Here is a 47,125-nt window from a genome sequence, read left to right as displayed (position 1 = left end):
GGGGAGGGGGTGCCGTCATCTTGTCGCGGGCAGCGGAGCGCGCGAGGAGGCGGCAAGTCCGTCAGGACTTGTTCGCCTTCTCAAAGCGTTCGAGCTGCTCGTTGCCGCGCTTGACGATGTTGTCCAGGGCTTCCTTGGGCTGCTTGCTGCCCTGCCACACGCCTTCGAGTTCCTCGTCGATGATGGTGCGGATCTGGACGAAGTTGCCCAGGCGCACGCCGCGCGACTTGTCCGTCGTCTTGCGGATCATCTGGTTGACCGACACGTCGGCGCCGGCGTTCTGCTTGTAGTAGCCGGACTTCTCGGTCAATTCGAACGAGGCCTTGGTCACAGGCAGGTAGCCGGTGCGCTGGTGGCTGGCGGCCGCCACTTCAGGCTTGGACAGGTGGTTCAGGAAAGCAGCGACAGCCTTGTACTCCTCGGGCTTCTTGCCTGCCATCACCCAGATGCTGGCGCCGCCGATCACGGTGTTCTGGGGGGCGCCCGGAACGTCCGGGTAGTAGGGCAGGGTGCCGGTGCCGTAGCCGAACTTGCCATTGCGCTTGACGCTGCCGGCCAGGGCAGAGGAGCCGGTCGCCATGGCGCATTCGCCGGAAACGAAGGTGGCATCGGCCTTGTTTTCCCGGCCCTTGTAGACGAAGAGGCCGCTCTTGGCCATGTTGGCCAGGTTCTCGATGTGGCGAACGTGCAGCGGCGTGTTGACCGCCAGGCGCGTATCGGTGCCGCCGAAACCATTGTTCTTGGTCGAGTACAGCACGTTGTGCCAGGCAGAGAAGGACTCCAGCTGGGTCCAGCTGATCCAGCTGGTGGTGAACGGGCACTTGTGGCCGGAAGCCTTGAGTTTGGCGGCAGTCAGGGCCACTTCAGGCCAGGTGGTGGGCGGCTTGTCCGGGTCCAGGCCCGCGGCCTTGAACGCGTCCTTGTTGTAGTGGAAGACGGGGGTGGAGCTGTTGAACGGGTAGCTCAACATCTGGCCGTTGGGCGCCGTGTAGTAGCCGGCGACGGCCGGCACGTAGATGCTGGGGTCGAACTTCAGGCCGGCGTCGGTCATGACTTTGGCGACGGGGACCGTGGCACCCTTGGCGGCCATCATGGTGGCTGTGCCGACCTCGAACACCTGGATCATGTGCGGGGCATTGCCGGCGCGGTAGGCGGCGATGCCGGCGGTCATGGACTCGGCGTAGCTCCCCTTGAAGGTCGGGGTGACCTTGTAATCCTTCTGGCTGGCGTTGAACTCCTTGGCGAGGTCGTTGACCCATTCGCCGAGCGCGCCGCCCATCGAGTGCCACCACTGGACCTCGGTCTGGGCCTGGGCCGGCATGGCGAAGGCGACCGCGAGGGCTGCTGCGGACAGTTGCAGTTTCATGAAATCTCCTGTTTTGGACCGTTGAACACTACGGGCTATTTGTGACAGGCGATTTAACCGACCACCCGGACGGCTCACAAGCGGGGTTTCCATGAGGCTGTCACGTTTGCGATGTTGCACTGCGGTAACATCTCCCTTCAGCCGCGTGGCATTCGTCTGGGCTGACATTTCTCCTCAGATGAACGCACCCACAACGCTCAACCACCTCATAGCCGCCGTCGACGGCGATGCGCCCCGCCTGCGCGAGATCCCGTACAACTACACGTCGTTCTCCGATCGCGAGATCGTGATCCGGCTGCTGGGCTCTCGCGCTTGGGACGTGCTGAACCGGCTGCGCGAAGAGCGGCGCACCGGGCGCTCGGCACGCATGCTGTACGAGGTGCTGGGCGACATCTGGGTGGTCCAGCGCAACCCCTACCTGCAGGACGACCTGCTGGACAACCCCAAGCGCCGCCGCCAGCTGGTCGAGGCGCTGCATCACCGCCTGACCGAGGTCGAAAAGCGCCGCACGCCGGGCGCCGATACGGAGCGCGACGAGCTCGTCGTGGAACTGTTGAAGGCGGCAGGCAAGGCAGTCGAGGCCTTCGACGCCAGTTTCCGGCAGATGGCGGACCTGCGCAAGCAGACCCAGCGCGTGCTGCGCCGCCTCACCGCCAAGGACAACATCAAGTTCGATGGCCTGTCGCGCGTGTCGCACGTGACGGACGCCACCGACTGGCGTGTCGAATACCCGTTCGTGGTGCTCACGCCCGACAGCGAGGCCGAAATGGCCGGCCTGGTCAAGGGCTGCATCGAGCTGGGGCTGACGATCATCCCGCGCGGCGGCGGCACCGGCTACACCGGCGGCGCCGTGCCGCTCACGTGGAAGAGCGCGGTCATCAACACCGAGAAGCTCGAGGCCATGACCGAAGTGGAGATGGTCGCCATCCCCGGCCACCGCGAACCCAAGCCGACTGTGTGGACGGAAGCCGGCGTGGTGACGCAGCGCGTCGCCGACGCGGCCGAGCGCGCGGGCTTCGTGTTCGCGGTCGACCCGACATCGGCCGAAGCATCCTGCATTGGCGGCAACGTCGCCATGAACGCGGGCGGCAAGAAGGCCGTGCTGTGGGGCACGGCGCTGGACAACCTGGTGTCGTGGCGCATGGTGACGCCCCAGGCGCAGTGGCTGGAAGTCACGCGCATGGACCACAACCTGGGCAAGATCCACGACGCCGAGATGGCCAGCTTCGAGTTGCGCTACTTCGAGGCCGACGGCAAGACGCCGGTGCGCACCGAGTCGCTCGTCATCCCCGGTCACACCTTCCGCAAGGAAGGCCTGGGCAAGGACGTCACCGACAAGTTCCTGTCGGGCCTGCCCGGCATCCAGAAGGAAGGCTGCGACGGCCTCATCACCAGCGCACGCTGGATCGTGCACCGCATGCCGTCGCACACCCGCACCGTCTGCATGGAGTTCTTCGGCAACGCCAAGGACGCCGTCCCCAGCATCGTCGAGATCAAGGACTTCATGTTCGCCGAGCAGAAGCGCTCGGGTGTCCTCTTGGCGGGCCTGGAACACCTGGACGACCGCTACCTGAAGGCCGTGGGCTATTCCACCAAGTCCAAGCGCGCGGTGCTGCCCAAGATGGTCTTGGTGGGCGACATCTCGGGCGACAACGCCGACGACGTGGCGCGCGTCACCTCGGAAGTGGTGCGCATCGCCAATTCGCGCAGCGGCGAAGGTTTCATCGCGATCAGCCCCGAGGCGCGCAAGAAATTCTGGCTGGACCGCAAACGCACGGCCGCCATCAGCAAGCACACCAACGCCTTCAAGATCAACGAAGACGTGGTGATCCCGCTGCCGCGCATGGCCGAATACAGCGACGGCATCGAGCGCATCAACATCGAGCTGTCGTTGGCTAACAAGATCAAGCTGGCCGACGAGCTGGAAGCCTTCTTCGCGCGCGGCAACCTGCCGCTGGGCAAGCAGGACGACGCCGGCGAGATCCCGTCGGCGGAACTGCTGGAAGACCGTGTGGCGCAGGCCCTCGAGCTGGTGCGAGACATCCGGGCGCTGTGGCGCGGCTGGCTGGAAAAAGTCGACGAGCTGTTCCCGCAGCTGCAGGACCATACGCTGCGAGCGAGCTGGAAGACGCAGATCCGCGCGCCGCTGCAGAACATCTTCAGCGGCCAGCCGTTCGCGCCCATCCTGGCCGAATGCAACGCCATCCACAAGCGCGTGCTCAAGGGCCGCACCTGGATCGCGCTGCACATGCACGCCGGCGACGGCAACGTGCACACCAACATCCCGGTCAACAGCGACGACTACGAGATGCTTCAGTCGGCGCATGCCGCCGTGAAGCGCATCATGATCCTCGCGCGCTCGCTCAACGGCGTGATCTCCGGCGAGCACGGCATCGGTATCACCAAGCTGGAGTTCCTGACCGACGAGGAGCTCAAGCCCTTCGCCGACTACAAGGAGCGGGTCGACCCCGAGGGACGCTTCAACAAGGGCAAGCTGCTGCGCCATGCGCAGGCCGACTCGGCCACTTCCGTCTATGCCGACCTCACCAACGCCTACACGCCCAGCTTCGGGCTGATGGGGCACGAGTCGCTGATCATGCAGCAGTCCGACATCGGCGCCATCGCCGACAGCGTCAAGGACTGCCTGCGCTGCGGCAAGTGCAAGCCGGTGTGCGCCACGCACGTGCCCCGCGCCAACCTGCTGTACAGCCCGCGCAACAAGATCCTGGCGACGTCGCTGCTGGTCGAGGCCTTCCTGTATGAGGAGCAGACGCGGCGCGGCGTTTCCATCAAGCATTGGGAGGAGTTCGAGGACGTGGCCGACCACTGCACGGTCTGCCACAAATGCGAATCGCCGTGTCCGGTGAAGATCGACTTCGGCGACGTCTCGATGAACATGCGCAACCTGCTGCGCAAGATGGGGAAGAAGAGCTTCAGGCCGGGCAACTTCGCGGCCATGCTGATGCTCAATGCCACGAGCCCCGAAGCGATCAACCTGATCCGCGGCGCGATGGTGGGCATCGGCTTCAAGGTCCAGAGGCTGGCCAATGACCTGCTGCGCGGCCTGGCCCGCAAGCAGGTCACCCGTCCTCCCTCGACCCAAGGTGGTTCGGCGCCGGTCAAGGAGCAGGTGATCCATTTCATCAACAAGAAGCTGCCGGGAGGCTTGCCCAAGAAGACGGCGCGCGCCTTGCTGGACATCGAGGACAAGGACTACGTCCCGATCATCCGCGACCCGAAGACGACCAATTCGGAAACCGAAGCGGTCTTCTACTTCCCGGGCTGCGGTTCCGAGCGCCTGTTCTCGCAGGTGGGCCTGGCCACGCAGGCTATGCTGTGGCACGCGGGTGTGCAGACAGTGCTGCCGCCGGGTTATCTGTGCTGCGGTTACCCGCAGCGCGGCTCAGGCCAGTTCGACAAGGCCGAGAAGATGATCACCGACAACCGGGTGCTGTTTCACCGCGTGGCCAACACGCTGAACTACCTGGACATCAAGACCGTGGTGGTCTCTTGCGGCACCTGCTATGACCAGCTGCAAGGCTACGAGTTCGACAAGATCTTCCCGGGCTGCCGCATCATCGACATCCACGAGTACCTGCTGGAAAAGGGCATCAAGCTCGACGCCGCGAGCGGCGCGGCCGGCGGCTACATGTTCCATGACCCTTGCCACAGCCCGATGAAGCTGCAGGAGCCGATGAAGACGGTCAAGGCCTTGGTGGGCGACAACGTGCGCAAATCGGAGCGCTGCTGCGGCGAGTCGGGCACGCTGGGCGTTACCCGGCCGGACATCTCCACGCAGGTGCGCTTCCGCAAGGAAGAAGAGCTGCGCACGGACGAAGCGGCGCTGCGGGCCAGCGGTGCCGTGGGCCCCAAGGAGAACATCAAGATCCTCACCAGCTGCCCGAGCTGCCTGCAAGGCCTCACCCGCTATGGCGCGGACCTGCAGAACGGCCTGCTGGAAGCCGACTACATCGTGGTCGAGATGGCCAACCGCATCCTGGGCGAGAACTGGATGCCCGATTACGTGCACGCCGCCAACAGCGGCGGCATCGAGCGGGTGCTGGTCTGATGAAAGTGGCCGGCTGCCCGCTGTGCGAAGGTGCGGGTGGCATCGTCATCTATTCAGGGCCCAAGTTCCGCGTGATCCGCGCGGACGAGCCCGGCTTTCCTGCCTTCTATCGCGTCGTATGGCTTGACCATGTGACCGAGTTTTCAGACCTGCCGCGGGGCGAACGCCTCGAATGCATCGAAGCGGCGGTCCAGGTGGAGGCCGTCCTGCGCGAGCACCTTTCACCGGTGAAAGTGAACTTGGCCACCCTGGGCAACGCGGTGCCGCATTTGCATTGGCACGTGATTGCCCGATTCGCATGGGACACACACTTCCCGGGATCGGTGTGGGCCCCGGCGCAGCGCGAGGCACCGGCAGACGCCATCGCCGCAATTGAAGCACTTCGCCCAGCTCTGGAGATCGAGCTGTCGCGCCGTTTCACAAGCAGGCCCGGAAATCGCGCCTGATTGTGAATTCCGCACGCTGAACTCTGCGTTCCAGGCGGCGACTGTGGTTGTCCGCTGCACAACCGTGTATAACCCGCTGATGCAGAGGTCTTCAGAGGAAAGAAGGGTTTCCGGAGGTAAAGCATGGTCCCCGCGCTGATTCGAAAATCGCCTTCGGTGCTGGCCGCCTTGGGCTGCGCCTTGCTGCTGGCGGCTGCCGGGGCTTCTGCACAGAACGCCGGCGAGGTCGAGTTCTCCCGTGGCGTCGGCTTTGCCCAAGCCCCCGGCCAGACGCCCCGCACATTGGGCAAAGGCCTGCCCCTGCGCGAAGGGGACCGCCTCACCACCTCCGAGGGCGCCTCCGCCATCATCAAGCTGGACGACGGCACCCGCATGACCGTGCGGCCCAATTCCGATCTGGTGTTGCAGCAGTACCGCTTCAAGGAGAACGCGCCCGACAACACGCTGCTCATGCAACTGCTGCGCGGCGGCTTTCGCGCGGTGACGGGCCTCATCACCAAGAACTCCCCGAACGCCGCGCGCATCCAGACCAACACGGCCACCATCGGCATCCGCGGCACCGATTTCGATGCCCGTGTCTGCGCGCGCGATTGCGGCGCCGAGGCGTCGCGCGTCGCGGCCGCGGCGCGCCCCAATGCCGTTCGCGCCAGCGCCAAGATCGTCACTTCCGAAGGCGTGGTCAACGCCGTCGACCCTGCCGGCGAGCGCCGACGTGTCGTGGACGGCGGCAGCATCTATCCCGGCGACGTGGTCGAAACCGGCAGCGGCACCCGCGCGGTGTTGGCATTCCGCGACGACACGCGCATCACGCTGGGCGCGGCGACGCGCTTTCGCGTCGACAACTTCGTCTATGACGAAAAGAATGCGGGCGAAGGCCGCTTCCTGGTTTCGGTCCTCCGCGGTTCCGTCCGCGCGCTGACGGGCCTCATCGCCAAGGCCAACAACCGCAACGTCGGGTTCTCCACGGCCACGGCCACCATCGGCATCCGCGGCACGGGGTTCGACATCATTTGCACCGGGGCCTGCGCGGGGGAGCCGGGCGGTGCCGGCACGGGCCTGACGCTCTTTACCTGGCTGGGCTCCATCGTCGTCAACCCTGCCGGCCAGACGGCCCTGGAGGTGCTTCTGGCGGGCCAGGGCCTTTTCATCTCGCCCAACGGCATCGTCCCGATCAATACCCCGCCGGGCATGGATGGGCCGCGTCCGGACGGCGTCGACGTGCCGCCTGGCTTGTTCTCCAACGAAACGGTGTCGGATACCGAAGAAGGCCTGTTCGTCTTCGTTCGCGACGGCCATATCGAAATCCTGACCGCCCGTGAAGTCCTTCATCTGGGCAAGGGCGAGGCGGGATTCGCAGGCAACAACGGGGACACCCGCCGGCCGGTGCAGATCCCGAAGTTCCTGGACTTCGACAACATGCCGCTGCCCAATGCCAGGAACCCGTTTCTGGTGAACATCCTGTCCGAGTCGGGCATCAAACCCAACAACCAGTGCAATTAGTTCCTGAACGTGAGACATCCCGGCCTGAACAAAGAGGGGCGAAGCAATATGGTCACCGGGCTTAGCGCATCCCGCAGCCGCGGGCAAGCCGCGCTCGCGTTGCTCGCCGTTGCCGCGTCGGCCATGGCCGCACCGGCTTTTGCACAAGTGCGGGGGGCAATACCGATGGCGGCGCCGGCGGCTCCTCCGGTCTTCGCAATCCGGGGCTTCAAGATCACCGGCGACAACCCGTTAGGCGATGGCGAAACCACCCAGGTGCTCGCGCCGTTCCTGCGCGCCGACGCCACCATCGACACGCTGCAGAAGGCCACGTCGGCCCTGGAAACAGCCTTGCGCAGCAAAGGCTTCGGCCTGCACCGCGTGGCACTGCCGCCGCAGGAAGTGGGCGATACGGTGACGCTGAACATCGTCCGGTTCACCGTCGCCAAAGTCACTGTCGAAGGCCGCAGCCTCTACGATGAAGGCAATGTGCGCAGGGCGCTGCCGGAGCTGCGCGAAGGCGAAAGCCCCAACTTCAAGACGCTGGCGATCCAGTCCGCCATCGCCAACGAGAACCCGAACAAGCAGGTGCAGGTGGGCCTGCGTGAATCCGAACAACCGGACAAGATCGATGCGACCATCACGGTCAAGGAGCAGCGCCCCTGGACGTTCGCCGTCGGGCTGTCCAACGCAGGCAACGAATCGTCCGGCCGGGACCGCCTGACCATTTCCGGCGGGCACACCAACCTGTTCAACCTCGACCATCAGTTCGTCGGTGCGTACACCACGTCCATCGAGCGCATGAGCGACGTGAAGCAGCTGGGCCTGTCGTACAAGGTGCCGCTGTACCGGCAGGGCGGCGTTGTCGGCATCAACTACACGCGTTCCGATGTCGTCGGGAATTTCGGCAGCTTCACCAGCACCGGCGCGGGCCACACGCTGGGCGTCAACTACACGCTGTACCTGACGCCCGAGGGCGGCCGGCGCAGTTACGTCGCGTTCGGCGTGGACGACAAGGTCTTCGATGCCATCGAAATCAGCGGCGTCGCGGTAGGTGTCGACCGCCGCAGCCGCCCATTGACGCTGGGCTACATCGCCCGCACGGAGTCCGACGGGTCAGTCTGGGGCTACGACGTGAATCTGGCCGTCAACACCGGCAGCGGCGCCAACAACGACTTGGCTTCGTACCAGAGCGAGGAGCCTCGCATCGACACCGTGCACTGGAAGGCCGTTCGAGGCGGCCTGCACTACACCGCATCTTTCGCCCAGACCTGGCTTTGGTCGGCGCGCGCGCAGTACCAGTACAGCCCGGACGTGCTGATCTCCGGCGAGCAGTTCGGCCTGGGCGGCTTGGGATCGGTGCGCGGCACCAGCATCGACCGGCCCATGAGCGGCGACAAGGGGGTCGCGGGCACATTCGAGGTCACCACCCCCGAAGTGATGACGGGCCTGCGCTTCCTGGGCTTCGTGGACGCCGGCTGGCTCGGCAACAACAGCGCCAACGGCGCCAACAAGCCGTCGTCGGACCACCTGGCCAGCGTAGGGCTGGGCCTGCGCTTCCTGAAAGAGCCGTTCGCCGTTTCGATGGACTACGGGCGCCTGCTCAATAGCAGCAAGGTGCCGCTGTCTCTCAACTCGGCATCGCCGCAGCGCGGGGACGACCGCTTCTACGTGAACCTGTCCGTGCGGTTCTAGCTCGGCGGCCCGTTAGCGGCCGTGCGCGGCGTAAACTCGCGTCATGGCTGGCCTCTCTGCTGATACCCCTACGCCCCGCGACCTGACCGTGCACGGCCAGTCGCGTGTGCTCGAAGTGACGTTTTCGGACGGCGCGAGCTTTCGCATCCCTTTCGAGCTGATGCGAATCTATTCACCTTCGGCGGAGGTCCAGGGCCATGGCCCGGGCCAGGAGGTGCTGCAGACCGGCAAGCGCAACGTGGACCTCGCGGGCCTCGAGCCGATTGGCAACTACGCCGTCCAACCGAGTTTTTCGGACGGGCACGACACGGGCATCTTCTCCTGGGACTATCTCTATTTCCTCGGTTCGCAGCAGGACAAGCTGTGGGCCGACTACGAGCAGCGGCTGAAGGCAGCGGGCGTGGAACGCGACTCGCCCATGCCCGAAAAGGCCGGGCATGCCTGTGGAAGCAAATGAAACACCCCCGAAGCGGACTGCGTCCGCCTCCCCCTCAAGGGGGCGCCACCAGCGGCCCGGCAAAGCCGGTTCCGCGGTGGCTCACGAACAGGCATGGAGACTGATGTGAGTTCGACGCATTTTGGTTTCGAATCGGTCGACGAGCGCGAAAAGGCGAAGCGGGTCCGCGGCGTTTTCGATTCGGTCGCGCCGCGCTACGACCTCATGAACGACCTGATGTCGATGGGCCTGCATCGCGCATGGAAGGCCTACACGGTGCTGGCGGCCAACCTGCAGCCCGGCGACCGGGTGCTGGACATTGCGGGCGGGACGGGCGATCTGGCCCTGGCGTTCGCCAAAAAGGTCGGTGCGACCGGCCAGGTTGTCCATACCGACATCAACGAGGCGATGCTGCGCACCGGCCGCGACCGGCTGCTCGACGCCGGGGTCGCGTTGCCCACACTGGTGTGCGATGCCGAGAAGCTGCCTTTCGCCAGCGAGAGCTTCGACCTCGTCAGCGTGGCGTTCGGCCTGCGCAACATGACGCACAAGGACGCGGCGGTGGCGGAAATGAACCGCGTGCTCAAACCGCGCGGCAAATTGCTCGTACTGGAGTTTTCCAAGGTGGCGAAACCGCTGGAAAAGGCGTATGACTGGTATTCGTTCAAGGTGCTGCCGCAATTGGGCAGATGGGTGGCCGGCGACGACGCCAGCTACCGCTACCTGGCGGAGTCGATCCGCATGCACCCGGGGCAGGAAGAGCTGAAAGCCTTGATGAAAAAAGGGGGGTTCGGCCATGTGGACTATCACAACCTCACGGGCGGGGTGGTGGCTCTTCATGTTGGAATCAAGTGTTAAGAGGCGCGTGAGCGCCATGGAGGCAATATGAAACTCTGGTCCGTGATCCTTGTGGCCATGCTGGCCTTCACCAGCTTCGAAGCCGACGCGGCCCGCCGCATGGGCGGTGGCGGTTCGGTCGGCAAGCAGTCGAACAATGTGACGCAGCGCGAGGCCGGCAAGCCGCCGGCACAAAACCAGGCGGCGCAGCAGCAGGCTCCTGGCGCCAACCCCGCCGCCGCGGCTCCCAAGCGCCCATGGGGCGCGATGCTCGGCGGCCTGGCCGCGGGCCTGGGCCTCGCCTGGCTGGCCAGTTCGCTGGGCCTGGGCGCGGCTTTCGGCCAGTTCCTGCTGATCGCGCTGGTGGTGCTCGTCGCCATGGTGGCCATCGGCTGGTTCATGCGCTCGCGCCGCCCACAGCCGCCCCGGGAACCCTATGCGTTCCAGGGCGCCGGCGCGCCGGCCGACCTGGCCACGGCGCCGCGCCAGTACAGCCCGGACAAGGTGGGCAATGACGCATCGGCGCGCCCGTGGGAGCGCAGCAGCATGGCTTTCGACGCCGGCAAGTACGGACAGGGCAGCGGCGTGCAGATCGGCTCGGCCCTGGCCGGCTCGCAGTCGTGGGGCACTCCCGCGGGCTTCGACACCGAGGGATTCATCGCGGCCGCCAAGCGCAACTTCGTGACCCTGCAGGACGCCTGGGACCACTCCGACATCCCGTCCTTGCGGTCGATGATGACGGACGAGATGCTGGGCGAAATCAAATCGCAGTTGGCCGAACGCGAGACGCATGTAGGCGGCCAGCCGAACAAGACCGAGGTGGTGATGCTTGAAGCCCAGTTGCTGGGCATCGAGGACTTGGGGCAAGACTACATGGCGAGCGTCGAGTTCTCCGGCATGATTCGCGAAGAGCCGTCGGCCGGCCCGAGCCCGTTCCGCGAAGTGTGGAACATGACCAAGCCCAAGGCCGGCAGCAGCGGCTGGCTGGTGGCGGGAGTGCAGGCACTGCAGTAAGCCGCACTTCATCAGGAATAATGGGGGACTATGGCAACACAGTCCCCCTTTCCGTTTCTGGACACGCTGTTCGAGCGCTTGCGCAGCGGGTTGCAGCCGCCGCCCTGGATGATCGAAGAGGTGCAGCGTAGGCTGGTGCTGCTGCTCAATCACGTGTTGATGCAGGAGCCCGAGGCGCGGGCCCGGCTCACACGGCAGGCCGGGCGTGTCGTCGAGGCTCGCTGGCGGGCGTTCGTTGTCCGCCTTTCGGCCACGCCGGCGGGGCTGCTCGACCTGGCTTCGAGCGCCGCAACGCCCGACCTCACGCTCACCCTGGTGGAGGAATCGCCTTGGGAGCTGGCCCAGGCCGCGCTGCGAGGCGACAAGCCCCCAGTGCGCATCGCGGGCGACGTGCAGTTCGCCGCCGAGATCAACTGGCTCGTGGAGCATGTGCGCTGGGATCTCGAAGAAGACATTGCAAGGGTGATCGGAGACGCTCCCGCGCATGCCATGGGCGAGGCGGGGCGCAAGATGGTGCAGGCGCTGCGGCAGTTCGCGCGGCCGGCGACCGGCGCGGCACCAGCCGGCACCACGGGGACCCCGCCCACACCAACGGCGGGTCCAGGCCCAGCCAATTCGGCAAGCTCAGGACAGGGCACTTCGTCAGGCTCAGGGCAGGCATGACGCGCTACCTGCGCGGCTTGTTCATCGTCTGGGTGGCCTTGCGCTACGGCCTGGACGAGCTGGTCCTCAACAGTTTCAAGCGGCCCTGGCTCAGCGGCATTGCGCGCGTGCTGTCGCTTGGGCGCGACCTGCGCGCGCCGCGGGGCCAGAGGCTGCGCCAGGCGCTGGAGCACCTGGGCCCGATCTTCGTGAAGTTCGGGCAAGTGCTTTCCACGCGGCGCGACCTGCTGCCGGTGGACATCGCCGACGAACTGGCGCAGTTGCAAGACAACGTGCCGCCTTTCGATTCCGCCATCGCCATCGCCACCATCGAGCGGGCGTTCCGGCGGCCGGTCGGCACCGTTTTCGCCAGCTTCGAACGCGAGCCGGTAGCCAGCGCGTCCATTGCCCAGGTGCACTTCGCCACGCTGGTCGACCGGGATGGGCGCACCCGCGACGTTGCGGTGAAGGTGCTGCGCCCGGGCATGCTGCCCGTGATCGAGAAAGACCTGAGCCTCATGCGGATGATGGCGGGCTGGGTCGAGCGGCTGTCGGACGACGGCAAGCGCCTGAAGCCACGCGAAGTGGTGGCCGAGTTCGACAAGTACCTGCACGACGAACTGGACCTGGTGCGCGAAGCGGCGGCCGCGGCCCAGCTGCGCCGCAACATGGCGGGGCTGAACCTGGTGCTGATCCCGGAGATGCTCTGGGACTACTGCCATCCCGACGTGATGGTGATGGAGCGCATGTACGGCGTGCCGATCAGCCAGATCGAACGGCTGCGCCAGGCCGGCGTGGACATTCCGAAGCTCGCCCGCGACGGCGTCACCATCTTCTTCACGCAGGTTTTTCGCGACGGCTTCTTCCATGCCGACATGCACCCCGGCAACATCCAGGTGAGCCTGGCGCCGGCAACGTTCGGCCGCTACATCTCGCTGGATTTCGGCATCATCGGCACGCTCACCGAGTACGACAAGGAATACCTGGCGCAGAACTTCACGGCGTTCTTCCGCCGTGACTACAAGCGCGTCGCGCAGTTGCACATCGAGTCGGGCTGGGTGCCGCCCGAGACGCGTGTCGACGAGCTGGAGGCGGCGGTTCGCACCGTATGCGAGCCGTACTTCGACCGCCCGCTCAAGGAAATTTCGCTGGGCTTGCTGTTGATGCGCCTGTTCCAGACCTCGCGCCGCTTCCACGTGGAAATCCAGCCGCAACTGGTGCTGCTGCAAAAGACGCTGCTCAACATCGAGGGCCTGGGCCGCCAGCTCGACCCGGACCTGGACCTGTGGAATACCGCCAAGCCCTTCCTCGAAAAGTGGATGCTCGAACAGGTCGGCCCGCAAAGGCTGATCGACGAACTGCGCGACCAGGCGCCGCGCTACGCCAAGATGCTGCCCGATCTGCCGCGGCTGCTGCACGATTTCCTCGCGCACCGGCCGTCGGACGACCGGCACCAGCTGAAGGAGCTGCTGGCGGAGCAGCAGCGCACCAACCGATTGCTGCAGACTCTGATCTTCGTGGGCATGGGCTTTGCTGTGGGAGTGGCGGTCGTGCTCATACGCTTCCGGCTGTTCTAGGCCGGGGCATGGTCGGGCATAATCCCGCTGCCCGTGGATGGGCTGGAACCAGTGCAACTAGGCCCTTGCGATGAACTACACCCTCATTTCGTTTGTCGTCCTGTACCTGCTGGGTACCCTGGCACTTGGTGTCTGGGCCGGCACACGCATCAAGAACACCGCGGACTTCGCCATCGCCGGCCGCAGGTTGCCGTTGATCATGGTGATCACCACCACGTTTGCCACCTGGTTCGGCGCCGAAACCGTGATGGGCATCCCTGCCAAGTTCGTGCAGGGCGGCCTCAACGCCATCGTCGAGGACCCTTTTGGCGCGGGTATGTGCCTGGTTCTGGTGGGCCTGTTTTTCGCGGCGCGCCTCTACAAGCAGAACCTGCTGACCATCGGCGACTTCTACCGCCAGCGTTTCGGCCGCGGCATCGAGGTGTTCTGCTCTGTCGCCATCATCCTGAGCTACCTGGGCTGGGTCGCCGCGCAGATCACGGCCCTGGGCCTGGTGTTTTCTGTGCTGACGAACGGCGCCATGTCGGAAACGACGGGCATGATCATCGGCACCGTGGCCGTGCTGGTCTACGTGGTGGTCGGCGGCTTCCTGGCGGTTGCCTGGACCGACTTCATCCAGATGATCGTGCTGGTGGTGGGCATGACAGTGATCGCCATCTTCGCGAGCGATCTGGCCGGCGGTTCCGACAAGGTGATCGCGCTGGCCACCAACCAGGAGCTGTGGAAGTTCTTTCCGGCGCCCACGTTCACCGAGATCGCATTCTTCATCGCGGCGGCGCTCACGATGATGCTGGGCAGCATTCCGCAGCAGGACGTTTTCCAGCGCGTGATGTCCGCCAAGGACGCGCAGACCGCGCAGCGCGGCGCGGTGATCGGCGGCGTGAGCTACATCCTCTTCGCATTCGTTCCCATGTTCATCATCCTCTGCGCCGTGGTGGTGATGGGCGACAGCGTGATGGAACTGGCCAAGAACGACTACCAGAAAGTCCTGCCCACCTTCGTTCTGACCAAGATGCCGCTCGTGATGCAGATCCTGTTTTTCGGTGCGCTGCTGTCGGCCATCAAGAGCACCTCGTCGGCCACGCTGCTCGCGCCCTCGACCAGCTTCGTCGAGAACATCCTCAAGAATCTGCGCCCGGGCATGAGCGACAAGCAGCAGCTGTTCGCCATGCGCGTCACCATCGTCATCTTCACGGTGATCGTGCTCGCGTACGCCATCGCGATGAAGGGCACCCCGATTTATGACCTGGTCTCGGCCGCCTACCAGATCACCCTGGTGGGCGCCTTCGTGCCGCTGGTGACGGGCATCTACTGGAAGCGAGCGACTACCCAGGGCGCGATCTTCTCGGTCGGCGCCGGGATTGCGGTGTGGGTCCTGTTCTTCCCGCAGGTGGGCGGCGAGGCCTTGAGCAAGATGTTCCCGGGCCAGCTGGCAGGGCTGATCGCCGCCTTCGCGGGCATGGTCCTCGGGTCCCTGATGCCGCAAGTGCTGAAAAACCGCCACGAACCGGTGAAGCACGTGCCCGGAATCCCGGCTCGCTGACGCCATCCCCGCCGAGGCGGGAACGCACGCCCCTCTTGTGAGAGGGGCGGTCGCCTATAATTGAGGGCTTTGCACCCTCATTCACCCTGACGCCGCGCCATGCCCATCTACGCCTACAAATGCGCCTCCTGCGGCCATGCCAAGGACGTGCTTCAGAAGCTGTCCGATGCGCCGTTGACCGTCTGCCCCGCCTGCGGTGCCGAGTCCTTCAGCAAGCAGGTGACTGCCGCCGGTTTCCAGCTCAAGGGTTCCGGCTGGTACGCCACCGATTTCCGCAACGGTTCCGCTGCGCCCGCCCCGGCGGCCGGCGACAAGGCCGACAAGGCCGACAAGGCGGATACCGCCGCCAAGCCCACGGATAGCGCCGCGAAGCCTGCCGAGAGCACGGCCAAGCCGGCTGACGCGCCTGCCGCCAAGAAACCCGACGCCCCGGCGGCGTCCGCCGGCGCAGGCAGCCGCTGCGCCTGACACCAGGCCGAAAGACCCCGATGCTCGCCCTGCGCAAATGGCTTCTGGCCGGATTGCTGGTCATCGTGCCGGTGGCGATCACCATCGCCGTGCTGCAGTGGATCATCGGCACGCTCGACCAGACGCTGCTGATCCTGCCCGAGGCCTGGCAACCCCACAAGCTCCTGGGCCGGCACATCCCAGGCTTCGGCGTGCTGCTCACCCTGGGCATCCTGCTGTTGGTGGGCGCCGTGGTCAGCAACTTCATGGGGAAGAAGCTGGTGAGCTGGGGCGACACGCTGGTCAGCCGCATTCCCGTCGTGCGCTCCATCTATTCCAGCGTCAAGCAAGTCTCCGACACGCTGTTCTCGCCCGACGGCAACGCCTTTCGCACGGCGGTGCTAGTGCAGTGGCCGCGGCCCGACGTGTGGACCATCGGCTTCGTCACCGGCACGCCCGGCGGCGAAGTGACGAACTACCTCATGGGCGAATACTTGAGCGTCTACGTGCCCACCACGCCCAATCCCACCGGCGGCTATTTCGTGATGCTTCGCCGCAGCGATTGCATCGAGCTCAAAATGAGCGTGGACGATGCGCTCAAGTACGTGATCTCCATGGGCGTCGTCGTTCCCGGCTCGCCGAACAACAACCACCGATAACGCCGCCTGTCGGCGCCGCGTTCCATTCCTGGAAATGAATATGTCCCAAATGCGTACCACCTATTGCGGCCTCGTGACCGAAGCCTTGTTGGGCCAGACCGTGACCTTGTGCGGCTGGGTGAACCGCCGGCGCGACCATGGCGGCGTGATCTTCGTCGACCTGCGCGACCGCGAAGGCTATGTGCAGGTGGTGTGCGACCCGGACCGCGCGGAGACCTTCAAGGTGGCCGAGGGCCTCCGCAACGAGTTCTGCGTGCAGATCAAGGGCCTGGTGCGCGCGCGCCCGGAAGGCACGACCAACGACAACTTGAAGAGCGGCAAGATCGAGATCCTCTGCCACGATCTGACGGTGCTCAACCCGTCGGTCACGCCGCCTTTCCAGCTGGACGACGAGAACCTGTCGGAGACCACCCGCCTGGTGCACCGCGTGCTGGACCTGCGCCGCCCGTACATGCAGAACAACCTGATGCTGCGCTACAAGGTGACGATGGAGGTGCGCAAGTTCCTCGACGCCAACGGCTTCATCGACATCGAGACGCCGATGCTGACCAAGTCGACGCCCGAAGGCGCGCGCGACTACCTGGTGCCCAGCCGCGTCCATGACGGCATGTTCTTCGCGCTGCCGCAGTCGCCCCAGCTGTTCAAGCAGTTGTTGATGGTGGCCGGCTACGACCGCTACTACCAGATCACCAAGTGCTTCCGTGACGAAGACTTGCGCGCCGATCGCCAGCCTGAGTTCACGCAGATCGACGTGGAAACCTCGTTCCTCACCGAAGACGAGATCCGCACGATGTTCGAAGGGATGATCCGCAGCACCTTCCAGAACGTGAAGGGCATCGACATCGGCGCCTTCCCGGTGATGACGCACACCGACGCGATGCGCCTGTACGGCTCCGACAAGCCCGACCTGCGCGTCAAGCTCGAGTTCACCGAGATGACTGATGTGATGAAGACCGTGGACTTCAAGGTGTTCTCCGGCCCGGCCAATGCGGAAGACGGCCGCGTCGTCGCCTTGCGCGTGCCCGGCGGCGCCGAGATGAGCCGCAGCGAGATCGACGGCTACACCGAGTTCGTGAAGATCTACGGCGCCAAGGGCCTCGCCTGGATCAAGGTCAACGAAGCCGCCAAGGGCCGCGAGGGCCTGCAGTCGCCCATCGTCAAGAACATTCACGACGAAGCCATTGCCGAGATCCTCAAGCGCACCGGCGCGGCCGACGGCGACCTGATCTTCTTCGGCGCCGACAAGGCCAAGGTCGTGAACGACGCGATCGGCGCGTTGCGCGTGAAGGTCGGGCACAGCGAGTTCGGCAAGTCGCACGGCCTCATCGAAGGCCAATGGAAGCCGCTGTGGGTGGTGGACTTCCCGATGTTCGAATTCGACGAAGACGGCCAGCGCTGGAACGCGGTGCACCACCCGTTCACTTCGCCCAAGGACGGGCACGAAGACCTGCTCGAAACCAACCCGGGCAAGGCCGTGGCCAAGGCCTACGACGCGGTGCTGAACGGCATCGAACTGGGCGGCGGCTCGGTCCGTATCCATCGCGAAGACGTGCAGAGCAAGGTGTTCCGCGCTCTGAAGATCGATGCGGAAGAAGCACAGCTCAAGTTCGGCTTCCTGCTGGACGCGCTGCAGTACGGCGCGCCCCCGCACGGCGGCATCGCCATCGGCCTGGACCGTTTCGTCATGCTGATGACCGGCGCCGAAAGCCTGCGCGACGTGATCGCCTTCCCGAAGACGCAGCGTGCACAGGACTTGCTGACGCAAGCGCCCGGCCCGGTCGATGAGAAGCAGTTGCGCGAACTGCATATCAAGCTGCGGAACGTCGAGAAGGCGGCCTGAGCCAGGACTGGGGCAGAATGAAAGGGCGCTTCCGGGCGCCCTTTTTCATGGGTTGCCGGATCAGCCGTGGAATGGCTAAAATAGCCAATCAACCTCAGGGGCTGCCATGCGTGTGACTGCGACCGACGCCAAGAACAGATTCGGACAGATGCTGGACGAATGTCAGCGGGGCCCGGTAGTGATCGAAAAAGCTGGCCGACGGCACGGCGTGCTGCTGTCGGCGGAGCGCTATGACGAAATCATGGCGCGTGTCGACCCACCGCCGCGTGGAGCCGGCCCCGGCCAGCGCTTCTACGAGCAATACAAGGACTGGGTCGACATGCAAAACGAGCTTGTCGAACGGCATGGCATTCCTGGTGAAGAGTACCGGCCCTGGTAGCCAGGTGGCTCAGTACGACGCCTATTTGAATCCGAACGCCGCGCAACGGGAGGCGTTCCCTTACCTGGTCGTCGTGCAGAGCGACCAGCTCGATCATTACTCGACCCGCTTCATCATGCCTTTGGCCCGCTTGCCCCGGGCGCCTAAAGGCGCACCGCGGCGGCTCGCGCAGACCGTCGAGGTCGAGGGTGAACGCTGCTACCTTGCAGCCCACCTGTGCGCGCCGTTGCCCGCCAAACTGCTGCGCAAACCCGTGACTTCGTTGCGCGGAGAAGCCGGAGTGTTTCGCGACGCCCTGGACGCAGTGATCTCCGGTGTCTGAACGGCGTGGCTTCAAGTAGGGCTATACGTCCTGGGTGGTTAACGTCCTGAACACAATGTCCCGCCCCTTCAAGATCCCCGAGTCCGTCCTCGTCGTCATCCACACGCCAGACAAGAACGTCCTGCTCATCAACCGCGCCGATGCCTCCAACTACTGGCAGTCGGTCACAGGCAGCAAGGATGAAGTTGGAGAAGCGCTCGTGCAAACCGCGGTGCGCGAAGTATTCGAGGAAACCGGCATCCACTGCGGCCCCGGCACCGTGTTGAACGCGGGCCTCAAGGATTGGGGCCTCGAGAACATCTACGACATCTACCCCCGCTGGCAGCATCGTTACGCACCCGGCGTAACTCGCAACACCGAGCACGTGTTCGGCCTGTGCGTGCCCGACGGTACGCCCGTCAAGCTGAACCCGCGCGAGCACACCGCCTACCAATGGCTGCCCTGGCGAGAAGCCGCCGATGCCTGCTTCTCACCGTCCAACGCCGAAGCGATCCTGATGCTGCCACAATTTGCCGGATGAGCGGATTGACGCTGCGGATCGCAACTTACAACATCCACAAGGGCGTGCAGGGCGTCAGCCTGGGCCGCCGCCTCGAGATCCACAACATCGGCCATGCCGTCGAGCAGCTGGACGCCGACATCGTTTGCCTCCAGGAGGTGCGCAAGCTTCATCGGCGGGAAGAGAAGTACTTCACCCGCTGGCCCGAGCTGCCGCAGGCCGAGTTCCTCGCACCGGAAGGTTACGAGGCCATCTACAAGACCAACGCCACCACCAAGCATGGCGAGCACGGCAATGCCTTGTTGTCGCGCTGGCCGGTGGTGTCGCACGCGCATGAAGACATGTCGGACCACCGCTTCGAGCAGCGCGGTCTGCTGCACGCCCATGTGATGGTAGGGCGCAAGCCCGTCCACGTGATCGTGCTGCACCTGGGGCTGATCGCCTCCAGCCGCCTGCGCCAGATCGACCAGCTGGGCCGCTACATCGAGCGCGAGATCCCCAAGCGGGAAGCGGTCGTCGTGGCGGGGGACATGAACGACTGGGGTTCCAAGCTGCGCCCGACCATGAACAAGCTGGGCTTCAAGGACTTCCTCGGGGAGCGCCAGCTGACTTATCCGGCGCGGCTGCCGTTGACGCAGCTGGACTATGTCTATGCGCGCGGCCTGAAGCCCGTCGGCGTGCAGATTCCTCGCGGCCGCATCTGGTGGCGGATGTCGGATCACCTGCCGCTGATCGCCGAGTTCAAGGTGTAGGCACTCGATGGCCCACGCAATTCCTCCGTTGCGCGGCGGCCATTCGGTACGGCTGCTCGAGGGCGCGGTCGAGTTTTTCCCCGCCCTGGTGGATGCCATCGATGGCGCAGTGCATGAAGTGCACATGGAAACGTACATCTTCGACTTCACCGGCAGCAGCGCCGACGTGGCGCATGCGCTGGAGCGCGCGGCGCGCCGCGGCGTCAGCGTGAAGGTCGTCGTCGACGGCTTCGGCAGCGCGCCGCTGCCGAAGCCGTGGGCGGAGCGCTTTCTCGAAGCGGGCGTGCACTGGCTTGTGTATGCGCCGCTGGGCCGGCTGGGTGTGTTCTGGCCGGGGAGCTGGCGGCGCTTGCATCGCAAGCTGTGCGTGATCGACGGCCGCACTGCCTTCTGCGGCGGCATCAACATCCTCGACGATTTCCATGACCCGAACCATGGGCGGCTGGAATCGCCGCGCCTGGACTTCGCCGTCGAGGTGACGGGGCCGCTGGTGGCCGAGGCGTACGCCACGATGGAGCAGTTGTGGCTGCGCATGCAGGCCATGCGAGACATCCGCCATGCAAGGCTGGCGGGCGCGCTGGTGTCGCTGCGCGCTGCTGGCGAGCAGCCACCGCAGGAGGCGGAGGCGTCCGCGCGCGAGCGACCGCGCGACCGCGCCGCGCTGGTGCTGCGCGACAACCTGCGCAACCGCGCAAGCATCGAGCAGGCCTACCGCCGTGCGATCGGACAGGCCCGGAGCGAAGTCATCATCGCCAACGCGTACTTCGCACCCGGACGCAAGATGCGCGACGCACTGATGGCCGCGGCCCGGCGCGGTGTGAAGGTCCAGCTGCTGCTGCAGGGCCGCTACGAGTACTTCATGCAGTACTACGCGGCGCGCCCTATTTACGGCGCCTTGCTCGGCGCCGGCGTGGAGATCCATGAGTATTCGGCAAGCTTCCTGCACGCCAAGGTCGCCGTGATCGACGGCCATTGGGCGACGGTGGGGTCTTCGAACCTCGACCCGCTGAGCCTGCTGCTCGCGCGCGAAGCCAACGTGGTGGTAGAGAACGAGGCATTCGCGCAACTGCTGCGCGAACGGCTCGGGCGTGCGATCCGCGACGAGGGGCGGGCGATGGACCCCCGCGAATTCGGGCACCGGCCGTGGCGCCAGCGGGTCATGGAGGGTGTGGCGCTGGCGTTGATGCGCCTGGCGCTCGCGGTGCAAGGCAAGAAGTATCTGTAGCATGGCCGATCTCGTCGTTCGCCCAGGCCAATACCCTGCAAGACTTGAGATCGCTATTGAAGTTGTAGCGCTCTGCGTAGGCCCGGCAAGGCGCGCTGCGAAAAACCTTGCATTTCTCGGCCAAGGCGGCCGGTGTTACCATTTCGCAAATGCTCATGAAAGCCGAACCGAACCTCCTGCCCGATGACGCTGACGCCGGCACGCCCGTGTCGGTAAAGATCCGCGAGCGCATCGTGGCGGCCCGCAAGCGTTTCCATTCCAACGACAACATCGCCGCTTTCATCGAGCCCGGCGAGCTGGAAAAGCTGCTGGACGAGGTCGAATCGAAGATGCAGGGCGTGCTCGACAGCATGGTCATCGACACTGCGAGCGACCATAACACCGCCAACACCGCGCGCCGCGTTGCCAAGATGTACCTGCAGGAAGTGTTCAAGGGGCGGTACGTCAAGCAACCCGCCATCACCGAATTCCCGAACGCCGAGCATTTGAACGAGCTGATGATCGTCGGCCCGATCACCGTGCGCAGCGCCTGCAGCCACCACTTCTGCCCCGTCATCGGCAAGGTGTGGATCGGCATCATGCCCAACGAGCACACGAACGTCATCGGCCTGTCCAAGTACGCGCGCCTCGCCGAGTGGGTGATGGGCCGTCCGCAGATCCAGGAAGAGGCCGTGGTGCAACTGGCCGACCTGATCATGGAAAAGACCCAGCCCGACGGCCTGGCCATCGTGATGGAAGCCTCGCACTACTGCATGGCCTGGCGCGGCGTGAAAGACATGGACGCCCGGATGATCAACTCGGTCATGCGCGGCGTCTTCCTCAAGGACTCCGCGCTGCGCCGCGAATTCCTGGCCCTCATCCCCGGAAGAAACTAGTTATGTTGGTCAGACTCCTTTACGCCAGCCGGGCGGTGGACACCAGCCCGGACGCTATCGAATCCATCCTGTCGCAAGCGCGCCAGCACAACCCGGAAAACGGCATCACCGGCATCCTCTGCTACGGCGGTGGCATCTTCCTGCAGGCCATCGAAGGCGGCCGCATGCCGGTGAGCGACCTGTTCGGGCACATCCAGAAGGATGCGCGCCACAAAGACGTCGCGCTGCTGCATTACGAAGAGATCTTCGAGCGGCGCTTCGGTGGGTGGAGCATGGGGCAGGTCAACCTGTCGAAGCTCAATCACTCGCTGCTCTTGAAATATTCCGAGAAGCCCGAGCTCGATCCGTATGCGGTGTCCGGCAAGGTTTCGCTCGCGCTCCTTGAAGACTTGATGGCCACCGCCGCAATATGCGGGCGGGTGTGACCCCCCGGGCGGCACAACCTTAGCGTGCCCGCCAGCGCGCTCGCACTCGTCCTCCTCGCCGGCCTGATCCACGCCAGCTGGAACATCGCCGCCAAGAAGGCGGGCGGCGACGTGCGCTTCGCCACGTTCACGGGCCTTGTGATGATGGTGTTCTGGGCGCCGCTGGGCTTCTGGCTGGGCCTGGACCAGATTCCCGCCTGGGGCCGGACCGAGTGGCTGCTGGTGGCTGCCAGCGCCGCCTTGCACACCCTGTACTACATCGTTCTGCTGCGCGGCTACCGCAAGGCGGACCTCACCGTGGTGTATCCGCTCGCGCGCGGCTCGGGGCCGCTGCTCTCGTCGATGGCCGCGATCTTCTTCCTGGGCGAACAGATTTCCACGCTCGGCGCGACCGGCATCGCGGGTGTCGTGGTGGGCGTATTCCTCATCGCGGGCGGGCCTGGCCTGTGGCGTGCGACGCACGATCCGGAGCGCCGGCAGCGCATCCACAAGGGCATGCTCTACGGCGTGATCACCGGTGTCTTCATCGCGAGCTACACGGTGGTGGACGGCTACGCGGTCAAGTTCCTCCTGATGTCGCCCATCCTGCTCGACTACATGGGCAACCTGTTGCGGCTTGTCGTGCTGGTGCCGACAGTCGTGCGCGACATGCCCGCCGCAGCCATCCTCTGGCAGCGCCAGTGGAAGTACGCGGTGTTCGTCGGCATCATCAGCCCGGTGTCTTACGTGCTCGTGCTCTACGCGATGCAGACCGCGCCCTTGTCGCATGTTGCGCCCGCGCGTGAAATCTCCATGTTGTTCGCCGCGTTGATGGGTGGCCAGCTGCTGGGCGAGGGCGACCGTGTACTGCGCTTGTTGGGTGCCGCTTTCATCGGGGCCGGTGTCATGGCGCTGGCAATCGGATGACGACAGTTGCCACGCCGCTCCTGGGCTGCGATTTCTCCAGCACGCCGACGCGCCGCAAGCCCATCGTGCTGGCGCTGGGGCATGAGACGCGCGGACGCGTCGTCCTGGAGCGGCTCGAGAAGATCGAATCGCTCCAAGGATTCGCCGACTGGCTCGCGCAACCGCGAGAGTGGATTGGTGGCTTCGATTTTCCGTTCGGCTTGCCGCGCGAACTGGTGGAGCACCTGGGCTGGCCGCTGGCGTGGCGCGAGTGCATGGACCACTACGCGAAGCTGTCGCGCGCCGAGATCCGCGACACTTTCGCCGCCTTCTGCAACGCGCGGCCCGCGGGCTCCAAGTTCGCGCATCGCGCCTTCGACAAGCTCGCGGGCTCCAGTCCCTCGATGAAATGGGTCAACCCGCCGGTGGCCTACATGCTGCACGCGGCGCTGCCGTTGCTGCTGGCGGCGGGCGTCCACATTCCGGGCCTGCACGAAGGCGACACGGCGCGCGTGGCGCTCGAGGCGTATCCCGGCCTGCTGGCGCGCGAAGTGCTCGGCAGGCGCAGCTACAAGAGCGACGACAAGGCCAAGCAGACGCCCGACCGCCTGATCGCGCGCAAGGACCTGCTCACCGCCCTGGAGATCGGCCAGACGCGGCTCGACCTGCGCCTGAAGCTCACGCACGCGCAGCGCGACGCGCTGGTGCACGACGCCAGCGGCGACAGCCTGGACGCGGTGCTGTGCCTCGTGCAGGCAGCCTGGGCGCAGCGGCACGGTGCCCCGCGCTATGGCCTGCCGGACCATCTCGACCCGCTGGAAGGCTGGATCATTTCCGCTTGACGGGCCCGGCATGGAGTACAAAGGACCCATGGCCACTTTGAATCCTTCCATCCTGCTCATCCCCACGCCGCCGCAGGCCGAGCAAAGCTCCGGCCTGCCGCGCATCGATTTCGCGGACTGCTACCACGGGCATGTGGCGCGCGCCGGTATCACGGCGATGCAAGTCGCGCGGGCGGCGTTCGACAAGCCGCCGGGCTGGGTCGATGGGCTGATGGCCGTGCGCGACGGCGTCGTGGGCCGCCTGGGCCTGAAGACAGCGCGCGATGCCGCTGCGGCGGCGACGGGCTCGAAGGCCGGGATCTTTCCCATCATTTCCGAAATGCCCAACGAGGTGGTGCTGGGCCTGGACGACAAGCACCTGGACTTTCGCATCTGGGTCTCGGTGCAAGGCATGGACGGCGGCACCGATGTGCGCATGTCGACGCTGGTGCGGTTGCATGGCCGGCCAGGCCGCATCTACCTCGCGGCGGTCATGCCGTTCCACAAGCTGCTGTCGCGCCACATGCTGCGGCGCGCGCTCAAGTCGCTGGGCTGATTTGCCCGAACGCGTGCAGCGCGTCGGCGTCGGTGCGGTACATGGCGAGAAGCGGGCTGTCGTACAGCGCGCCGGCCTTGCGCAGCACGCGCTCCACCGGCAGTTTGATGCCGCTGATGTGCAGGCGGATGCCGCGTTCTTCGAGTGACTTGCGCAGCTGGACGAATACTTCCACGCCGGTCGTGTCCACGCGGTTGATCGGCTGCGCGAACAGGCACACATGGCGCGTTTGCGGATGCGCGCCCAGGTGCTCGATGATGTTGCGCTCGAAAGCGCTGGCCGAGGCGAAGTCGAGTTCATCGTCCATGCGCAGTGCATAGAGGCCGTGGGCCAGTGGCGGCAGTTTCCACAAGTGCCGGTCGCGCAGGCTGCCGTCGGGGTGCAGGCCGACTTCGATGATGCGCGGGTGCAGGCGCAGGTACAGGAAGTGCGCGAGCCCCAGCACCACGCCTGCCAGCACGCCCCAATAAATGCGCGGAGCCGTGAGCACCGTCACGGCGAAAGTCACCAGCGCGGTGACGCCCTCTACGCGGTCGATGTGCCAGAGGCGCAGCAGCGAGGCTGGCTTGAACAGACCGGCCACCGCCGTGACGACCACCGCCGCAAGCACCGCGCTCGGCACGTGGTACAGCGCCGGCGTCAGGAACAGCAACACCAGCAGCACGACGCCGCACGACAGCACCGTCGCCCAGCCCGTTCGCGCGCCCGAGTACAGGGTGATCGCCGAACGCGAAAACGAGGTGCTGGTGGGGAAGCTGCCGGAGAAAGCCGCCGCGAGTTTGCCCATGCCTTGGCCGATGAGGTCCTGGCCCGCGTCCCAGCGCTTGCCGTCGCGCCGGGCTTCGATCTTCGCGCTGCTGGCCATTTCGAGCGAACTGACCAGCGCGATCACCAGCGCCGGCACGACGAGAGCGCCGAGCGATGCCCACGCCGGCAGGCCCGGCCAGTAGAGCGAGGGCAGGCCCTGGGGAAGCGTGCCGATGACGGCGCCGTGAGTGGAGTAGCCACTCCATGCGCTGATCGCGCCGGCCACCGCGATCACGATCAACACCATCGGCAGGCGCGGCGCGTACCGCTTGCCGGCGACGAACAACGCCACGCTTGCGACGCCAAAGCCGAGAGCGGCGGTGTCGAATGATGGCGATTGCCACAAGGTGGACAAGGCGCCGCGCAACCCGATCAGGGTGGGAACCTGCGAGACGATGATGAGCAGTGCGGCGGCCTGGCTGAAGCCCGCGAGCACGGGCGAGCTCACCAGGTTCAGCACCCAGTCGGCGCGCGCTGCGCCCAGCCCGAGCTGGATCGCGCCCGAGAGCAGCGCCAGCCACACCGCCAGCGCGATCCATTGGGCACTGCCCGGCTCGGCCAGGCCGACGAGCGACGTGCCGACCAGCACGCTGGTCAGTGCCGACGGCCCGACGGAGAGCCGGGTCGAACCGCTGAACAGCACGGCGAAGAGCGCGGGGAGAAACGTCGCGTAGAGCCCTGTGATCAGCGGCATGCCGGCCAGGCCGGCATACGCCACCGACTGCGGGATCATCACGACGGCCACCGTCAGGCTGGCGGCCAACTCGCCGCGCAGCAAGGCCGCGTCCGGGCGCGGCCATCGGAGGAAGGGGAGCCAGCGCCCGAGGTTCGACATGCCGCAAGTATGCAATGACAGACCCGTTGCTACCGCTGCGGCATGTCCTTCACCGAATACCCCAGGCTCACGGTCGCGTCGTCGGGGATCGGCGGCATCGTGGCATTCCATCGCTCCCAGGCTTCGCGCATGGTCACCAGACGCTCCGGCTCACGCGGGGCATGGTTGGCGCGCTCGCGTTCATCCGAGGCGATGTCGAACAGGTAATCGATGCCATCGACACGCAGGTATTTCCAGCGGCCGTCGCGCAGCGCGCGCTGCCCGCGGTGATTCATTCGCCAATGCAATGGGCGGGGGAAACTGTGGCTCGCATCACGCAGCACCGGCAACAGCGACAGGCCATCGAGTGGGTAATCCGGATCGGCCGGTACACCCGCGGCATCGAGCATCGTGGCCGACCAGTCCATGGTCATGCAGTGCTGCGCGCTCACGCCGCCAGCCGCGATGGCCCGCGGCCAATGCGCGATCCACGGCACGCGGATGCCGCCTTCGGTCAGGTCCATCTTGCCGCCCACGAGCGGCCAGTTGTCGGAGAAGCGCTCGCCCCCGTTGTCGCTGGTGAAGACCACGAGCGTGTTGTCCGCGACACCGTGCGCGCGCAGTGCGTCCATCAGCCAGCCGACGCCCTCGTCCATGTGGCGGATCATCTTGCGGTAGCTGTGGATGTTGCCGCCGTGCAGGTGGAACAGGTTGCCCTTGACCTCCTGCGCCAGGGCCTCGTCGTCCCGCGTTTCCCAGGGCCAATGCGGCGCCGTGTAGTGCAGGCTGAGGAAGAACGGCGCACCTCCGCCCGCCATCCGGCCGACGTAGTCCACGGCGCGGTGCGAAATCAGGTCGGTGAGGTAGCCCTCTTCGTTCTTCTCCTCGTCGCCCGCCCACAGGTCGTGCGTTCCGGTGGAAGCGCAATGCGTGAAGTAGTCGACGCCCCCGGACATGGGGCCGAAGAACTCCTCATAGCCGGAGCGCAACGGACCGAACGCGGGTGGATAGCCGAGGTGCCATTTGCCGATCAGCGCCGTGCGGTAGCCTGCATCCTTCAGCAATGACGGCAGCGTCGGGTGCTCCGGCGGCAGGCCCAGCGTGGTGCTGCCGCGGCTCTTGCTGTTGATCGGTTCCTCCGCCGCGCCGCGCAGGCGGTATTGATAGCGCGCCGTCATGAGCGCGAAGCGCGTGGGCGAACACACCGGCGAATTTGAGTATCCCTGTGTGAACTTCAACCCATTGGCGGCCAGGCCGTCCAGCACCGGGGAGACCGCGCCGAAATCCGCCGGCCGGGCGCCGTAGCATCCCAGGTCGGCGAAGCCCAGGTCGTCCGCGACGATGAAGATGATGTTGGGCCGGGCGACGGCAGCGGCAGGTGTCATGCGATTTCAATCGGTTGCCACGAAATTCGTTGCCCGCATGATGCGGCCCCACCGGGCGGTGTCTTCCCGCATCGTCTGCAGAAGCGCCTCAGGCCCATCGCCAACCGGGTACATGCCGTTGACCAGCAACTGCTGGCGCACCTCCCGCGAATTCACGGCCCTGGCGAACTCCGCGCGGAGCCGGTCGACAATCGGCTGGGGCGTGCGCGCCGGCGCGTAGTACGAAAACCATGCGGAGGCCACCACGTCCTTGTATCCCTGCTCGGTGAACGTGGGGATCGCTGGCATCGGCGGCGAGCGCCGCGCGCCACTGGTGGCCAGCACCTTGACGCGGCCGGTGGGCAGCATCGTGATCGCGCCGCCCACGGTGTCGAAGTAGAGCGGGACCGTGCCGCCCATGACGTCCTGGCGTGCCGGGGTCGAACCGCGATAGGGCACGTGCACCATTTGCAGCCCTGCGGCGCGATTGAGCATTTCCCCGAGGAAATGCGATGGCGTGCCGGCCCCATAAGAGGCGAAGCTCACCTTGTTGCCCTGGCCCTTGGCCCAGCCGACGAATTCGGCCAGAGTGTTCGCGGGGACATCCTTGTGCACGACCATCGCCAGCTCGAAGCTCGCCGCGTTGACGATGGGCACGAAATCCTTGAACGGGTCGTAGTTGAGGTTCTTGTAGGCATTGGGGAACATGACCATCTGGCCGGCCGTCCCCAGGAGCAGGGTGTAGCCATCGGGTTCCGCGTTCTTCACCGCTTCCACGGCGATCCGCCCTGCCGCGCCGCCCCGGTTGTCGATCACCAGCGTGCCGAGCGATTGGCGCACCGCATCGGCGATGGCGCGCGTGAGCACGTCCTGCGTCCCGCCGGCGGGCACGCCGATCAGCACCTTGATGGGCTTGGACGGGTAGGCCTGTGCGAGCGCGAGCGGCGAGGCCGCGGCAGCCGCGAGGGCGGCCATCGCCTGGCGGCGGGTGAGACGAGCTTGGGACATCGGGCAACTCCTGCACGCCCACTGTAATCCCCCGCACAATCGATCGTTCAAGAATATTCGCTATCGATGCCCGCCCGTCCTTCTCCGTCACCGGACGAACCGCTGGAGCTCCGTGATGCCACGCCGGCGCAGCAGTGGCTCGCCGCGCGCGGCTGGCAACCCTTCGAATTCCAGCGGGATGTGTGGCGGGCCGTGGCCGAGGGACGCAGCGGCATGCTGCACGCGACGACCGGCTCCGGCAAGACCTACGCCGTGTGGCTGGGCATGCTGGACCAGTTGCTACAGCGCCATCCGCCGGCCCGCGGCGCCGAACCGCTGCGCGCGATCTGGCTTACGCCGATGCGTGCGCTCGCGTCCGACACCACCAAAGCCATCGCGGAACCGCTGCGCGACATGGCGCCCGAGTGGACGATCGGCCAGCGCACCGGGGACACGCCGAGCGCCGAGCGGGCCCGGCAGGACAGGCGCTTTCCCACGGTGCTGGTCACCACGCCGGAGTCGCTCAGCCTCATGCTCACGCGCGAGCATGCAAGAGAGGAATTGACCGGCGTCGAGTACGTCGTCGTCGATGAGTGGCACGAGCTGATCGGCAGCAAACGAGGCGTGCAGACCCAGCTGGCGATTGCGAGGCTGTGGCGATTCAATCCACGGCTGGTGGTATGGGGGTTGAGCGCGACTCTGGGCAACCTGCAGGAGGCGATGGAAGTTCTTTGCAATCCTGGGCTTGATCCGGGACCGACCTCGGCGCGACCGGATGGATTGCGGGTCGCAATGACAAGTGCGGCAGCACCGTTGCTGGTGCGCGGCAGGATCGACAAGAGCCTCATCATCGACACGCTGATCCCACCGGACCCCGGCAAGTATTCCTGGGCCGGCCACCTCGGCTCGCGCATGCAGCAACCCGTGGTCGACGAGATCGCGAAGTCCGGGACGACGCTGGTGTTCACCAACGTACGCTCGCAGGCCGAGATCTGGTACCAGCTGCTGCTGGAGGCCAAGCCGGAGTGGGCGGGTGAGATCGCGCTGCACCACGGCTCCATGGACAAGGCCACGCGCGAATGGGTCGAGCAGGGCCTGAAAGAGGGCAACCTGCGCGCCGTCGTGGCAACGTCGTCGCTCGACCTCGGCGTGGACTTCCTGCCGGTCGAACGCGTGCTGCAGATCGGCTCGGCGAAGGGCGTCGCGCGCATGATGCAACGCGCCGGACGTAGCGGGCACGCGCCCGGCCGCGCGAGCCGGCTGACACTGGTTCCGACCAACACCATGGAGATCATCGAGGCCGCAGCCGCGCGCCGCGCAGCGCACGCCGGCCGTGTGGAGCAGCGCGACGCGCCCGACCAGCCGCTCGACGTCTTGGTGCAGCACCTTGTGACGATCGCGCTGGGCGGCGGCTTCCAGGCGGAGGAGCTCTACGGCGAGGTGCGCACCGCGTGGTCCTACCGCAAGCTCACCCAGGCGGAGTTCGATTGGGCCCTGGCGTTCTGCTCACGGGGCGGCGACAGTCTCACGGCCTACCCCGACTACCACCGCATCGCCCTGGACGAGGAGGGGGTGTGGCGGGTGCGCGAACGCGCCATCGCCAAGCGCCACCGGCTGGGCATCGGCACCATCGTCAGCGATGCGGCGATGCAGGTGAAGTACATGAGCGGCGCGAACCTCGGCACGATCGAGGAAGGTTTCATCGCCCGGCTTCGCAAGGGCGATTGCTTCTTCTTCGCGGGGCGCCTGCTCGAATTCATCCGGGCGCAGGACATGGCCGCGTACGTGAAGAAGGCGACGCGCAAGAAGGGCACGGTCCCCACCTGGCAAGGCAGCAAGATGGCGCTGTCCACGGAATTGGGCGATGCAGTTCTGGAGATGATGCAGCGGGCGGCCCAGGGCGACTTCTTCGAACCCGAGCTGGAAGCCGCGCGCCCGATGCTGTTGACGCAGCAGCGCCTCTCGCGCATTCCGACGCCGGACACGATGCTGGTCGAGACCTTCAAGTCGCGCGAGGGCTACCACCTCTACGTCTACCCCTTTGCCGGCCGCCATGTGCACCTGGGCCTGGCGAGCCTCTTGGCCTGGCGGCTCGCGCGCGAGAAGCCCAATACCTTCAGCATGTCGGTCAACGACTATGGCTTCGAACTGGTCAGTGCCGAAGAGTTCGACCTGCGGCCGGTGGTGGACCAGCGAGTGTTCACCACGGCGAACCTGCTGCAGGACGTGCTGGCTTCGCTCAACTCCACCGAGCTGGCCCAACGCCGTTTCCGCGAGATCGCGCGGGTGGCGGGGCTGGTTTTCTCCGGCTACCCCGGCCAGCACAAGAGCGCCAAACAGCTGCAGGCTTCGAGCGGGCTCTTCTTCGAAGTCTTTCGAAAATACGACAAAGGCAACTTGCTGTTGACGCAGGCGGAACGTGAAGTGCTGAGCCAGGAACTGGAGATTTCGCGCCTGCGCGCCACGCTCAGCCGCATCCTGCGCAAGCCCGTGGATTTCGCGGAGCTGCGCCACCCCAGCCCGATGAGCCTGCCGCTGATGGTCGAACGTTTCCGCGAGCAGCTCACCACCGAGCAGCTGTCGACGCGGCTTGACCGCATCCTGAAAGACATGGAAGGCGATAGCGCCACCTGATCCGTTGTCCTACAGGCGCATCGGAGGGTTTCCCACGGCGGCGCTGGCGCCACCCCTGGAACATGGTGGCTGCCGGGCCCATCGGGCCCCGAATCAACCCTTGAAGAAAGGAATCCCCATGAAATCCTCCAAACAACGAGGCCTGCTGGCCGTCTCTTCCCTGGCCATGCTGCTGGCGCTGGGCGCATGCAACCGCGCAGACGACGGCACCGTGGGTGACCGCGTGGGCGCGGGCGCCGCAGGAGTCGAGCAGGCTGCGCGCAATGCGGCTGACGACACGAAGGCGATGGGCGCCGCGGCGGCCGACAAGGTCGATGACGGCATGATCACCACCAAGGTCAACGCGGCCCTGGTCGCCGACAAGGACTTGAGCGCGGTGAAGATCAACGTCGACACCAAGGATGGCGTGGTCACGCTCACCGGGCCGGCACCGAGCCCCGAGGCGGCCCTTCAGGCGACCAGGATCGCCAAGGACATCAAGGGCGTGGTTTCCGTCAACAACCAGCTGGTCGTCAAGGCGGGCTGACCACGGGCTGATCCGCCGCCTGCGCTTCGCCGGATTGGCACGACGCCGCGTCCGCGCCTTCCCCCGCGCCTGCCGCCTGGGGCGCGTGGATGACGTCGTGCACGAAGCGCAACTTCTCCAGCGCTCCGGCCGTCAGCGCGAACGGGTACGCATCGTCCTGGCCCAGGCTCCGGTTGAGGCTGTTGAGCAGCAACGTCAGCGGGACCCACTGCTCCACCAACTGGTCGAAGTCGTTGTCGCCCGCGTCGAACGGGTTGCTCACTTCTTCAGGGTCTTCGTCCTCGCTGCCTGGCACTACCACGCGCGTGCTGTACGACGACGCGGTCTCCATCAGGTCGACCATGTGCAGGTAGTGCGCCCAGGTTTCGGCCCAGTCCTCCCAAGGGTGGGCCGTCGCGTACGCGCTGACATGACGCGACTGCCAGCCGGCCGGCGCGCCGCCCGCGGCATAGTGGTTCTGTAGCGCCTGCCCGTAGTTCGCCTGCTCGTCCCCGAACATCTCGCGGAACGCGTCGATGCGTCCGCTGCCCAGAATGAGCCGGTCCCAATAGAAATGGCCTGACTCGTGGCGCAAGTGGCCGAGCAGCGTGCGATACGGTTCGTGCAGGGCAAGGCGGCGGCGGACCCGCTCGTCGTCGTCGGCCTCCGCGATGTTGAGTGTGATGAGGCCCTGGCAATGGCCGGTCAGGACTTGCTGCCCCGGAAGCTCCGCGAGGAATTCGAACATCGGCCCGTCGGTTCGGCCATCGGTCGTATCGACAGAGACCAGCCGCAGTTTGGCCAGGGTGTAGAAAAGGCGCCGCTTGGCGATCTCGATGCGATACCAGCGGTCATGGTTTTCGGGGACGGAAAGATCCGGCAGCAAGCGGGTCTGCCGGCATGAGGCGCACAGTGCGTTCGGGTCACCCGAACGCAGCGCGAAATTGCAGGCCTGGTGCAGGGTGTGGTTGCCGCACAGGCGGTAGCGGCGCTGGTCCGCCTTGCGCCTGTTCCGGGTCTTGCGCTGCCAAAGGCCCGACGCGTCACCGGGCACCGGCTCCACTGCGCACAGGGCCAGCCGGTCCGGCAGGAAGGCCAGGGCGCTGCCGCACTGGAGGCACTGCACGTTCTCGAAGAACAGCGGGTGCCCGCAGTTGTCGCAGCGAAAGGTCTTCATCGGGCCGGTTGGGCCTCCAGACGCACGTTACGGACGGACGGCCAGGTTGTTGCGCACTTCACGCACGCCCTTGGTATTGCGCGCGATGAATTCGGCCTGGGCCTTTTCGCTGTTGGACTTGGCAAAGCCCGAAAGCGCAACCGTCCCGTTGAGCGTTTCGACCTTGATGGCGCCGGCGTCCACGCTCTTGTCTTCGACGAACTTGGCCTTCACCGCGGTGGTGATGGCGGCGTCGTCCACATAGGCGCCTACGGTTTCCTGGCCGCGGACGACCGCACAGCCGGTGCTGACGATGGTGGCGCCTGCCACCAGGGCGAAGGCGAGGGCTCGGGCGTATTTCATGACTATCTCCTGAGTTGATCAAGTTTCTCGGTGCCTGGATTCAAATTGCCCGCCGGACTGGCACCCCACCATCCAGCTTGCGTTCGTTCATTCACTCGTTCATTCGTAAGGACGCCGCTGGTCCTTCTGGAAGTCGGCCGCGGACAGCGCCGACATCACCAGCGTGGACACCTGCGACGACTTGAGCACGGCCGCCAGCAGCCCGCCCACCGTGATCAGGCGCCAGGGCCGCGCGACCACCACGACGGCACCCACCGCGGCCGCGATCGCCAGGTACTGCACGGGCTTGCGGTACGCATAGTTCGAGAGCACCGGTGTGGCGAGTTCGACGCCCATATGCGCCGGGTGATGCCGCCACCAGGTCCTGAGTGCACGCCTGGCGTGTGCGAACCAGCCGGCTATGCCTTCGCGCTCTTCCCATTCGCGCTCTTCGTAAGATGTCCAACCGTCCTGCGCATGTTCACGCTGCCGATCCTGGGCACGGTGTTCGCGTGCGGCGCCGTCGTCGCGGTTGCCGCGGCCCCGGCGCTGTACCTGCGCGATGATCGCGAGGCGGGTGCGTGCCAGCCTGTCCCCGGCATCGCTCATGATTGCGACCCGAGCGTGCGGAGCGTCTGGGCATCGGCGTCGAGTTGGGCCTTGAGTTCGGTGAAGGCCTTCGAGGGAAGGTGCTGCCGGGCGACCGTCCACGCGGCCACGGCCAGCGCCAGCGGCGCGCCTGGCGCTACAACCAGCATCCAGTGGAACTGGCCGTGCATGACACCCAGCATCACCGCCACCCCGGCCAGGATCACGAACGCCAGCAGGCCAACCCCAACGACGGCCCACGCGATGACACGCTTCGCGACTTCGCCTCCCACGGAAGACGCTTCTTCCTGCACCAGCGCCGCGTAACCGGCCATGTGGTCGATGACCAGCTCCGGCTTGTGGATCAGTACCGAAAAGATGGGATGAAGCATGGCCATGGGCGGCGTCCGTCCGGCGTATCAGTAGTCGCGGTCGCTGCGGCGGCGCAATGCCAGCACCAGCGCTGCGACGGCGGCGCCGACGGCAGCGGCGATGAGCGCCGACTTCACGGGCTGTTCGGTGACATAGCGGCTGGTCGCGTGCGCGTACTGGCCGAGCTGCCGTTGCGCCGCGGCGGCAGCGTCGCTGGCAGAGGTCACGCCCTTGCTGGCGAGATCCTTCACGCCGTAGCGCAGGTCGCGCACTCTTTCGCCGGCTTTCTCGATGGCCTGCGAGGCGAACTGCCGCGTGTTTTCGAGCGCGTTGCCGGTGGCGTCGTACGCCTCGTCGGCGTAGCCGGAGGCTCCTGTGCGGAGCTTGGTGCTGGTCGGGGTGGTCATGGTGTCGTTCCTCTGCTTTGTTGATGGTTGTGGCGGCTAGCCCTTGCGCACGATGCTGACGACGAAGGCGACGACGGCCATGATGACGAACACGAAGAACAGGATCTTCGCGATCTCCACCGCGCCGGCGGCAATGCCACCAAAGCCGAACAGCGCCGCGATCAGCGCGATCACCAGGAACACAATGGCGTAGTGCAGCATGTCGATCTCCTTGCGGGGGCGCGCCCGGGCCGGGCGTCCTGCGTGCACCTGCACACCGAACGCCTGGGGCTAGGTTAGACCGCGCACCGCCGCGCTGTTGATCGGCGGCGCGCCTGAGTCGTTGTCGGTAGGGGGGATGGGCGGATGTAGGAATCCGCCGACTGGCGATGGGGAAGTTTCGGAAAAACGCCCGCGGGCGTCAGGCCGCCGCGAGCACCTTGGGCATCACCGCCGAAATGCGTGTGCCGCTGCCCGGCGTGGAGTTCACCATCAGACGGCCGCCCGCTGCTTCGACGCGGTGCCGCATGCCGGCGAGGCCGTGGGTCGAAGGCCGCACATTGCCCACGTCGAACCCCTTGCCATTGTCTCGAATGTCCACTTCGACGTGGTTGTCGTAGTCGCGCACGCTGACCTCGACCTGGCTGGCTTCGGCATATTTGCTGACGTTCGTGAGCGATTCCTGCACCAGCCGGTACACGGTGAGCTGGCGCGATTCGTCCAGGTCGACCTGTTCGAGCCCCGTCGTGATTTCGATGCCCGAGCGTTCCGAAAATTCCCGCGCCAGGATCTCGAGCGACGCCGTCAGGCCCAGGTTGGACAGCGACGAGGGCCGCAGGTCCTCGATGATGCGGCGCTTGAGCGCAATGCCGCTATTGAGCGAGTCGGTCAAATGCTGCAGCCGCTGCCCGATCTCCGGCGGCTGCGTGGACAGCCGCGACTTCAGCCGTGCGACGTCGAGTTTCGCCGCCGTCAGCAGGGCGCCCAGCTCGTCGTGCAGTTCGCGCGCCAGGTGGCCGCGCTCTTCCTCGCGCACGTTCTGCAGGTGGGTGGCAAGCTCGGCGAGCGTGGCAGTGCGTTCGCGCACCTGGCGTTCGAGCAGGTCGCGCTCCTGCTGCAGCACCTTCTGCTGCTGTTCGCCCGCCAGCTTGAGCGCCGTGGTCTGGCGCAGGTAGAGGTAGAACGCCAGCAGGCCCGCCATGGTGACGGTGGCGATGCCGATGCGCGACAGCATCAGCGAGCGGTGCACCTGCACCTGGCTGACTTCCATGCGGTGGCTCGACGAGTTGATGAGCTTGACCGCTTCTTCGCGGATCGCGTCCATGTGTTCCTTGCCGACGTCCGTCATGAGCACGAACTTCCATGCGTCGTCGTTGCCCTGCTTGCGCAGGCGCACCGAAAGGTCCATCTCGGCGAGCTTGCGCTGCACGTTGCGGCTCAGCTGGGCCAGTGTGGCGAAGTCGTCCGCGCTCGGTGTGTAGATGAGGCGCAGCGCGTCGAGCTGCTGGCCGACCTCGGCCACGGCCGTGTTGTATGGGTCGAGGTAGCGTGGATCACCGGTCAGCAGGTAGCCGCGCTGGCCGGTCTCGGCGTCCAGGATGTTCTGCAGCACGCGGTTGAGCGATGCGCGGGTGCGCGATGCTTCGGCGATGTCGTTCAGGGCGCGGCTGGACTGGGCGAAGCCCGTTTCATTGATCGCGATGAGAATGCAGGCCGCCAGGAGGGCCAGCGCGAGGCTGATGCCCATGCGCGGCATTGAGAACGAACGCATGAATCTCATCCCAAATCACCGTGGTTTTGCATAAAATCGTGCATAGTCATGACTGAAGGGTAAGCCCAGGGCGCCGAAAGTTCGGCACAATGGGCTCCGATACAAGACCTACGAAAGAGAACAGACATGATCAAAGTCGGCATTGTGGATGACCACGCGATCGTCCGGTCCGGACTGAAGCAGTTCTTTTCCGAACAGGTTGATCTGCGTGTGGTGGGAGAAGCAGCCAGCGGCCGCGAAGCGATCGATCTGGTGCGCACCACGGAGCTGGATGTCCTGGTGATGGACTTGTCGATGCCCGGGCAAAGCGGCATCGATGCCCTGGGCATGATCCGCGCGAAGGCGCCGGACGTCGGCATCCTGATCCTCTCGGGCTATCCCGAAGAGCACTACGCGATGAACCTGATCCGCCAGGGCGCCAGCGGCTACCTGAACAAGGAATGCGAACCGATGGAGATCGTCAACGCGATCCGCACCATCGCACTGGGCCGCCGCTACATCTCCCCCGCGGTGGCGGAACTGCTCGCGCAGCAGCTCAATCGCAAGGAAGGGGGCGCTCCTCACGAGCAGCTTTCCGAGCGCGAGTTCCAGGTGTTCCTCAAGCTCGCCAAGGGCGAGACCGCGGGCGACATCGCCAAGGCGCTGTCGCTGAGCGTGAAGACCGTCAGCACCTACCGCACCCGCCTGATGGAAAAAATGAGCCTGGCATCGAACAGCGACCTCACCTATTACGCGTTGAAGAACAAACTGATCGACTGATCAGTCGCCGGGCTCAAGCGCCCGGCCTCGGCGCCTCGCACAGCGCGATGCAGTACTCCACGAGCGCGTCGATCTCATTCGATTTGTCAAAGACCGCGTCGGCGCCCAGCTGCAGGCAGCGCTTGCGCATGTCTGCCGTCGCGTAGTTGCTCAGCACCACGACGCGCTGCTTCGGGTTGCGGCCACGGCATGCTTCCAGCACCCCCAACCCGCTGCCTTGCTTCAGGAACAGGTCGACGATGGTGAGCTCCCACTGGCCTTCGTTGCCCGCCAGCCAGCTCTTGGCCTCGTTCTCGGTTTCGGCCCAACCCAGGGCCTTGATCGACGCCAGTTCCTCCAGCGTCCCGATCAGGTTTTCACGAATCGTGGCGTTGTCTTCGACAATGTAAGTTCTCAAATCCACAGTGGGTCATTCATGGCGGTGGCGGTGCGTCCGGCGCACTTTTGTGAGGCTGGCGGCTGACCGATCTGTATCTCCATGTTTCCCCGCGCGAGGCCTTCATTCTGCCAGCCGTCCAGGTGGCGTTCGGTAGGATGTTTCCTACAGACGCGATGTAGGCACCCGCCGACAGGGGGTCTCGCAAGGTACTGACCGATGAACACTTTTTCACTGCGTACACTTGCTTGAAACAAGCCGGGGCACCTGCCCAGGAACGCGCAAGATGAAGTTGTTGATTCAATCCGCCATGATCTTCTTCGGCACCCTGATGGCTGCGGGCCTGGTCGCGCTCGGCGAGCCGGCAGGCGGGGCGTCGGCGACTGTCGCCACGAACGCGGTCATGGCCAAGGCCACGCAACGGTGACGGGACACATGGATGGCGCACCCACGATGCCTCAGCCCCATGGCCACGCGCTGTGGGTCAAGGTGCTTGCGGCAGTGGCGGTGGTCGCGGTTCTGCTGGTGCTCCTGGCGGCATTCTTTCCTTGGGACGTTCTGCGCGGCCCGCTGAATCGCTACGTGTCCGAGAGGACCGGCCGTCACTTCGAAATCACACGGCACCTGGACGTGAAGCTCGGACGCACCACGCGCATCCTGGCAGACGGCATCGAGTTCGCCAATCCCGATTGGGCGCACGACCCGATGCTGGTGAAGGCGCAGAGCGCCGAGATCCAGATCAACCTGCTGCCGCTCCTGCGCAGCCGCATCGAAATGCCGTTGATCCGGCTGCACAAGCCGCAACTGGGGTTGCAGATCGAGCCGGACGGACGCCGCAGCTGGTCGCTCGGCCTCGACACGGGCGACCCGCGCAACAACCCCGAAATCGGCGCGCTGGTGGTCGACGAGGGCAGCATGCATTTCGTCGCGTCGCACAGGGGCGCCGACATCCACACCGAGTTCGCCATCAGCGACCAGGCGGACCTGCCTCTCTCGTTCAAGTCGCGCGGCACCTGGCAGAAGGAGCCTTTCACGGCCCAGGGCCGTACCGGCAACGTGCTGTACCTCAGTGCCCCGCTGCAGAATCCTTTCCCGATGGAGATGCAAGCCGTTGCTGGGCGCACCACGCTCAAGGCCAGTGGATTGGTCTCCAGCCTCGCAACGCTCGACGGGGCCAACGCGTCGTTCACGCTGCAGGGCCAGAACTGGGCGGACCTGTACAAACTGGTCGGCGTCGTGCTGCCGTCGACGCCACGCTATTCGCTCAGCGGCCGGCTCTCCAAGCAGGGCGAAGTGTGGTGGGTCAAGCAGATCAACGGCAAGATGGGCAACACCGACATGAGCGGTGAGTTGTCGTTCGACCGCACGGGCAAGGTGCCGCTGCTTGCGGGCAAGATGCAATCGCGTTCGCTCGACTTCGATGACCTGGCTCCGCTGGTGGGCTTGCCCGAGCAGCCGCGCAGTGCGGCGGCTGTTCCGCAAGTCCCGGGCGCGAGGGCCGTACCGGCCGATGCGCGGCGCGCGCGTCCTTCGCGAGACCCCGCGCGCAAGGTGCTGCCCACGGCATCGCTGGACGTTCCTCGGTTGAAGGCGATGGATGCCGACGTGCACTACCAGGCCGCGCGCGTCACGCACGCAAAGAAATTGCCGCTGGAGCGCATGAAGGTCCACGTGCGCATGAACGAGGGCGTTCTCCAACTCGATCCGCTCGACGTGGGCATCGCCGGCGGCAGCGTGGTGGGGCGCCTTCGCATCAATGGCAACAGCAACCCGGCGCAGGCCGAGGTGAGCCTGGACGCGCGGTCGCTCGAGCTGAACAAGCTGTTGCCCGGCGTGAAGCTGGCGCGCGCGAGTTTCGGCAAGATCCACGGCGACATCGACCTGAAGGGCCGGGGCAACTCGGTGGCGACGATGCTGGGCACTGCCGGCGGCAACGTCGCGATGTTGATGGGGCGCGGCGAGATCAGCAACCTGCTGATGGAGTTCGCCGGCATCGACGGTGCCGAAATCATCAAGTTCATGATGCGTGGGGACCAGAACGTGAAGCTGCGTTGCGCCGGGGCCGCGTTCGACGTCAACCAGGGCCTGATGACCAGCCGGGCGCTGGTGTTCGATACCGATGACACCGTGGTGTATGGCAATGGGCAGGTGAGCCTGGCCAACGAATCGCTCGACCTCACGCTGCATCCGTACCCGAAGGACATGAGCATCCTGTCGCTGCGCTCGCCCCTCAAGATGGCCGGCAGCTTCGCCTCGCCGAAGCTGGGGCCCGACAAGGGCGCCCTGGCAGGCAAGGCCGGTGTCGTGCTGGCCCTCGCGGCCGTCAACCCTTTGCTGGGCCTGGCGGCGACGATCGAGACAGGACCCGGCAAGGATGCGGATTGCGGACCGGCATTGCGTGAGGCTGCCTCACCGTACGCCGCGGCGCGCATCGCGGCGATGTCGCAGCCCGACGTGCAGAAGAAGGCCGCCAAACTCGGCGGCCCGGCCGGGCTCTACGGGCCGTAACGCGCCTTCGCGAGACAGCGCTACCCCTTCGACAGCAGGCTGACGTAGTCGTGCGCGGCGGTGTTGATCGTCGAGATGCGGTATTCCACGGGCTTGTCGCCGAAGGTCAGCGCGACGCGATGCACTTCCAGCACCGGCACGCCGACCGCCACCCCGAGAATGCGCGCGGTCTCCCGCCCTGCGGAAACGGCCCGCGCCCGCTCGCGCGCGCGCAGCACGGTGATGCCATGGTCGGTCTGGTACAGGTTGTAGATGGTGCTGGGCCGCGACAGGAAGCGCTGCTCGGTCAGGCCCTTGAACGTGTGTGCGGAGACCACCAGGCGGTCGTGCACCACGGCCCTGCCGCCGAGCGACAGCCGGTTGTCGATGCGCACCACCGGGTCGCCCGGGTGCAACCGCAGCACCGCGGCCTCGACCTCGTCGGCGCGCCCCCGTGCGAAGCCCACGCAGTCCACCTGTGGATACTCGCGTTCGCGCAGGCTGGCTTCGAGCGGGAACTCCTCGCGAGGCTCGACATGGAAGAACTGGAACAGGAAGCGGTCGTCGGTGTGCAGGGCGACGAACGTCCCCTTGCCCTGGTGGCGCACCAGCACATGTTCGTGCACCAGCTCGTCCACGGCCTTGCGCAGTGTTCCGATGCTCACGCCCAGCGCTTGCGCGATGACGCTCTCGTTGGGCAAGTTATCGCCCGGCCCGTAGCCGCCGCTTTCGACGACTCGCTGCAACTCGCGCTTCACCTGCCGGTAGAGCGGGCCCGGCCCGCCCGCGGCAACGCGCTGCAGTCCATGCGGGCGAACGGGCGATGTCATCCAGCCAGTGTAGTTCAGCCGTTCAAGTCATCTATATGACCTGGTTGACAGCGGCCTGCGCCGGCGGAAACACTGCGCGCTGCCCCCTAGTTGGAGAAAACCCTTGATTCATTTCGTTTTGCACGACCCCCACGACACCGTGGCGGTCGTGGTGGTGGAAGGCGTGAAGGCCGGCACCGAGTTGACCGGCTGGGTGATGGACGAGGACCGCATGGTGCAGCTCACCGCGCGGCAGGACATCCCCATCGGCCACAAGATCGCGCTGGCGGACATGGCCGTCGGCGACACGGTCATGAAGTACGGCATCGACATGGGGAAGGTCGTCCAGCCCATCCGGGCAGGCCAGCATGCCCATGTCCACAACATCAAGACCAAGCGGTGGTGAGCAGCATGTCCAACATCGATAGAGACACCACTTTTCTGGGCTACCGCCGCGAGAACGGCCGCGTCGGCGTGCGCAATCACGTCATTGTCCTGCCGCTGGACGACCTGTCCAACGCGGCGGCCGAGGCGGTGGCCCACAACATCAAAGGCGCACTGGCGATCCCGCATCCGTACGGCCGCCTGCAGTTCGGCGCGGACCTGGAACTGCACTTCCGCACACTGATCGGCACCGGCTGCAACCCCAACGTCGCGGCGGTCGTCGTTATCGGCATCGAGGACGGCTGGACCAAGAAAGTAGTGGACGGCATCGCCGCGACGGGCAAGCCGGTCACGGGCTTCGGCATTGAAGGCCACGGCGACCACGACACCATCATGCGGGCCAGCAAGGCCGCGCGCGAGTACGTGCAATGGGCCAGCGAAAAGCAGCGGGAGCATTGCGGCATCGCCGAGCTCTGGGTCTCCACCAAGTGCGGTGAATCCGACACGACGTCGGGCTGCGGGGCGAATCCCACCGTGGGAAACGCCTTCGACAAGCTCCACCCGCTGGGCAACTACCTGTGCTTCGGCGAAACAACGGAGCTGACCGGCGGCGAGCAGATCGTGGCGGCCCGCTGCGCCAACGACGCGGTGCGCGAAAAGTTCATGTTCATGTTCAACCGCTACCAGGACGTGATCAACCGCCACAAGACCAGCGACCTGTCGGATTCGCAGCCGACCAAGGGCAACATCGCCGGCGGCCTGACGACGATCGAGGAGAAGGCGCTGGGCAACATCCAGAAGATCGGCAAGACCTGCACGGTGGACGGCGTGATCGACAAGGCCGAGACGCCGACGCACTCGGGCCTGTGGTTCATGGATTCGTCCAGTGCCGCGGCCGAGATGGTGACGCTGTGCGCCGCCTCCGGCTACGCGGTGCATTTCTTCCCGACGGGCCAAGGCAACGTGATCGGCAACCCGATCCTGCCGGTGATCAAGATCTGCGCGAACCCCCGCACGGTGCGGCTCATGAGCGAGCACATCGACGTGGACACCTCGGGCCTGCTGCAGCGTGAGATCACGCTCGACCGCGCGGGCGACATGCTGCTCGAATCGATGCTGCGCACCGCCAATGGCCGACTGACAGCGGCCGAGGCGCTCGGCCACAGGGAGTTCGTGCTGACGCGGCTCTACGAGTCGGCTTGATGGCCCGCGTTTCGTGGGGCGAAGCGATCGTGCTCGCGGCCGGAGCGCTGCGCGAAGCGGGCGCGAGCGACGCGATGGCACAGAGCACCGCGCGTGCGCTGGTGCTTGCGCAGGCGCAAGGCATCGCATCGCACGGCCTCTCGCGTGTGGCGCAGTACGCCACGCACTTGCGCAATGGGCGTGCGGACGGAAAGGCGGTCGCGGCGGTCGCACGGCGCAAGGGCGCGGCACTGCTGGTGGATGCGCGGCAGGGCCTCGCGTTTCCTGCACTTCGCCAATTCGCCGGCAGCGATGCCGGCGGCTGGGGGCAAGCATCCGGTGTTCGGCACCAACCCGGTGGCGGCCGTGTTCCCGCGCCGTGGCGTCGATCCGTTGATGATCGACTTGTCGCTCTCCGAAGTGGCGCGCGGCAAACTGATGGTCGCGGCGAAAGAGGGCCAGTCCATTCCACTGGGCTGGGCGCTGGACAAGGATGGCCGGCCCACCACCGACCCGCGCGCGGGCCTCGAAGGGTCGATGCTCCCCATCGGCGCGGCCAGCAGCCCCAAAGGCGCGATGCTGGCGCTGATCGTCGAACTGCTGGTGGTGGCGTTGACCGGCGCGCGTTTCGGCTTCGAGGCCTCGTCGTTCTTCGTTGACGAGGGCGATGTGCCGCGCATCGGGCAGGCTTTCCTGCTGATCGACCCGTCGGCGCTCGCCGGCAGCGATGTCTACCTCGATCGCATCGAAGCGCTGATCAGTGAAATGATCGTGGACGATGGCGTGCGGTTGGCGGGAGAGCGGCGTTTGGCGCTGGAGCGGAAGGCTCGCGAAGAGGGTGTCGAGATCCCCGACGAGCTGTCATTGCGGGCTTAGCCCACTGCTGCCCGAAATCTGATCTCATCGAAGCGCTGCACAGCGACCTGTGCGGAGGCATGGACGCCGGGTGGCCGATGCAGCGAATGTCCCCCGTCGGCCTCCGGCCTCCCTCCTCCTTTATTTCGCCGCATCGGCCACCCGGCATCCATGGGGGACCGAGTTGGCGCGCGACGGTCGAATACCGACAACGTCTCCCGGATCGGGGTGGTGGGGCGCTCTGCGCAGCGAAATAAAGGAGGAGGGAGCGGCTTGCCGCGACGGGGGACATTCGCAGCGCAGAGTGCCCCGTCGCCCCGATCCCGCCCCGCGATGTCGATATGGATTTTCCGAGGGCTCGCTCGGATCAAGTCCGGGATGGCAGCCGCGTGGAGCAGACGGGGCAAGCCGCATTGCGCGGCACCCGAACTTCGTTCCACTCCATCACGCGTGCATCGAGCATCTGCAGCCGCCCGGCGAGCGAAGTGCCCGCGCCACTCAGCAACTTGAGTGCCTCTGCCGCCTGCATGGCGCCGATGATGCCCACGAGCGGCGCGAACACGCCCATGGTTGCGCAACGCGTTTCCTCGAATTCGTCGGACGGCGCGAACACGCAGGCATAACAGGGCGACTTCTCGTCGCGAGTGTCGTACACCGAGATCTGGCCGTCGAAGCGGATCGCCGCGCCCGACACCAACGGCTTGCCGTGCCTCACGCAGGCAGCGTTCACCGCGTGCCGCGTCTTGAAGTTATCGCAGCAATCGATTACCACGTCGGCCTTGGGCACCAGCTCGTCGAGCAGTTGCGCATCGGCGCGCTCGACCACAGGCACCACCAGCACTTCGGGATTGATGTCGCCCACGGCGCGCTGCGCCGACAGCGCCTTGGGTTGGCCCACGCGTGCCAGGTTGTGCGCGATCTGCCGCTGCAGGTTGGTCACGTCCACTGCGTCATGATCGACCAGCGTGATGCGACCGACGCCCGCCGTGCCCAGGTACAGCGCCACCGGCGACCCCAGCCCGCCGGCGCCGATGACCAGCGCATGCGCGGCCATCAGCCGCTCCTGGCCTTCGACCCCGATCTCCTCGAGCAGGATGTGGCGTGAATAGCGCAGCAGCTGGTCGTCCGTCATGCGGCGATTGTGGAACAAAAAGAAAAGCCGGCTGGTCGCCGGCTTCTTTTCCAGGGCCGCCGCGGAACCGGCTTTGCCGGGCCGCTGGTGGCGCCCCTTGCGGGGGAGAGGGCAAAGCCCCGAGGGGGCATCGCCGCAGGCGCTTCGGGGTGGGCTAGTTGTCCTTCTTTTCGCTCTTGTTCTCGACGACCTGGGTCTTGCTGATCAGCACCGGGCGGCCCTTGAGCTGGTTCAGTGCCTGCACCAGCTGGAAGTCCTTGTCGCTGCCGAACTCGGGCACCTTGCGGTCGGCGGCAGGCTTCCTGGCCTCTTCCTCGGCCTTCTTGCGGGCTTCCTCGCGCGCCTTTTCGCGGGCCGGGTCTTTCGTCTCGGCGCCCTGGCCGCTGCCAAGGTGTTTGTCCAGGTCGGCTTCACGGGTGCGCAGCAGCGAGAAGACGTTGCCTTCTTCGGATTCGTCGATCATGACGTCGGGCACGATGCCGCGGGCCTGGATCGATTTGCCGCTGGGCGTGTAGTAGCGGGCGGTGGTGAGCTTGAGGCCGGTGTCCGGGCCCAGCGGACGGACGGTCTGGACGGAGCCCTTGCCGAACGTCTGGCTGCCCAGGACCTTGGCGCGCTTGTGGTCTTGCAGGGCGCCAGCCACGATTTCGCTGGCCGAGGCCGAGCCTTCGTTGACCAGCACCACCAGCGGCACCGTCTTCAGGCCAGCGGGCAGCCGGCGCAGCGGGTCGGCACCGGCGCGGCGCTGGTAGAACTCCGGAGCGGCCTTGTAGATGAACTTGCTCTCGGCCAGCTGGCCGTTGGTCGACACCACCGTCACGTTTTCAGGCAGGAAGGCGGCGGAAATGGCCACGGCGGCGTCCAGCAGGCCGCCCGGGTCATTGCGCAGGTCCAGCACCATGCCCTTCAGGTTGGGCTCGGCCTTGTAGATCTCCTCGATCTTCTTGGCGAAGTCATCGACCGTGCGCTCCTGGAACTGCGACAGGCGGATCCAGCCGTAGCCGGGCTCGATCACCTTGCCACGCACCGATTGGGTGCGGATTTCTTCACGGGTGATGGTGACCGGGAACGTGCGGTTCTCGTCCTTGCGGAAGATGGTCAGCATCACCTTGGTGTTGGGCTCGCCGCGCATGCGCTTGACGGCGTCGTTCAGCGACAGGCCCTTGACCACGGTGTCGTCGATCTTCGTGATCAGGTCGTTGGGCTTGAGGCCGGCGCGGTAGGCGGGCGATCCTTCGATCGGCGACACCACCTTGACCAGGCCGTCTTCCTGGGAAATCTCGATGCCCACGCCGACGAAGCGGCCGGACGTGCCTTCGCGGAATTCCTTGAATGACTTCTTGTCGAAGTACTGCGAGTGAGGGTCCAGGCTGGCCACCATGCCGGAAATGGCGTCGGTGATCAGCTTTTTCTCGTCGACGGGTTCGACATAGTCGCTTTTGACCATGCCGAACACGGCCGCCAGCTGCTGCAGCTCTTCCAGCGGTAGCGGCGCCAGGGAGCCACGGGCCACCGTCTGCAACGAGACCGTCGTCAGCGCACCGGCAAGGGCGCCTACAGAAATCCAGCCGGCAATCTTGAGTTTGTGGCTCATGTCAAAAACATCCATCCTCTACAGTGCTGAAAATATACACCTGCGCAGGGGATAAGACGCAACAGTTAAGCCAGGGTTCCGGGGGGCGGTTACCTAATTGTGGAAAAGTCCCGCGATTTACCCTGTCTTTACCTCGGCCACACCGCCAAACGCACCGCCAAATCTAGGCCTTGCCCTGGCTCGCGACCGCGGCCGCAGCCTTTGCCACCACCTCGGCGTCGCCCAGGTAGTAGTGACGGATGGGCTTGAGATAGGCGTCCAACTCGTACACCAGAGGCACGCCGTTGGGGATGTTCAGGCCGACGATGTCGCTGTCGGAAATGTCGTCCAGGTACTTCACCATCGCCCGGATCGAGTTGCCGTGCGCCGCCACCACCACCCGCTTGCCGGATTGGATGGCGGGCGCCATGGACTCGTTCCAGAACGGCAGCACGCGGTCCACCGTGTCCTTCAGGCACTCGGTCAGCGGCACCTGCGCCGGGTTCAACTTGGCGTAGCGGACGTCGGTGCGCTCGCTGCGCGGATCGCCCGGCTCCAGTGGCGGCGGCGGCACGTCGTAGCTGCGGCGCCAGACCAGCACCTGCTCGTCGCCGAATTTCTTGGCGGTTTCGGCCTTGTTGAGGCCCTGCAGGGCACCGTAGTGCCGCTCGTTCAGGCGCCAGGAATGGGCTACCGGCAGCCAGGTGCGGTCCATCTCGTCCAGGACGTGCCAGAGGGTGCGTGTGGCCCGCTTCAGGACGCTGGTGTAGCAGAGGTCGAAGTCGTAACCCTCCGCCTTGAGGAGGCGCCCCGAGGTCTTGGCCTGCAGGACGCCCGTGGGCGTGAGGTCCACATCGGTCCAGCCGGTGAAGCGGTTTTCGAGATTCCAGGTCGATTCGCCGTGGCGGATCAGGACGAGTTTATGCATGGGAGATGGCCTGTCGAAGCGGGTGGGAAACCAGGCATTTTAGAATCGAGGGTTGGCGTCGGATCCGACCCACGCACGAAACAAGGAAACACGTGAAATTCATTATCGACAACTGGATGCTGATT

The 47,125-nt window shown here is 65.8% G+C and carries 47 protein-coding genes and 1 pseudogene (1 of these 48 running past the window's edge); 32 read left to right on the top strand and 16 right to left on the bottom strand.

The features are described 5' to 3' along the window. Nucleotides 1-61: 61 nt before the first annotated feature. The gene (ugpB, locus tag EEB15_RS20635; protein ID WP_141511760.1) at nucleotides 62-1,366 is read right to left on the bottom strand and encodes a sn-glycerol-3-phosphate ABC transporter substrate-binding protein UgpB; all 1,305 of its coding nucleotides are present in this window, start codon (nucleotides 1,364-1,366) and stop codon (nucleotides 62-64) included. Between the two features lie 178 nt (nucleotides 1,367-1,544). Between ugpB and EEB15_RS20630 the strand changes: the two genes are divergently transcribed. The 23 genes from EEB15_RS20630 to EEB15_RS20520 all read left to right on the top strand — a co-directional run bounded on the left by EEB15_RS20630 (nucleotide 1,545) and on the right by EEB15_RS20520 (nucleotide 24,789). After that, a complete protein-coding gene (locus EEB15_RS20630) occupies nucleotides 1,545-5,435 on the top strand; it encodes a DUF3683 domain-containing protein (protein ID WP_141511759.1) in 3,891 nt (1,296 codons plus the stop codon). Beyond that, nucleotides 5,435-5,881 (top strand): HIT family protein, encoded by a 447-nt coding sequence (locus tag EEB15_RS20625; RefSeq protein ID WP_199236581.1) that lies wholly within the window; start codon nucleotides 5,435-5,437, stop codon nucleotides 5,879-5,881. Before EEB15_RS20630 ends, EEB15_RS20625 begins: the two co-directional genes overlap by 1 nt. 123 nt (nucleotides 5,882-6,004) lie before the next feature. After that, on the top strand, nucleotides 6,005-7,381 hold the full coding sequence (locus tag EEB15_RS20620; RefSeq protein WP_141511758.1) for a FecR domain-containing protein: 1,377 nt from the start codon (nucleotides 6,005-6,007) through the stop codon (nucleotides 7,379-7,381). A gap of 48 nt (nucleotides 7,382-7,429) precedes the next feature. Continuing rightward, a complete protein-coding gene (locus EEB15_RS20615; RefSeq protein WP_141511757.1) occupies nucleotides 7,430-9,055 on the top strand; it encodes a ShlB/FhaC/HecB family hemolysin secretion/activation protein in 1,626 nt (541 codons plus the stop codon). A gap of 43 nt (nucleotides 9,056-9,098) precedes the next feature. Continuing rightward, a complete protein-coding gene (locus EEB15_RS20610) occupies nucleotides 9,099-9,512 on the top strand; it encodes a gamma-butyrobetaine hydroxylase-like domain-containing protein (protein WP_141511756.1) in 414 nt (137 codons plus the stop codon). Nucleotides 9,513-9,617: 105 nt separating this feature from the next. Continuing rightward, complete coding sequence (ubiE, locus tag EEB15_RS20605) at nucleotides 9,618-10,349, top strand: bifunctional demethylmenaquinone methyltransferase/2-methoxy-6-polyprenyl-1,4-benzoquinol methylase UbiE (protein WP_141511755.1); 732 nt, start codon at nucleotides 9,618-9,620, stop codon at nucleotides 10,347-10,349. Nucleotides 10,350-10,376: 27 nt separating this feature from the next. Further along, nucleotides 10,377-11,342 (top strand): Tim44 domain-containing protein, encoded by a 966-nt coding sequence (locus EEB15_RS20600; protein ID WP_141511754.1) that lies wholly within the window; start codon nucleotides 10,377-10,379, stop codon nucleotides 11,340-11,342. 30 nt (nucleotides 11,343-11,372) lie between these two features. Beyond that, nucleotides 11,373-12,005: a hypothetical protein gene (locus EEB15_RS20595; protein WP_141511753.1), complete on the top strand. Its 633-nt coding sequence runs from the start codon at nucleotides 11,373-11,375 to the stop codon at nucleotides 12,003-12,005. Further along, nucleotides 12,002-13,561 (top strand): ubiquinone biosynthesis regulatory protein kinase UbiB, encoded by a 1,560-nt coding sequence (gene ubiB, locus EEB15_RS20590; RefSeq protein WP_141511752.1) that lies wholly within the window; start codon nucleotides 12,002-12,004, stop codon nucleotides 13,559-13,561. Before EEB15_RS20595 ends, ubiB begins: the two co-directional genes overlap by 4 nt. A 70-nt stretch (nucleotides 13,562-13,631) precedes the next feature. Then, entirely contained in the window at nucleotides 13,632-15,104 is a 1,473-nt protein-coding gene (locus EEB15_RS20585; RefSeq protein WP_141511751.1) for a sodium:solute symporter family protein, read from the top strand. Nucleotides 15,105-15,203: 99 nt separating this feature from the next. After that, a complete protein-coding gene (locus EEB15_RS20580) occupies nucleotides 15,204-15,572 on the top strand; it encodes an FmdB family zinc ribbon protein (RefSeq protein ID WP_141511750.1) in 369 nt (122 codons plus the stop codon). A gap of 20 nt (nucleotides 15,573-15,592) precedes the next feature. Further along, entirely contained in the window at nucleotides 15,593-16,210 is a 618-nt protein-coding gene (locus tag EEB15_RS20575) for a DUF502 domain-containing protein (protein WP_141511749.1), read from the top strand. A 34-nt stretch (nucleotides 16,211-16,244) separates the two neighbouring features. Next, nucleotides 16,245-18,050: an aspartate--tRNA ligase gene (aspS, locus tag EEB15_RS20570; RefSeq protein WP_141511748.1), complete on the top strand. Its 1,806-nt coding sequence runs from the start codon at nucleotides 16,245-16,247 to the stop codon at nucleotides 18,048-18,050. Nucleotides 18,051-18,156: 106 nt separating this feature from the next. Continuing rightward, entirely contained in the window at nucleotides 18,157-18,429 is a 273-nt protein-coding gene (locus tag EEB15_RS20565; protein ID WP_141511747.1) for a type II toxin-antitoxin system Phd/YefM family antitoxin, read from the top strand. Beyond that, entirely contained in the window at nucleotides 18,395-18,751 is a 357-nt protein-coding gene (locus EEB15_RS20560; protein ID WP_233259560.1) for a CcdB family protein, read from the top strand. The genes EEB15_RS20565 and EEB15_RS20560 overlap by 35 nt, the downstream gene beginning before the upstream one ends. 55 nt (nucleotides 18,752-18,806) lie before the next feature. After that, nucleotides 18,807-19,271: a dihydroneopterin triphosphate diphosphatase gene (gene nudB, locus EEB15_RS20555; RefSeq protein WP_141511746.1), complete on the top strand. Its 465-nt coding sequence runs from the start codon at nucleotides 18,807-18,809 to the stop codon at nucleotides 19,269-19,271. Then, on the top strand, nucleotides 19,268-20,002 hold the full coding sequence (locus tag EEB15_RS20550) for an endonuclease/exonuclease/phosphatase family protein (RefSeq protein WP_141511745.1): 735 nt from the start codon (nucleotides 19,268-19,270) through the stop codon (nucleotides 20,000-20,002). The genes nudB and EEB15_RS20550 overlap by 4 nt, the downstream gene beginning before the upstream one ends. A 7-nt stretch (nucleotides 20,003-20,009) precedes the next feature. Then, entirely contained in the window at nucleotides 20,010-21,227 is a 1,218-nt protein-coding gene (gene clsB / locus EEB15_RS20545) for a cardiolipin synthase ClsB (RefSeq protein ID WP_141511744.1), read from the top strand. 149 nt (nucleotides 21,228-21,376) lie between these two features. Continuing rightward, on the top strand, nucleotides 21,377-22,102 hold the full coding sequence (folE, locus tag EEB15_RS20540) for a GTP cyclohydrolase I (RefSeq protein WP_141511743.1): 726 nt from the start codon (nucleotides 21,377-21,379) through the stop codon (nucleotides 22,100-22,102). A gap of 2 nt (nucleotides 22,103-22,104) precedes the next feature. Beyond that, nucleotides 22,105-22,527, top strand: coding sequence for a BLUF domain-containing protein (locus tag EEB15_RS20535; protein ID WP_141511742.1), 423 nt, complete (start codon nucleotides 22,105-22,107; stop codon nucleotides 22,525-22,527). Between the two features lie 24 nt (nucleotides 22,528-22,551). After that, nucleotides 22,552-23,433, top strand: a complete 882-nt coding sequence (locus EEB15_RS20530) for an EamA family transporter (protein WP_141511741.1) — start codon at nucleotides 22,552-22,554, stop codon at nucleotides 23,431-23,433. Further along, nucleotides 23,430-24,254 (top strand): DUF429 domain-containing protein, encoded by an 825-nt coding sequence (locus tag EEB15_RS20525; RefSeq protein ID WP_141511740.1) that lies wholly within the window; start codon nucleotides 23,430-23,432, stop codon nucleotides 24,252-24,254. Before EEB15_RS20530 ends, EEB15_RS20525 begins: the two co-directional genes overlap by 4 nt. A gap of 28 nt (nucleotides 24,255-24,282) precedes the next feature. Next, nucleotides 24,283-24,789: a DUF2867 domain-containing protein gene (locus EEB15_RS20520; protein ID WP_158290176.1), complete on the top strand. Its 507-nt coding sequence runs from the start codon at nucleotides 24,283-24,285 to the stop codon at nucleotides 24,787-24,789. Here the strand turns inward: EEB15_RS20520 and EEB15_RS20515 are convergent. Genes EEB15_RS20515 through EEB15_RS20505 form a run of 3 tightly spaced genes read right to left on the bottom strand, consistent with a single transcriptional unit; the run spans nucleotide 24,773 to nucleotide 28,782 of the window. Continuing rightward, nucleotides 24,773-26,431 (bottom strand): SulP family inorganic anion transporter, encoded by a 1,659-nt coding sequence (locus tag EEB15_RS20515; RefSeq protein ID WP_141511738.1) that lies wholly within the window; start codon nucleotides 26,429-26,431, stop codon nucleotides 24,773-24,775. The genes EEB15_RS20520 and EEB15_RS20515 overlap by 17 nt on opposite strands. Nucleotides 26,432-26,460: 29 nt before the next feature. Beyond that, nucleotides 26,461-27,795 (bottom strand): sulfatase, encoded by a 1,335-nt coding sequence (locus tag EEB15_RS20510; RefSeq protein WP_141511737.1) that lies wholly within the window; start codon nucleotides 27,793-27,795, stop codon nucleotides 26,461-26,463. Nucleotides 27,796-27,801: 6 nt separating this feature from the next. Next, nucleotides 27,802-28,782: a tripartite tricarboxylate transporter substrate binding protein gene (locus EEB15_RS20505; protein WP_141511736.1), complete on the bottom strand. Its 981-nt coding sequence runs from the start codon at nucleotides 28,780-28,782 to the stop codon at nucleotides 27,802-27,804. 66 nt (nucleotides 28,783-28,848) lie between these two features. Between EEB15_RS20505 and EEB15_RS20500 the strand changes: the two genes are divergently transcribed. After that, nucleotides 28,849-31,395: a ligase-associated DNA damage response DEXH box helicase gene (locus EEB15_RS20500; RefSeq protein ID WP_141511735.1), complete on the top strand. Its 2,547-nt coding sequence runs from the start codon at nucleotides 28,849-28,851 to the stop codon at nucleotides 31,393-31,395. A 118-nt stretch (nucleotides 31,396-31,513) separates the two neighbouring features. Next, nucleotides 31,514-31,921 (top strand): BON domain-containing protein, encoded by a 408-nt coding sequence (locus tag EEB15_RS20495; RefSeq protein WP_141511734.1) that lies wholly within the window; start codon nucleotides 31,514-31,516, stop codon nucleotides 31,919-31,921. Here the strand turns inward: EEB15_RS20495 and EEB15_RS20490 are convergent. The 7 genes from EEB15_RS20490 to EEB15_RS20460 all read right to left on the bottom strand — a co-directional run bounded on the left by EEB15_RS20490 (nucleotide 31,908) and on the right by EEB15_RS20460 (nucleotide 36,515). Continuing rightward, entirely contained in the window at nucleotides 31,908-33,077 is a 1,170-nt protein-coding gene (locus EEB15_RS20490) for a putative zinc-binding metallopeptidase (RefSeq protein ID WP_141511733.1), read from the bottom strand. The genes EEB15_RS20495 and EEB15_RS20490 overlap by 14 nt on opposite strands. A 27-nt stretch (nucleotides 33,078-33,104) precedes the next feature. Further along, entirely contained in the window at nucleotides 33,105-33,419 is a 315-nt protein-coding gene (locus EEB15_RS20485; RefSeq protein ID WP_141511732.1) for a BON domain-containing protein, read from the bottom strand. 99 nt (nucleotides 33,420-33,518) lie between these two features. Next, complete coding sequence (locus EEB15_RS20480; RefSeq protein ID WP_141511731.1) at nucleotides 33,519-34,007, bottom strand: hypothetical protein; 489 nt, start codon at nucleotides 34,005-34,007, stop codon at nucleotides 33,519-33,521. Then, nucleotides 34,004-34,384 carry a hypothetical protein gene (locus tag EEB15_RS20475; protein WP_233259559.1) on the bottom strand — a complete coding sequence of 127 codons (381 nt, stop codon included), beginning with the start codon at nucleotides 34,382-34,384 and terminating at the stop codon, nucleotides 34,004-34,006. Before EEB15_RS20475 ends, EEB15_RS20480 begins: the two co-directional genes overlap by 4 nt. A gap of 21 nt (nucleotides 34,385-34,405) precedes the next feature. Continuing rightward, a complete protein-coding gene (locus tag EEB15_RS20470) occupies nucleotides 34,406-34,765 on the bottom strand; it encodes a DUF883 family protein (protein ID WP_141511730.1) in 360 nt (119 codons plus the stop codon). 36 nt (nucleotides 34,766-34,801) lie between these two features. Further along, the gene (locus EEB15_RS20465; RefSeq protein WP_141511729.1) at nucleotides 34,802-34,966 is read right to left on the bottom strand and encodes a DUF1328 domain-containing protein; all 165 of its coding nucleotides are present in this window, start codon (nucleotides 34,964-34,966) and stop codon (nucleotides 34,802-34,804) included. A gap of 199 nt (nucleotides 34,967-35,165) precedes the next feature. Further along, the gene (locus EEB15_RS20460; protein WP_233259558.1) at nucleotides 35,166-36,515 is read right to left on the bottom strand and encodes a CHASE3 domain-containing protein; all 1,350 of its coding nucleotides are present in this window, start codon (nucleotides 36,513-36,515) and stop codon (nucleotides 35,166-35,168) included. A gap of 126 nt (nucleotides 36,516-36,641) precedes the next feature. Here EEB15_RS20460 and EEB15_RS20455 point away from each other — a divergent pair, with 126 nt between their 5' ends. Then, the gene (locus EEB15_RS20455; RefSeq protein ID WP_013902425.1) at nucleotides 36,642-37,274 is read left to right on the top strand and encodes a response regulator transcription factor; all 633 of its coding nucleotides are present in this window, start codon (nucleotides 36,642-36,644) and stop codon (nucleotides 37,272-37,274) included. Nucleotides 37,275-37,287: 13 nt separating this feature from the next. Here EEB15_RS20455 and EEB15_RS20450 read toward each other — a convergent pair whose 3' ends face one another. Next, complete coding sequence (locus EEB15_RS20450) at nucleotides 37,288-37,677, bottom strand: response regulator (RefSeq protein WP_141511728.1); 390 nt, start codon at nucleotides 37,675-37,677, stop codon at nucleotides 37,288-37,290. Nucleotides 37,678-37,936: 259 nt separating this feature from the next. Between EEB15_RS20450 and EEB15_RS33735 the strand changes: the two genes are divergently transcribed. Together EEB15_RS33735 and EEB15_RS20445 are read left to right on the top strand one after the other, a co-directional pair. Further along, complete coding sequence (locus EEB15_RS33735; protein WP_158290175.1) at nucleotides 37,937-38,077, top strand: hypothetical protein; 141 nt, start codon at nucleotides 37,937-37,939, stop codon at nucleotides 38,075-38,077. Nucleotides 38,078-38,085: 8 nt separating this feature from the next. Beyond that, entirely contained in the window at nucleotides 38,086-40,158 is a 2,073-nt protein-coding gene (locus tag EEB15_RS20445) for an AsmA family protein (RefSeq protein WP_233259557.1), read from the top strand. 20 nt (nucleotides 40,159-40,178) lie between these two features. Here the strand turns inward: EEB15_RS20445 and EEB15_RS20440 are convergent, their stop codons facing one another. After that, entirely contained in the window at nucleotides 40,179-40,967 is a 789-nt protein-coding gene (locus tag EEB15_RS20440; RefSeq protein ID WP_141511726.1) for a GntR family transcriptional regulator, read from the bottom strand. Between the two features lie 103 nt (nucleotides 40,968-41,070). On the opposite strand from EEB15_RS20440, the gene EEB15_RS20435 reads away from it, so the two are divergent. The 3 genes and pseudogenes from EEB15_RS20435 to EEB15_RS20425 all read left to right on the top strand — a co-directional run bounded on the left by EEB15_RS20435 (nucleotide 41,071) and on the right by EEB15_RS20425 (nucleotide 43,388). Continuing rightward, entirely contained in the window at nucleotides 41,071-41,352 is a 282-nt protein-coding gene (locus tag EEB15_RS20435; RefSeq protein ID WP_141511725.1) for a UxaA family hydrolase, read from the top strand. Nucleotides 41,353-41,357: 5 nt separating this feature from the next. After that, a complete protein-coding gene (locus EEB15_RS20430) occupies nucleotides 41,358-42,533 on the top strand; it encodes a UxaA family hydrolase (protein WP_141511724.1) in 1,176 nt (391 codons plus the stop codon). Next, nucleotides 42,533-43,388: pseudogene (locus EEB15_RS20425) on the top strand (Ldh family oxidoreductase). The gene EEB15_RS20430 and the pseudogene EEB15_RS20425 overlap by 1 nt, the downstream one beginning before the upstream one ends. Nucleotides 43,389-43,734: 346 nt before the next feature. Here EEB15_RS20425 and EEB15_RS20420 read toward each other — a convergent pair. The 3 genes from EEB15_RS20420 to gpmA form a co-directional block, all read right to left on the bottom strand. Next, entirely contained in the window at nucleotides 43,735-44,499 is a 765-nt protein-coding gene (locus EEB15_RS20420; protein WP_141511723.1) for a molybdopterin-synthase adenylyltransferase MoeB, read from the bottom strand. Between the two features lie 154 nt (nucleotides 44,500-44,653). Beyond that, nucleotides 44,654-46,093 carry a S41 family peptidase gene (locus EEB15_RS20415; RefSeq protein ID WP_141511722.1) on the bottom strand — a complete coding sequence of 480 codons (1,440 nt, stop codon included), beginning with the start codon at nucleotides 46,091-46,093 and terminating at the stop codon, nucleotides 44,654-44,656. A 163-nt stretch (nucleotides 46,094-46,256) separates the two neighbouring features. Continuing rightward, entirely contained in the window at nucleotides 46,257-47,000 is a 744-nt protein-coding gene (gene gpmA, locus EEB15_RS20410) for a 2,3-diphosphoglycerate-dependent phosphoglycerate mutase (protein ID WP_141511721.1), read from the bottom strand. A 92-nt stretch (nucleotides 47,001-47,092) separates the two neighbouring features. Here gpmA and EEB15_RS20405 point away from each other — a divergent pair, with 92 nt between their 5' ends. Continuing rightward, nucleotides 47,093-47,125 carry the 5' end (the start) of a rhodanese-like domain-containing protein gene (locus tag EEB15_RS20405; RefSeq protein ID WP_141511720.1) on the top strand. The gene runs 384 nt beyond the window's last position, so 33 of the gene's 417 nt are visible here — the first part of the coding sequence; it begins with the start codon at nucleotides 47,093-47,095; its stop codon lies off the right edge, out of view.

Origin of the sequence: Ramlibacter sp. WS9, from assembly GCF_003797765.1 — a bacterium.
Lineage (GTDB): Bacteria > Pseudomonadota > Gammaproteobacteria > Burkholderiales > Burkholderiaceae_C > Ramlibacter.
This window is presented reverse-complemented; position numbering and strand designations above follow the sequence as displayed.

Excerpts from the sequence above, each read along its gene's own strand:
- ugpB (WP_141511760.1), bottom strand. The coding sequence starts at position 1,366 with ATGAAACTGCAACTGTCCGCAGCAGCCCTCGCGGTCGCCTTCGCCATG.
- EEB15_RS20630 (WP_141511759.1), top strand. The coding sequence starts at position 1,545 with ATGAACGCACCCACAACGCTCAACCACCTCATAGCCGCCGTCGACGGC.
- EEB15_RS20625 (WP_199236581.1), top strand. The coding sequence starts at position 5,435 with ATGAAAGTGGCCGGCTGCCCGCTGTGCGAAGGTGCGGGTGGCATCGTC.
- EEB15_RS20620 (WP_141511758.1), top strand. The coding sequence starts at position 6,005 with ATGGTCCCCGCGCTGATTCGAAAATCGCCTTCGGTGCTGGCCGCCTTG.
- EEB15_RS20615 (WP_141511757.1), top strand. The coding sequence starts at position 7,430 with ATGGTCACCGGGCTTAGCGCATCCCGCAGCCGCGGGCAAGCCGCGCTC.
- EEB15_RS20610 (WP_141511756.1), top strand. The coding sequence starts at position 9,099 with ATGGCTGGCCTCTCTGCTGATACCCCTACGCCCCGCGACCTGACCGTG.
- EEB15_RS20600 (WP_141511754.1), top strand. The coding sequence starts at position 10,377 with ATGAAACTCTGGTCCGTGATCCTTGTGGCCATGCTGGCCTTCACCAGC.
- EEB15_RS20595 (WP_141511753.1), top strand. The coding sequence starts at position 11,373 with ATGGCAACACAGTCCCCCTTTCCGTTTCTGGACACGCTGTTCGAGCGC.
- ubiB (WP_141511752.1), top strand. The coding sequence starts at position 12,002 with ATGACGCGCTACCTGCGCGGCTTGTTCATCGTCTGGGTGGCCTTGCGC.
- EEB15_RS20585 (WP_141511751.1), top strand. The coding sequence starts at position 13,632 with ATGAACTACACCCTCATTTCGTTTGTCGTCCTGTACCTGCTGGGTACC.
- EEB15_RS20580 (WP_141511750.1), top strand. The coding sequence starts at position 15,204 with ATGCCCATCTACGCCTACAAATGCGCCTCCTGCGGCCATGCCAAGGAC.
- EEB15_RS20575 (WP_141511749.1), top strand. The coding sequence starts at position 15,593 with ATGCTCGCCCTGCGCAAATGGCTTCTGGCCGGATTGCTGGTCATCGTG.
- aspS (WP_141511748.1), top strand. The coding sequence starts at position 16,245 with ATGAATATGTCCCAAATGCGTACCACCTATTGCGGCCTCGTGACCGAA.
- EEB15_RS20565 (WP_141511747.1), top strand. The coding sequence starts at position 18,157 with ATGCGTGTGACTGCGACCGACGCCAAGAACAGATTCGGACAGATGCTG.
- EEB15_RS20560 (WP_233259560.1), top strand. The coding sequence starts at position 18,395 with ATGGCATTCCTGGTGAAGAGTACCGGCCCTGGTAGCCAGGTGGCTCAG.
- nudB (WP_141511746.1), top strand. The coding sequence starts at position 18,807 with ATGTCCCGCCCCTTCAAGATCCCCGAGTCCGTCCTCGTCGTCATCCAC.
- EEB15_RS20550 (WP_141511745.1), top strand. The coding sequence starts at position 19,268 with ATGAGCGGATTGACGCTGCGGATCGCAACTTACAACATCCACAAGGGC.
- clsB (WP_141511744.1), top strand. The coding sequence starts at position 20,010 with ATGGCCCACGCAATTCCTCCGTTGCGCGGCGGCCATTCGGTACGGCTG.
- folE (WP_141511743.1), top strand. The coding sequence starts at position 21,377 with ATGCTCATGAAAGCCGAACCGAACCTCCTGCCCGATGACGCTGACGCC.
- EEB15_RS20535 (WP_141511742.1), top strand. The coding sequence starts at position 22,105 with ATGTTGGTCAGACTCCTTTACGCCAGCCGGGCGGTGGACACCAGCCCG.
- EEB15_RS20525 (WP_141511740.1), top strand. The coding sequence starts at position 23,430 with ATGACGACAGTTGCCACGCCGCTCCTGGGCTGCGATTTCTCCAGCACG.
- EEB15_RS20520 (WP_158290176.1), top strand. The coding sequence starts at position 24,283 with ATGGCCACTTTGAATCCTTCCATCCTGCTCATCCCCACGCCGCCGCAG.
- EEB15_RS20515 (WP_141511738.1), bottom strand. The coding sequence starts at position 26,431 with ATGTCGAACCTCGGGCGCTGGCTCCCCTTCCTCCGATGGCCGCGCCCG.
- EEB15_RS20510 (WP_141511737.1), bottom strand. The coding sequence starts at position 27,795 with ATGACACCTGCCGCTGCCGTCGCCCGGCCCAACATCATCTTCATCGTC.
- EEB15_RS20505 (WP_141511736.1), bottom strand. The coding sequence starts at position 28,782 with ATGTCCCAAGCTCGTCTCACCCGCCGCCAGGCGATGGCCGCCCTCGCG.
- EEB15_RS20500 (WP_141511735.1), top strand. The coding sequence starts at position 28,849 with ATGCCCGCCCGTCCTTCTCCGTCACCGGACGAACCGCTGGAGCTCCGT.
- EEB15_RS20495 (WP_141511734.1), top strand. The coding sequence starts at position 31,514 with ATGAAATCCTCCAAACAACGAGGCCTGCTGGCCGTCTCTTCCCTGGCC.
- EEB15_RS20490 (WP_141511733.1), bottom strand. The coding sequence starts at position 33,077 with ATGAAGACCTTTCGCTGCGACAACTGCGGGCACCCGCTGTTCTTCGAG.
- EEB15_RS20485 (WP_141511732.1), bottom strand. The coding sequence starts at position 33,419 with ATGAAATACGCCCGAGCCCTCGCCTTCGCCCTGGTGGCAGGCGCCACC.
- EEB15_RS20480 (WP_141511731.1), bottom strand. The coding sequence starts at position 34,007 with ATGAGCGATGCCGGGGACAGGCTGGCACGCACCCGCCTCGCGATCATC.
- EEB15_RS20475 (WP_233259559.1), bottom strand. The coding sequence starts at position 34,384 with ATGGCCATGCTTCATCCCATCTTTTCGGTACTGATCCACAAGCCGGAG.
- EEB15_RS20470 (WP_141511730.1), bottom strand. The coding sequence starts at position 34,765 with ATGACCACCCCGACCAGCACCAAGCTCCGCACAGGAGCCTCCGGCTAC.
- EEB15_RS20465 (WP_141511729.1), bottom strand. The coding sequence starts at position 34,966 with ATGCTGCACTACGCCATTGTGTTCCTGGTGATCGCGCTGATCGCGGCG.
- EEB15_RS20460 (WP_233259558.1), bottom strand. The coding sequence starts at position 36,515 with ATGCGTTCGTTCTCAATGCCGCGCATGGGCATCAGCCTCGCGCTGGCC.
- EEB15_RS20455 (WP_013902425.1), top strand. The coding sequence starts at position 36,642 with ATGATCAAAGTCGGCATTGTGGATGACCACGCGATCGTCCGGTCCGGA.
- EEB15_RS33735 (WP_158290175.1), top strand. The coding sequence starts at position 37,937 with ATGAAGTTGTTGATTCAATCCGCCATGATCTTCTTCGGCACCCTGATG.
- EEB15_RS20445 (WP_233259557.1), top strand. The coding sequence starts at position 38,086 with ATGGATGGCGCACCCACGATGCCTCAGCCCCATGGCCACGCGCTGTGG.
- EEB15_RS20440 (WP_141511726.1), bottom strand. The coding sequence starts at position 40,967 with ATGACATCGCCCGTTCGCCCGCATGGACTGCAGCGCGTTGCCGCGGGC.
- EEB15_RS20430 (WP_141511724.1), top strand. The coding sequence starts at position 41,358 with ATGTCCAACATCGATAGAGACACCACTTTTCTGGGCTACCGCCGCGAG.
- EEB15_RS20420 (WP_141511723.1), bottom strand. The coding sequence starts at position 44,499 with ATGACGGACGACCAGCTGCTGCGCTATTCACGCCACATCCTGCTCGAG.
- EEB15_RS20415 (WP_141511722.1), bottom strand. The coding sequence starts at position 46,093 with ATGAGCCACAAACTCAAGATTGCCGGCTGGATTTCTGTAGGCGCCCTT.
- gpmA (WP_141511721.1), bottom strand. The coding sequence starts at position 47,000 with ATGCATAAACTCGTCCTGATCCGCCACGGCGAATCGACCTGGAATCTC.